Annotated in this window: 55 protein-coding genes; 28 read left to right on the top strand and 27 right to left on the bottom strand. The window is 69.9% G+C overall.

All coding sequences use genetic code 11. The features are described from left to right. Positions 1-237 (bottom strand): hypothetical protein (locus tag AB0N02_RS36025; RefSeq protein ID WP_363956024.1); only part of this gene is annotated, 237 nt, incomplete at its 3' end. 252 nt (positions 238-489) lie between these two features. On the opposite strand from AB0N02_RS36025, the gene AB0N02_RS36020 reads away from it, so the two are divergent. The 4 genes from AB0N02_RS36020 (at position 490) to AB0N02_RS36005 (ending at position 3,939) form a co-directional block, all read left to right on the top strand. Then, entirely contained in the window at positions 490-1,122 is a 633-nt protein-coding gene (locus AB0N02_RS36020; protein WP_363956021.1) for a hypothetical protein, read from the top strand. 54 nt (positions 1,123-1,176) lie between these two features. Further along, complete coding sequence (locus AB0N02_RS36015) at positions 1,177-2,952, top strand: 3'-5' exonuclease (RefSeq protein WP_363956018.1); 1,776 nt, start codon at positions 1,177-1,179, stop codon at positions 2,950-2,952. Between the two features lie 80 nt (positions 2,953-3,032). Further along, the gene (locus AB0N02_RS36010) at positions 3,033-3,467 is read left to right on the top strand and encodes a hypothetical protein (RefSeq protein WP_363956015.1); all 435 of its coding nucleotides are present in this window, start codon (positions 3,033-3,035) and stop codon (positions 3,465-3,467) included. A 310-nt stretch (positions 3,468-3,777) separates the two neighbouring features. After that, positions 3,778-3,939 carry a hypothetical protein gene (locus AB0N02_RS36005; RefSeq protein ID WP_363956012.1) on the top strand — a complete coding sequence of 54 codons (162 nt, stop codon included), beginning with the start codon at positions 3,778-3,780 and terminating at the stop codon, positions 3,937-3,939. 161 nt (positions 3,940-4,100) lie between these two features. Here the strand turns inward: AB0N02_RS36005 and AB0N02_RS36000 are convergent, their stop codons facing one another. Next, on the bottom strand, positions 4,101-4,280 hold the full coding sequence (locus AB0N02_RS36000) for a hypothetical protein (RefSeq protein ID WP_363956009.1): 180 nt from the start codon (positions 4,278-4,280) through the stop codon (positions 4,101-4,103). A 285-nt stretch (positions 4,281-4,565) separates the two neighbouring features. Here AB0N02_RS36000 and AB0N02_RS35995 point away from each other — a divergent pair, with 285 nt between their 5' ends. Both AB0N02_RS35995 and AB0N02_RS35990 read left to right on the top strand, forming a co-directional pair. After that, complete coding sequence (locus AB0N02_RS35995; protein WP_363956005.1) at positions 4,566-5,324, top strand: ParA family protein; 759 nt, start codon at positions 4,566-4,568, stop codon at positions 5,322-5,324. Next, positions 5,324-6,073, top strand: a complete 750-nt coding sequence (locus tag AB0N02_RS35990) for a hypothetical protein (RefSeq protein WP_363956002.1) — start codon at positions 5,324-5,326, stop codon at positions 6,071-6,073. The genes AB0N02_RS35995 and AB0N02_RS35990 overlap by 1 nt, the downstream gene beginning before the upstream one ends. Positions 6,074-6,247: 174 nt before the next feature. Here AB0N02_RS35990 and AB0N02_RS35985 read toward each other — a convergent pair whose 3' ends face one another. From AB0N02_RS35985 to AB0N02_RS35910, 16 genes are all read right to left on the bottom strand, one after another. Beyond that, entirely contained in the window at positions 6,248-6,676 is a 429-nt protein-coding gene (locus AB0N02_RS35985; protein WP_363956000.1) for a hypothetical protein, read from the bottom strand. Between the two features lie 240 nt (positions 6,677-6,916). Next, positions 6,917-7,576 carry a hypothetical protein gene (locus AB0N02_RS35980; RefSeq protein WP_363955997.1) on the bottom strand — a complete coding sequence of 220 codons (660 nt, stop codon included), beginning with the start codon at positions 7,574-7,576 and terminating at the stop codon, positions 6,917-6,919. Continuing rightward, the gene (locus tag AB0N02_RS35975; RefSeq protein WP_363955995.1) at positions 7,576-7,707 is read right to left on the bottom strand and encodes a hypothetical protein; all 132 of its coding nucleotides are present in this window, start codon (positions 7,705-7,707) and stop codon (positions 7,576-7,578) included. The genes AB0N02_RS35980 and AB0N02_RS35975 overlap by 1 nt, the downstream gene beginning before the upstream one ends. 146 nt (positions 7,708-7,853) lie before the next feature. Continuing rightward, on the bottom strand, positions 7,854-9,002 hold the full coding sequence (locus AB0N02_RS35970; protein ID WP_363955992.1) for an NUDIX hydrolase: 1,149 nt from the start codon (positions 9,000-9,002) through the stop codon (positions 7,854-7,856). Positions 9,003-9,098: 96 nt separating this feature from the next. After that, a complete protein-coding gene (locus AB0N02_RS35965; RefSeq protein ID WP_363955989.1) occupies positions 9,099-9,764 on the bottom strand; it encodes an NUDIX domain-containing protein in 666 nt (221 codons plus the stop codon). 19 nt (positions 9,765-9,783) lie between these two features. After that, positions 9,784-10,203, bottom strand: a complete 420-nt coding sequence (locus AB0N02_RS35960; protein ID WP_363955986.1) for an RNase adapter RapZ — start codon at positions 10,201-10,203, stop codon at positions 9,784-9,786. Positions 10,204-10,250: 47 nt separating this feature from the next. After that, positions 10,251-11,675 carry a hypothetical protein gene (locus AB0N02_RS35955; protein WP_363955983.1) on the bottom strand — a complete coding sequence of 475 codons (1,425 nt, stop codon included), beginning with the start codon at positions 11,673-11,675 and terminating at the stop codon, positions 10,251-10,253. Next, a complete protein-coding gene (locus tag AB0N02_RS35950; protein WP_363955980.1) occupies positions 11,672-12,547 on the bottom strand; it encodes a hypothetical protein in 876 nt (291 codons plus the stop codon). The genes AB0N02_RS35955 and AB0N02_RS35950 overlap by 4 nt, the downstream gene beginning before the upstream one ends. 15 nt (positions 12,548-12,562) lie before the next feature. Next, the gene (locus tag AB0N02_RS35945; protein WP_363955977.1) at positions 12,563-12,979 is read right to left on the bottom strand and encodes a hypothetical protein; all 417 of its coding nucleotides are present in this window, start codon (positions 12,977-12,979) and stop codon (positions 12,563-12,565) included. Positions 12,980-12,990: 11 nt separating this feature from the next. After that, positions 12,991-13,401 (bottom strand): hypothetical protein, encoded by a 411-nt coding sequence (locus tag AB0N02_RS35940; RefSeq protein ID WP_363955974.1) that lies wholly within the window; start codon positions 13,399-13,401, stop codon positions 12,991-12,993. A 1,537-nt stretch (positions 13,402-14,938) separates the two neighbouring features. After that, a complete protein-coding gene (locus AB0N02_RS35935) occupies positions 14,939-15,349 on the bottom strand; it encodes a hypothetical protein (RefSeq protein ID WP_363955970.1) in 411 nt (136 codons plus the stop codon). Between the two features lie 13 nt (positions 15,350-15,362). Further along, positions 15,363-15,842 (bottom strand): hypothetical protein, encoded by a 480-nt coding sequence (locus AB0N02_RS35930; protein ID WP_363955967.1) that lies wholly within the window; start codon positions 15,840-15,842, stop codon positions 15,363-15,365. A gap of 75 nt (positions 15,843-15,917) precedes the next feature. Continuing rightward, a complete protein-coding gene (locus tag AB0N02_RS35925) occupies positions 15,918-17,066 on the bottom strand; it encodes a hypothetical protein (protein ID WP_363955964.1) in 1,149 nt (382 codons plus the stop codon). Then, positions 17,063-17,461, bottom strand: coding sequence for an ATP-binding protein (locus AB0N02_RS35920; protein ID WP_363955962.1), 399 nt, complete (start codon positions 17,459-17,461; stop codon positions 17,063-17,065). Before AB0N02_RS35920 ends, AB0N02_RS35925 begins: the two co-directional genes overlap by 4 nt. Beyond that, the gene (locus tag AB0N02_RS35915) at positions 17,458-18,153 is read right to left on the bottom strand and encodes an SsgA family sporulation/cell division regulator (protein ID WP_363955959.1); all 696 of its coding nucleotides are present in this window, start codon (positions 18,151-18,153) and stop codon (positions 17,458-17,460) included. The genes AB0N02_RS35920 and AB0N02_RS35915 overlap by 4 nt, the downstream gene beginning before the upstream one ends. Beyond that, on the bottom strand, positions 18,150-18,410 hold the full coding sequence (locus AB0N02_RS35910) for a hypothetical protein (protein WP_363955957.1): 261 nt from the start codon (positions 18,408-18,410) through the stop codon (positions 18,150-18,152). The genes AB0N02_RS35915 and AB0N02_RS35910 overlap by 4 nt, the downstream gene beginning before the upstream one ends. 472 nt (positions 18,411-18,882) lie before the next feature. On the opposite strand from AB0N02_RS35910, the gene AB0N02_RS35905 reads away from it, so the two are divergent. From AB0N02_RS35905 to AB0N02_RS35860, 10 genes are all read left to right on the top strand, one after another. Next, the gene (locus tag AB0N02_RS35905) at positions 18,883-19,734 is read left to right on the top strand and encodes a sigma-70 family RNA polymerase sigma factor (protein ID WP_363955955.1); all 852 of its coding nucleotides are present in this window, start codon (positions 18,883-18,885) and stop codon (positions 19,732-19,734) included. Next, complete coding sequence (locus tag AB0N02_RS35900) at positions 19,734-20,546, top strand: protein phosphatase 2C domain-containing protein (RefSeq protein WP_363955953.1); 813 nt, start codon at positions 19,734-19,736, stop codon at positions 20,544-20,546. Before AB0N02_RS35905 ends, AB0N02_RS35900 begins: the two co-directional genes overlap by 1 nt. A gap of 348 nt (positions 20,547-20,894) precedes the next feature. Next, positions 20,895-22,052 (top strand): hypothetical protein, encoded by a 1,158-nt coding sequence (locus tag AB0N02_RS35895; protein ID WP_363955950.1) that lies wholly within the window; start codon positions 20,895-20,897, stop codon positions 22,050-22,052. Next, positions 22,049-23,404, top strand: coding sequence for a replicative DNA helicase (gene dnaB, locus AB0N02_RS35890; RefSeq protein ID WP_363955948.1), 1,356 nt, complete (start codon positions 22,049-22,051; stop codon positions 23,402-23,404). The genes AB0N02_RS35895 and dnaB overlap by 4 nt, the downstream gene beginning before the upstream one ends. Before the next feature lie 12 nt (positions 23,405-23,416). After that, positions 23,417-24,160, top strand: a complete 744-nt coding sequence (locus tag AB0N02_RS35885) for a DnaB-like helicase C-terminal domain-containing protein (RefSeq protein WP_363955946.1) — start codon at positions 23,417-23,419, stop codon at positions 24,158-24,160. 120 nt (positions 24,161-24,280) lie between these two features. Continuing rightward, positions 24,281-25,006: a hypothetical protein gene (locus AB0N02_RS35880; RefSeq protein WP_363955943.1), complete on the top strand. Its 726-nt coding sequence runs from the start codon at positions 24,281-24,283 to the stop codon at positions 25,004-25,006. Positions 25,007-25,308: 302 nt separating this feature from the next. After that, on the top strand, positions 25,309-25,677 hold the full coding sequence (locus AB0N02_RS35875; protein WP_363955940.1) for a hypothetical protein: 369 nt from the start codon (positions 25,309-25,311) through the stop codon (positions 25,675-25,677). Positions 25,678-25,858: 181 nt separating this feature from the next. Further along, positions 25,859-26,119: a hypothetical protein gene (locus tag AB0N02_RS35870; RefSeq protein WP_363955937.1), complete on the top strand. Its 261-nt coding sequence runs from the start codon at positions 25,859-25,861 to the stop codon at positions 26,117-26,119. A 9-nt stretch (positions 26,120-26,128) separates the two neighbouring features. Next, positions 26,129-26,380: a hypothetical protein gene (locus AB0N02_RS35865; protein ID WP_363955934.1), complete on the top strand. Its 252-nt coding sequence runs from the start codon at positions 26,129-26,131 to the stop codon at positions 26,378-26,380. 201 nt (positions 26,381-26,581) lie between these two features. Next, entirely contained in the window at positions 26,582-28,063 is a 1,482-nt protein-coding gene (locus AB0N02_RS35860; RefSeq protein WP_363955931.1) for a hypothetical protein, read from the top strand. A 159-nt stretch (positions 28,064-28,222) separates the two neighbouring features. Here the strand turns inward: AB0N02_RS35860 and AB0N02_RS35855 are convergent, their stop codons facing one another. After that, positions 28,223-28,795 (bottom strand): AAA family ATPase, encoded by a 573-nt coding sequence (locus AB0N02_RS35855; protein WP_363955928.1) that lies wholly within the window; start codon positions 28,793-28,795, stop codon positions 28,223-28,225. Positions 28,796-29,190: 395 nt separating this feature from the next. Next, on the bottom strand, positions 29,191-29,415 hold the full coding sequence (locus tag AB0N02_RS35850; RefSeq protein ID WP_363955925.1) for a hypothetical protein: 225 nt from the start codon (positions 29,413-29,415) through the stop codon (positions 29,191-29,193). A 243-nt stretch (positions 29,416-29,658) separates the two neighbouring features. Between AB0N02_RS35850 and AB0N02_RS35845 the strand changes: the two genes are divergently transcribed. The 3 genes from AB0N02_RS35845 to AB0N02_RS35835 all read left to right on the top strand — a co-directional run bounded on the left by AB0N02_RS35845 (position 29,659) and on the right by AB0N02_RS35835 (position 31,731). Continuing rightward, on the top strand, positions 29,659-30,462 hold the full coding sequence (locus tag AB0N02_RS35845; RefSeq protein ID WP_363955922.1) for a hypothetical protein: 804 nt from the start codon (positions 29,659-29,661) through the stop codon (positions 30,460-30,462). A gap of 309 nt (positions 30,463-30,771) precedes the next feature. Continuing rightward, positions 30,772-31,329, top strand: a complete 558-nt coding sequence (locus tag AB0N02_RS35840; RefSeq protein ID WP_363955919.1) for a hypothetical protein — start codon at positions 30,772-30,774, stop codon at positions 31,327-31,329. Between the two features lie 207 nt (positions 31,330-31,536). Then, positions 31,537-31,731, top strand: coding sequence for a helix-turn-helix domain-containing protein (locus AB0N02_RS35835; RefSeq protein ID WP_363955916.1), 195 nt, complete (start codon positions 31,537-31,539; stop codon positions 31,729-31,731). Between the two features lie 232 nt (positions 31,732-31,963). Here AB0N02_RS35835 and AB0N02_RS35830 read toward each other — a convergent pair whose 3' ends face one another. Together AB0N02_RS35830 and AB0N02_RS35825 are read right to left on the bottom strand one after the other, a co-directional pair. Further along, positions 31,964-32,551: a hypothetical protein gene (locus AB0N02_RS35830; RefSeq protein WP_363955913.1), complete on the bottom strand. Its 588-nt coding sequence runs from the start codon at positions 32,549-32,551 to the stop codon at positions 31,964-31,966. Positions 32,552-32,672: 121 nt separating this feature from the next. Then, complete coding sequence (locus AB0N02_RS35825; protein ID WP_363955910.1) at positions 32,673-33,857, bottom strand: methyltransferase domain-containing protein; 1,185 nt, start codon at positions 33,855-33,857, stop codon at positions 32,673-32,675. A 651-nt stretch (positions 33,858-34,508) separates the two neighbouring features. On the opposite strand from AB0N02_RS35825, the gene AB0N02_RS35820 reads away from it, so the two are divergent. From AB0N02_RS35820 to AB0N02_RS35800, 5 genes are all read left to right on the top strand, one after another. Beyond that, positions 34,509-34,709, top strand: a complete 201-nt coding sequence (locus AB0N02_RS35820; protein ID WP_363955908.1) for a hypothetical protein — start codon at positions 34,509-34,511, stop codon at positions 34,707-34,709. 592 nt (positions 34,710-35,301) lie between these two features. After that, positions 35,302-36,444, top strand: a complete 1,143-nt coding sequence (locus AB0N02_RS35815; RefSeq protein WP_363955905.1) for a tyrosine-type recombinase/integrase — start codon at positions 35,302-35,304, stop codon at positions 36,442-36,444. After that, the gene (locus tag AB0N02_RS35810) at positions 36,441-36,794 is read left to right on the top strand and encodes a hypothetical protein (RefSeq protein WP_363955902.1); all 354 of its coding nucleotides are present in this window, start codon (positions 36,441-36,443) and stop codon (positions 36,792-36,794) included. The genes AB0N02_RS35815 and AB0N02_RS35810 overlap by 4 nt, the downstream gene beginning before the upstream one ends. 1,867 nt (positions 36,795-38,661) lie before the next feature. Then, the gene (locus AB0N02_RS35805; protein ID WP_363955899.1) at positions 38,662-38,952 is read left to right on the top strand and encodes a hypothetical protein; all 291 of its coding nucleotides are present in this window, start codon (positions 38,662-38,664) and stop codon (positions 38,950-38,952) included. A gap of 356 nt (positions 38,953-39,308) precedes the next feature. After that, entirely contained in the window at positions 39,309-39,614 is a 306-nt protein-coding gene (locus AB0N02_RS35800) for a hypothetical protein (protein WP_363955896.1), read from the top strand. Between the two features lie 146 nt (positions 39,615-39,760). On the opposite strand, the gene AB0N02_RS35795 is transcribed toward AB0N02_RS35800, so the two are convergent. Then, positions 39,761-39,988 carry a hypothetical protein gene (locus AB0N02_RS35795; RefSeq protein ID WP_363955893.1) on the bottom strand — a complete coding sequence of 76 codons (228 nt, stop codon included), beginning with the start codon at positions 39,986-39,988 and terminating at the stop codon, positions 39,761-39,763. 320 nt (positions 39,989-40,308) lie between these two features. After that, positions 40,309-41,247 (bottom strand): hypothetical protein, encoded by a 939-nt coding sequence (locus AB0N02_RS35790; RefSeq protein ID WP_363955891.1) that lies wholly within the window; start codon positions 41,245-41,247, stop codon positions 40,309-40,311. Between the two features lie 335 nt (positions 41,248-41,582). On the opposite strand from AB0N02_RS35790, the gene AB0N02_RS35785 reads away from it, so the two are divergent. The 4 genes from AB0N02_RS35785 to AB0N02_RS35770 all read left to right on the top strand — a co-directional run bounded on the left by AB0N02_RS35785 (position 41,583) and on the right by AB0N02_RS35770 (position 44,829). Further along, on the top strand, positions 41,583-42,836 hold the full coding sequence (locus AB0N02_RS35785) for a hypothetical protein (protein WP_363955888.1): 1,254 nt from the start codon (positions 41,583-41,585) through the stop codon (positions 42,834-42,836). A 4-nt stretch (positions 42,837-42,840) separates the two neighbouring features. Continuing rightward, entirely contained in the window at positions 42,841-43,065 is a 225-nt protein-coding gene (locus AB0N02_RS35780) for a hypothetical protein (RefSeq protein ID WP_363955885.1), read from the top strand. Between the two features lie 133 nt (positions 43,066-43,198). Beyond that, the gene (locus AB0N02_RS35775; protein ID WP_363955882.1) at positions 43,199-44,062 is read left to right on the top strand and encodes a hypothetical protein; all 864 of its coding nucleotides are present in this window, start codon (positions 43,199-43,201) and stop codon (positions 44,060-44,062) included. Positions 44,063-44,085: 23 nt separating this feature from the next. Further along, entirely contained in the window at positions 44,086-44,829 is a 744-nt protein-coding gene (locus AB0N02_RS35770) for a hypothetical protein (RefSeq protein WP_363955875.1), read from the top strand. Between the two features lie 76 nt (positions 44,830-44,905). Here the strand turns inward: AB0N02_RS35770 and AB0N02_RS35765 are convergent, their stop codons facing one another. From AB0N02_RS35765 to AB0N02_RS35755, 3 genes are all read right to left on the bottom strand, one after another. Further along, on the bottom strand, positions 44,906-45,115 hold the full coding sequence (locus AB0N02_RS35765) for a helix-turn-helix domain-containing protein (protein ID WP_363956226.1): 210 nt from the start codon (positions 45,113-45,115) through the stop codon (positions 44,906-44,908). Positions 45,116-45,296: 181 nt separating this feature from the next. Continuing rightward, entirely contained in the window at positions 45,297-45,551 is a 255-nt protein-coding gene (locus tag AB0N02_RS35760; RefSeq protein ID WP_363955872.1) for a DUF6313 family protein, read from the bottom strand. Next, positions 45,548-45,824: DUF6313 family protein (locus tag AB0N02_RS35755; protein WP_363955869.1), on the bottom strand; the 277-nt coding region annotated here is incomplete at its 5' end. The genes AB0N02_RS35755 and AB0N02_RS35760, both read right to left, overlap by 4 nt.

The following is a 45,824-nucleotide window of genomic DNA, read 5'->3' as shown; positions in this document are numbered from 1 at the left end:
CCACGGCGCCCCGACGTCCGCGGGCGAGGTGATGCCGATCATCACCTCGTACGCGGTCGACCAGCCGATCAGCAGCCCGTCCGCGGCGAAGAGCGCGGCGAAGGCCACGGCGAACCAGGCCGCGCGGGTCAGTAGCCAGTAGCGGGTCTTGTTGAGCGCCGCCAGCGACCGTACCCGCCGTCGGGATCGCGCCAGCAAAGGCATCCGGGAAGGAGGCTTCGGTGCTGCTGGCGTCATGTTTCGACGGTAATCGCTAGATCAATTCTTTCAAGGGCCGTTGTGCCGCCCCGGTTGTCGAACCCTGCTGGAGCTCCCTGCCGGGGCGTGGGCTTGACGGGAGCGGCTGGCCTTACCGTGCGGGTTTCGTACACCTGGACGGCTTGATTCCGCCAGCGGGAGGCCTTCCCTCGCAGGCCGCGCGACCTGGAATTCCCACTTCTTTCGTAAGGCGCCTTGCAATATATCTGTAAGGCGTCTTACGTTTTCCGGGTGACAGACGCACCCGACCGCTCCATCCCGCCGCGCTACGTCGACCTGGTCGCCCTGCACGGGCCCGCCCTCGGGGTCGAACAAGCCCGTCCCCGGTGGGGGCCGCTGGTGCGCGCCGCCGAAGGCGGCTCCCCGGCGCTGATCACCCGGGAGCACTGGGAGTGGGCCGCGCTGGTCCCGCTGACCGAGGTCGCCGAACCGCTCGCTGAGCTGCCTGCCTGGCCGCTCAGCGAGGCCCGCGCCAAGCTTGGAACCCTGGTGCGGCAGGTCACCGGCCTGGTGTACCCGGCCGTGCTGCTGACCCGCCACCGCACCCCGGTGGCCGCGCTGATCGACGCCCGCCGCCTGGCCGGCCGCCCCGCCCCCGCCGACCGCCTCGCGGTTGAAGACCTGCTGCGGCAGGGATGTGAGATCACGCTGTCTTTCGACCCCGGTCAGGACGGTCAGGTGAGCGAGGACGGCGACGTCCTGGACGAGCCGTACGACCCGTTCTATGTGGCCATCGCCCGCGACCACCAGGGCGCCGAAGTAGCCACCGGCTACGGCGAGACGGTCGCCGAGGCGCTGCTGTGCCTGCGTGGCCCCTACCCCGAAAGCGACCCTGCCGAGTTCAGCGACGTCCCGCCGTTCTAACCCCTGCCCTGCCTGCCCTTCATCCCCGCCGCACCCTTCGAGAAAGGACCCCCGGTGAGCGCTCCCGCGCGCCGCACTACCGCCCACACCGCCGCCCAGCTGGCCCAGGCCATGACCATCACCGCCGACCAGCTCGCCCGCGCCCGCGCCGCTGGCCTCGTGCCCGACCCGGACATGAAGACGCCGCGCTGGTCCGGGCCAGTGGTAGACGATCTGGTCGCACGCCGCCAGGAGATCCTCGACGCCCTGCCTGACGACCTGGACGATGCGCAGCTGCGCGAGGCCTTGGGCATGTCCTGGGGCGACTGGAAACGCGCCCAGGAGGCCGACCTGATCCCGGCCCCGGACCGGGGCGAGTTCTGGACCCGGCCGCTGGCTGAGGAGCTCATCGGCCGCGCCGAGCAACTGTGCGCCACCACCCCGCCGCAGCCGCTGGGCGCCACCCGGTGCGCCGAGCTGCTCGCCGAGGCGATCGGCGTCGAGGTCGCCGTCGACGACGTCCTGACTCTGGTCGAGCTGGGCCACACCGAGATCGCCGACTACTACAAGAAGTGGGCGCTGTACGACGTCGGCCGCCTGCAGGCCCTGGTCGCCACCGAAGAAGGCCGCCGCCTGGTAGTGGAGGTGGTGGCCGAGCGCACCGCGTGGCTGACCGGCTCGATCGAACCCCGCGAGGCCGCCAGCTTCCTGAACTGGCACGAGGGCGACCTGGCCCGGGTGGCCGCCGAGCGCGGCATCACCACCGGCCGGTTCGGCCGCTACCGCCGCACCGACATCGCTGCCCTGTCCGGGGATGAGGACCTCATGGAGGAGGTCCGCCGCGAGCAGCTGCTCGGCCCGGAGCAGGCCGCGCAGCACCTGGAGATGCGCAGGGTCGACTTCGAGTACGTGGTCGCGGCCGGCTGGGTGCGCCCCACCCGGCACGCCACCCGCGAGGTCGGCCGCCGCAAGACCGTCGAGGTGCCGCTGTATCGGACGGCGGACGTGGAAGACGTGCTGCAGGTGCCCGGCGTCGACTGGGAAGCCGTGCGCGCCGTCAAGGCCGGGGAGGCATCCCCGCTGCGCGAGCACACCCGCCTGCCCGCCACCCGCGCCGCCGCCGTGCGGGCCTTCTGCGCCCAGCTCAGCGCCGACCACGCGGTGGAAGTCTGGCCGCACTGGTGGAACGCCGGCGACCGATGGGAGATCGACTGGGAGATCCGCGACGACGGCCACCCCACCAAGAGCAAAGTCGCCGCGGCGCTGGCCGCCCACCGCGGCGCCCGCCGGTATGCCGATCAGATCACCTTGAGCACCGAGGTCGGCGAGGTCATCCGGTGGGCCCGGCACTGCCAGCGTCCTGGGGAAGCCGTGGTCGTCGACACCGAGACCACCGGCCTGCACGGCGCTGTCGTGGTCGAGATCGCCGTCCTCGACGCCTTCGACGGCCGCGTGCTGCTCGACACTCTCGTCCACCCCGGCGGAGTGGCGGTCGAGCCGGGCGCGCGGACGGTGCACGGCATCACCGATGCCGAACTGGAGCACGCCCCCACGTGGGGAGAGGTTCTCCCCCGCTTCCTGGAGGCCGTGGCAGGGCGGCGAATCCTGGCCTACAACGCCCCCTTCGACCGCGCTGCCGTGGCCGCCACGCACGCCCACGCCGGACTGGAGCAGACCGAGCTGCCCGCCGCGACCCGGTGGGAGTGCCTGATGGAAGCCCGCTCGGCCTGGGCACGTGTCGGCCGATGGCTCCCGCTCGGCGGCGGCCACCGCGCCCGAGGCGACGCCCAGGACGCCCTGACCGTCCTGCGGGCCATCGGCGCCCCTCGCCAGGACGGGCAAAGCGCGTGACCGGCACCGACTCGAGGGACCGCGCCCGCCAGGCGGTCGCCACCCTATGGACCCTGAACACCCCGACGACAGGATTTGATGTGACCACGATGAGCCCGCCGCAGCGCATGCTCCTACTCCAGCAGGGCATCACTGAAACGCCCTACAGCCTGGCTGCCGCCACCTACCTGCTTTTGGCCGCAGGCCTGGGCGTGCGCGAGGAACTCCTGCCCTACCTACAGACCGGACCGCTGCGGCGCGGAGACCGCCCCGACTCTCACCCCCCGACGCTCTGCGCGTGGATCGCTCACGACGACTGGCCGAAGCTGGAGGCCGCCCTGGACAGCGGAAAGGGACTCGGCCCAGGGCCGCGCGCGCTGCTGCGCCTCGCGGTCTCGCTGGCGGGCGGCACCCCGGTCGAACTGCTGCACGAGGTCAGCGAGGTCTATCGGTGGCGAGGACCGGACGGCGCCGCGCACGTGGCCCACGCGGTCATGCTCGCCATGGGGCATCCCGGCCACACCTTGGGAGAATGAGGCCTCCTACAGCGCCCGCCGCACGGAGGGCGCCGTCTCGCTTCCGGGCCCGTTTCTATAAGTCGGCACTGACCGCAGACACCACCAACCAAGATCGGATGAGGATTTTCTTCACGCTTTTGAAGGCGCCCCGCCGTACGGCGGGGCGCCGCCTCATTTCCGGGCCCGTTTCTATAAGCGGCCCCGGTTCCGCCGCCCGCCGCGGCGCCGAGCCGGTCGACCCAGGCTGCCGAAAGATCTCCCCGTGTTTCGTCATGGCGGCCGCGCGGCGCCGGCGGACGACGCAACGCCTCCGGGTACACCCCGAGGTATGAGCAAACACACCCCATGGGACAAGAAGGCCTTCACCCGGGTGCGGGTCGCGGCGGCCACGAACCCCAACAGCGCCAGCGCCCACGACAGGCTGGATCGCAAGGCCCAGTCGGCGGTGGACAAGAACCAGCACCGCGCCGGCCAGGACAACCAGAAGTAGAACGCGCCCCGCAGGGCGCCTCGCGGGCCGGGCTGCGGCTCTTCGGCCGGTCCCGGCCCGCGACGCCCTAGTGCTCCACGAACTCCACCCGCCACGGAGTTCGGCATGTAGGGCATGGTGACCTGCGGGAAAGCAGCGAACTCTGTGGCGGGTGGAGTTCGTCAGTTCAGGTTCGCCACGGAAGCCACCGTCAGGACCTCGTCCTCCCCCGCGACGGTCAGCACCGGCGTCTCCGCACCGTCTGGCAGCTGCAGCCGGTACCGGCCCGGCTCGACCGGGACGCCATCGACCAGGAGCCGCTCATCCTCGGTGAACTCGATCCCCTCACGGACCTGTAGCACAGGCAGGTCCTCTGACTTCTCGTCATCGCTCTGCCGTCGATCCTGTCCCCTCGCCCGTTCCCTGTCTCGGGTACGGAACCAGCGGTGTACGGACGTTGTGGGTTGGCAGTTAGCCCACGTTGTGGGACGGCGTTCGTTACGTCTTGTCGGTGGGGCGCTTGGCTGGTCCCGCTTCGGCGTCGCCGTGTCTGTCTCGCACGCGAGTGGTGCGCTTCAGGTTCCCCCTGGTCTCTGGCATCGTATGCGTCACCCGAGTACCAGAAATTGGGAAGCCACGGAGGATCCATGTCCCTGCAAAAAGCCGTCGAGGCCAGCGAGAGGCGCGATGCCATCGTCGACGCCGTCATCAGCCAGAAAGGCGGCGTCGGCAAATCCACTATCACGGTGAACCTCGCCGCCGTACTCGGCGAGAACACCCGGCCGAACAACGAGGGAGAAGACGCTCCTGTCGTGGCTGCCGGCATCGACCCCCAGGGCTCCATGGAGAAGTGGGCCGACCGGGTGGCCGAGGACAAGCTCCCATTCGACTACCTGTCCGCCAAGGGTAACAACGACCTGATTCCCGAGCTGAAGAAAGACCCGCTCGTCCGCCGGATCGTCGTCGACTGCCCCGGCTTCATGGACGTCGACCACGCCTCTGTGCGCAGCAAGGACCCTCTTGGCCACGGCGCCGCAGCGGATGCTCTGCGCGCGCTGCTGGCCGTCACCGACCGCGCCATCGTGCCGATCAACCCTGAGTGGCTGTCGTTCGATCCGACCGAGTACACCATCGAGCGCATCCTGAAGCCCCGCGGCATTCCCTTCCTGGTCGTGATCAACCGGTGGGACCCCCGAGACGGCGAGGACGACCTCGAGAAGGTCAAGGAGTGGGTGGACAAGCGCGGATACCCACGAGCGCCGCAGCCCATCCGCAAATACAAGATCCACACCAACGCGGCCGAGAAAGGCCTGGTCGTCACCCAATACCAGCCCTCCGGCACCGCGTTGCGGGCCAAGGAGGACTTCTACAAGCTCGCCTTGGCCGTGGACTCGGTGAGTATCTGATGGGACGACGCCGAGGAGAAGAGCTCGCCCGCCCGGAGAAGAACAGCGAGACGTTGGCCCTCACCCTGCCTGCTCCGTACGAGGCGCTGGGCGAAAGCCCCGTCCTGATCGACGTGGAACGCGAGGACCTGGCCACCTGCGAGGCGGCCATCTACAGGCTACGTATCGCCTTCTGGGCGGCAGGCAAAGCTCTGCAGGTCATCCGGGACGCTCGACTGTACCGCGGTACGCACAGCACGTTCGAGGACTACGTCGAGGAACGCTGGCAGATATCGCGTGCTCAGGCGTACCGTTTGATCGGCGAGTGGCCCCTGGCCGAGCGTTTGTCTCCAATTGGAGACAAGAACCTGAACGAAGGCCAGGTGCGCGAGCTGCTTCGCTTCGCGGGCAAGCACGGAGACGAAGCCGCCGAGACGGTGTACCGGACCGTGGCCGAGGTCGACGGGGTGAAGGTAACCGCCGCCGTGCTCAAAGACGTCGTGAGTATCCTCCCCTCCGACTACTTCGATCCCGCTGAGGCCGTCGAGCAGATCCGAACGTATCTGGCCAGCGAGCATCCGCCGACCTCTACGGAGACCACTGCGACTGAGACCTTCGCGGCGGAGGCCGGGAGATTGCGCGCGATCCTGCAGCGCGTCGTCAGGCAGGACCTCATCCGAAGCGCGGTGCACGAAAGCCCTGAGGAGGTCAAGCAGACCGTTGCTGAACTGCGGGCCTTGCTGGACGAGATCGAGCAGAAGATGACGTAGCCCGGAAATGCCGAAAGCCCTCGCCGCGTCCTGGATTCAGCAGGATGCGGCGAGGGCTTTCTCAGGGAGTGCCGAGATCAGATTTATTCCTCCATCTTCCGGGAGAAGGTGGGCATCAGGCCGCCCGCTCCCCCAGGTCGGGGCTGTTCGCAGCACCGGCGGTCGAGGAAGTGGTCATCGTGCGCTGCCTGCCTCTCCTGCTCGCAGGTGATCGGTGATGACCTTCAGCAGGCCCATCGCGTGGGCCTCGACCGCCTCCCGTCTCCGGGGCACGGACAGCCGCAGTGTGGCGAAGGCCTCCTTGTCGTTGGTGAGGCGGGCGGTGATCACCTTCACGGCCCACGCGGCGACGGGGTCGTCGGCGGCGTTGTCCGGTGGGGTGAGCAGCGCCGGGTGCTGGGCGGGCGGGGTGCGGCCGATCACGGTGTCGGCCCACACCAGCAGTGCCTCGGTGAGGTGGCCGTAGTGGACCTGAAGGTCGAGCACGGCCAGGCGGGCGCCGGGCAGGTCGCCGGCGACCGCCTGATCCAGCGCTGCTATGGCGCGGCGGCGGAACGCGCCGTGTTCGGCGCAGGCCTCGTCGGTAGAGCGGTGTGTGTCCATGGTGGGGCTCCCATTTCTGGAAGGGATGGGGAGTTAGGTACGGCTGGGGGCAGTCACAGCCGGGCTGCTGGCACCAGCCGCTCGCGTCTGCCCAGATGGGGTCGTAGATGGTCCAGCCGCTGCGCTTGGCGCCGCCGGTGTGCACGGCGCCTTGGTGTCCGCACCTGCGGCAGGGCTTTTCCAGTTCGGCTAGGCGCCGGTCGGCGTGGCTCGAGGTCCTGATGTTCCTCAGCCCCTCGGCTATGAGGCCTCGGGGAGCAGGCCGAGAGTGCGGGCCAGGGTGGTGAGCACCTGGCATGGCGCGGTGATCGTGCACAGGGGCAGGTAGTGCCCCTCGCCGTCCTGCGACCAGTCCCCGGCCCGCAGGCTGCACGCCGCGCACGCCGCCATCACTGGGCAGGCGTCGGCCGGGTGGCCGCACTCGCCTTCCAGGCAGGCCTCCGACCACAGGATCGCGGGGGCGTGGCGGGTGGCGTGGGCCAGCGCCTCGACGGTGGCGGGGTCGGCCAGGCCGTCCGCGCCGGCCCGTGAGGCGGCGATGATCGCCTCACAGGTGTGGCGGGTGATCAGCGGGTCGGCCATCAGCCGGGCCATCGCCGCCAGGTTCTGGCCGGTGGGGGTGAGGGCGTCCAACTCCTGGTCGACCGTGCCGGTTTCGAGGGCCACGATCCAGGCACAGGCCGGGCACACCGTGGCCCACGAGGGGAGCAGGGCCCGGTCGAAGGCACCGACCGCGGGGGCCAGGCGGGCCCGGCGGCCGCACACCGTGCCGGTCTCGGCGTAGCGGCCGCCCTTGGCCTGGGCACGCTCGGCGTAGGCGTGCGGGATGGCGTGCAGGCCGCCGCCGACCTCGGTCCCGGCCGCGAACGGCGCTGGCGACACCTCGGTCTGCGCTCCCATCACCGACCGCCCTTGGAGTGGTCGTGCTTGATGGGGCTGGTGGACATGGCGCCGCACTTGCAGGTGTAGATCTTCTTGCCGGGCTTGACCTCGTTGGCTCCGGCCGGCCACTGCCCGCGCTGCTGTGTCATCCTGGTGGTTCCCTTCTGGGACGTCAGGGGCCTCGTCGTTGGTAGCGGGTGGCCCCTGATGTGTTTGCGGAAGCGTCCGGGTGGGCGCTCCGGGCACCCGCCCGCCCCGTAGGGGGCCGGGCGAGCACCCGCAACGTCCGCCGCGGCTACAGCCAGCCCAGCGGCAGGCAGGCGACCACGACGGCTAGGGCGGACAGCACCAGCCAGGCCGTCCAGCGCAAGCGCCGGTACTTGGTGCGGGCGATCTGCGCCAGGCAAATCACTTCACGGGCCCGCCGGGTCTCGGGGGCGTCGGCCAGGGTCTGCAGCAGTTGCTCGGGGGTGCTGGCGTCGGCGTGGGCCAGGACCCCGGAGGCCTGGCCGGGCGGGGGCAGGGACGGGCAGATCACGCTGACCGCCAGGCCTGCGGCGCCGGCCAGGATGGCGACCGCGGCCGCCAGGCCGACCCGGGGTGCGGTGGCCAGGGGCGCCAGGGCGGTCAGGGCGGTCAGCACGGAGAACGCCGTCGCGGTGAAGGCCAGCAGGATTCCGGCTTTGGTGTCAGTGCGGGTCAGCTCGGTGCGGGCGGCGCCGGTCTCGGCGATCAGGTCGGCGGCGCCGCGCTCGTCCAGGCGGTCGAGGTGGGCCCGGCCCCGCTCAGAGCCGGGCAGCGGGGTGATCTCCGGCTGAGTCTCCATGGCGACCGGTTCGGCCGGGGCCGAAGTAGGGGTGAGGGGTGAGCGGGCGGCCAGGTCGTCGATCAGGAGCAGGTCCTCGTCGTCGACGGCGATCATCCAGCAGTTGGCCAGCAGCCGTACCCAGACCGGCTCCAGGCCCGGCTCGGCGGCGAACTCCGCATCGCTGATCAGGCCGCGGGCGTAGGCGACAGTGCGCTCGGTCAAGGCCTGCACCTGGTCGACGGTCAGCCAGCGGGGATGGCGGGCCTCGCGGGCGCTGGGGGCCAGGTCCCCGGTCACCTTCGCCCGGTAGACGTGCCAGTGGTGGCCCGGCCTGTGGCCCTCGGCAACCGCGCGGCGGCACCGGTTGGGTTGCCATCCCCCGGTGGGGAAGCGGAACAGGTCGACTGCGGTGAGGCCGACCTCCTCGGTGACCTCGGCGCGGGCGGCGTCCTCGGCGGCGCCGTGGTCGTCGACGTGCCCGGCCACCGGAGCCACTCCGGCCGGGGCGGTGGCCCGTTCGAACATCAGATACTCGCCCGCGTCGTTCTGGATGAGGACGCCGACACTCAGGTGGTCGCACACCTTCGGCGACGTCGATGACGTCGGGGTGGTGCCGTTCGCGGTGGTGATGTGCATGATGGGTGTACTCCGTTCTTGATCGGATGGGGTGTGCGGGCGCGCCCGGCGTGGGCTGTCTTGGTCGGATGACCACGCTGGTGCGCGCCCGTCCGGTCAGTGCTCCGTGTCGAACAAGTCGGCGAGCAGGTCCTGGTGGGCGGTGAAGACTCGCCCGCCGTAGGTCGCCTCCAGGTAGGCGGCGAGGATCGGAAAGGTGTCGGCGCGGACCCACTCGGCCCGCACGACGTCGTCGGCCCCCAACGGGATGAGGAAGTCGTCCCGGCGGATGGTGCCCAGGTGGGTCAGAGCGGGCGTGGTGACCATCCACGCCTCATCCGAGGCGCGCGGGTCCGGGACGTACCGGGCGGGCAGCACCTCCCAGGACGCCTCGTCCAGATCAAGGCCGGTCTCCTCGGCCAGTTCCCGCACCGCCGTATCCGCCGGTGTCTCCCCGACCTCCACGCAGCCGCCGGGCAGCGCCCAGCCGTACCCGTCGGCACGCTCGACCATGACGAGCCACCGGGCGCCGTGCTCGTCGGTGACGGTCACCACGGCGTCGGCGCACAGCTGCTCGCCCCACCGGCCGAGCTCGTTGCGGCCGTAGCGGATACCGGTCTTCTCGCACGGGTTGACCGGGCGGCCGTCGATCACGCGGAACGGGATCGCCGCGCGGGCCTGACGCTCGGCCCAGTCGATCCGGCTGGGGTCGGTCTCCGAGTCCGCCCAGCCCGCGGCGACGCCGTGGGTGAGGACGTCGGGGTGGGTGTAGGTCCTGCTCATAGGGGTCGTTCTCCTTACTTCACTTCTGGATGACGGGCTTGGTGATGTCGCGGTGGGTGACGGCCGCGCTGACCTGGGTGCGGCGCAGCAGGTCGGCCACGGCCTCGGCCAGGGCGACCGAGCGGTGGCGGCCGCCGACGCAGCCGATGGCGACCTGGATGGGGCGTCCGCCGGGCCGGTCGTAGACGGGCAGCAGGTGGGTGGCGGCGCTGGCCAGGGCGCGCACGGTGTCACCGGCGCCGACGGTGGTCAGCACGTGCTCGCGCACGACCGCGTCCAGACCGTTCAGCTCGCGCATGGCCGGGTCGTGGTGGGGGTTGCGGAGGCTGGTGCGGACGTCGAAGGTGATGTCGGCGGTGGGCGGGTCGAGGGGGTGGCCGTAGCCGAAGCTGGTGACCACCACTGTGGTCGTCTTGGTCGGGGCCGTGGGGTTGTTCATGGTCGTCTTCTCCTTTGCTGGTTGGGTTGGCGATCGGTGCGGGGCTGCTAGGCCGGGGCGTACAGGCCGCGCTCCAGGCGGTCGATGTCGCCGCGGTTGACCAGCACGCCGAGGACGTTGCGCAGGCCGCCGAGTTTGGTCTCACGGCCGCCGTCGGCGTTGACGGCCTCGAGGATGTCGTCGGCGGCCATCGGGGCGTCAGCGGCGGCCAGGGCGGCCAGGATGCGGTCCGCCATGCCTTTGGCCGAGCGTCCGCCTGTGGCCGCCGTCTGCTTGGCGTCCTGCTTGGCCTGCTCGTTCTGGACGGCCTGGCACAGCGCGGCCATCGCGGCGGGGTCGTGGCGGGCGGCGTAGGCCTCACCCGCGGCCTTGTAGGAGGCCTTCTCCAGGCGTGCGGGCTCGTCGTCCCCGTACAGGGCGAGGATCTCCGGGTCCAGGCCGGGGGTGGGGGCGATGGAGCCGACGCGCAAGTGGCGCATCATCGAACTCGGGTGCGGGCCGGACAGCAGGTAGCCGGTGCCCTGGGTGCCCGGGGCGTCGTCTTCGTCGTCGAAGGCGTCGAACTGGCTGACCAGGGTGCGCGGGCGAAGCGTCTTGGGGATCGGCATGAGCTGGTCGCCAGCGGGCAGCAGGCCATCCGAGACGAGCTGCCGCATCATGCTGCCGCTCCACCGCAAGAGGGTCACCTCACCCTCCTTGAGCATCGCGCGAAGGGTGTCGGATCCCCCGAGTTCCTCCAGGTGCGCTGCCTGCGCGGCCAGTCCGACGCCGACGCCCACTGACCGGCCCGTCCTGCCCAGTTCTTTGATCAGGTGCGTGGCCTCCTCCCGGTAGGGGGCGCCCTTTTCCAGCAGCCTGTTGGCCTCGTCGACGCGCACGTGCAGCAGCGGGTCGCCGCCGAGGGCGAAGGAGTTGCGCCCGGCGGCGCTGTAGCGGCGCATCCGCTCATGAGCGACGGCGACCCCGGAGCGCAGGATCAAGATGGCCGCTTCCTGGCTGCTGCCGTAGAAGTCGACGTTCTGGCGGGCCTCGGGCACCGACTGGCCTTCCTTGAGGTCAGCCAGCCAGGTGACGATCCCGTTGATCTTCTCGGCGATCAGTTCGATCTGCAGGGCGCGAGACTTTCCGGCGCCGGTCGTGCCGAACAGCAAGAACCTTTGGGCGCTGCCGGTGGAGGGGTCGAACAGCCGTTTCCGGACGGGGCGGCCGTTGTGGTAGACGCCGGTGATGATGCGGCCGTGCCGGTCCATCACCAGGTCCTCGCGCGTGACGGCCCGGACCTGCGCGAGCGGGTTGGACGGGTAGATCGTGACGATCGCCCGCCGGGCCCCGTCGGTCTCGACGGCGACCCGGGTGGGGTCGTCCACCCCCAGCGCCGAGCACAGTCGGGGCAGGTCGTAGCTGATGACCTGCCCCTGAGGGACCTCCAGCATCAGCTCGACCACTTCGTCGACGGCGGCCAGGGTGCTCACAGGGTGACCTCCTTCGTGCCCGCAGGGGCGGCGCCGACGCGGCCGACCCGGACGCCGGTCAGGACGGTGCCGGGCATCGCGACAGGGGCGATCCGCTGCGCCCAGATCGTCGCCGGGTCGGCCTGCTCATCGGCCCGGCCGATCGTCAGGCGCCGCACCGCAGCGCCGCGACCGGGCACCGGACCGACGACGATCTGGTCTTCGGGGACGTCCATGAGCGCCGACAGGCGCTTGACGGAGATATCCGGCACCGGCGCGCCGGGGACCACCGAGCGGATGACGGCCCGCATCGAGGTCTCGCCAGTCCGCTCGATGTCCTCCAAGACCGTGGCCGCCGCCGCGCCGCCCTCAACGGCGACGTGCGCCGCCCACCACTGGGCGGCCGGGTGGCCGACGACCTCCTCGACGGGGTCCACATCGATGCTCGGCGCGGGCGGCGGGGGCGGGGGCGGGCAGAGCAGGCGGCGGGCGAGGCGGGCCGGACGCAGCACCCATGTCGCGGCCGTCCAGGCGGCCAGCGCCAGGGCTTCACCCCAGTGCGGGCCCGGCACGATCCGTTCGGCGATCAGCAACGCGATCAGGCCGGTGCCGGGCATCAGGTACAGCACGGACGCGGTGGCACGCTGATGCCCTACGGGGCGCCAGGCCCGCAGGGTCACCAGGCCGGTCAGGGTCGCCGCGGCGGTCGCGGCGAGCCCCGGGGCGGTGACGGCCTGGTCGGCCAGCAGCCCGGCACCGGCCAGTCCGGCGCCGGCCACGGTCGCGACCCGGCCGGTGAAGTCCTGCAGAGCGGCCAGACGCCAGCGCGCCCGGTCCACCGCAGGCCACGCGGGGACTTCAACGTTCACCTTCAGCAAGGGCGGGGAGGTCACGTCATCTCTCCTTCGTCAGCGGTTGCCGTAGAACGAGGCGTTGGCCATCGGGACCGGCATGCTCCTGGCCGCCTCAACGACAGGCCCGTACTCGGCTTCGTGCGTGGCGGAGGCGTTGGTGAAGCCGATCGCGAGGTCTTCGGCCGTGGCGGCCATCCGCTCCGCGTCGGCGAGGGCACGCCGCATGATGGCTGCGGCCTCCCGGTGCTCGGCCACCGTGTCGGGGTCGACATCGAGGGCCGCCATCTGGTCGGCCAGCCGGTCGACGGAGGCCGAACAGCCCTCCACGTACGAATACGCGGAGCGCACCTGCTCGCCCAGGCGCCGCAGCTTGGCACCGGCCAGCGCCAGCTGCAGCACGACGATGCCGTAGGCCACCACGTCCAGCACGCCAACCGCCGCCGCGGTCTCGCTTCGCTCCAGCTCTCCCATGTCTCCTGCTCCTACTCGTCGTGGTATTCGCGCTCGGCCGGGCGGGCGTGCCCAGCGTCACGGACCGCGTCCGCCAGGACCTTGTGGCGGGCAGCGGCGTTCACTCCGGCGTTGGAGATCGCGTCCGCCGCAGCGGGCAGAGTGGACGCGATGGCCTGGGCCGCGCTCCGGATCGTGTCGACCAGCTCCATGAGCCCCAGCACGTCGCTCTCCAGGCTGCCGGGCACCTTCAGGTCGATGACCTTCGCGCGAAGGGTTTCCAGGCGGGTCCTGAGCCGCTCGCAGCCGTCCGCGGCGGCCAGTGCCTCGGCGACGCCGTCAGTAATCTCCGCGGCGGCATCCTCATCAGCCTCGATGACGTCGTAGACGGTCAGGTCCACGTCGTTGCCAGCGCTGTACTGGGTTGTCGTGGGTGTGCTCACGGGTGGTCCTTCCGGCCGGTGTGTCGGTGACGGTGGCGGTCCTGAGGGCAGCGCGGGCCGTCCTGCGGCGGGTGCCCCGGCCAGAGCCGGGGCCTTCGGTTCCCGCCGCGGTGGTTGGGCCGGGTGGTCGACCCGCTCAACGGTTGTCCAGGTCCGGCGGTCGGCCCACGGCGGGGGCCGCATCCAGCGCGTCCAGTCGCCTCCCGGAGGCGGTGGCGGAGGTGAGGGAGGCGGATCCGTCGGCGTGCCGGCCTCCTGTTCGGGTGTCTCGGTCGTGGCCGCCGTGGGGCCGGACGGCGCCGAGGGCGTGTCGCCACCCCTGCGGCCAGCCCGCCACCGCTTCACCCACGTGAACGCACCTCGCCAGCCGCCGCGCTTGCCGGACGCGGTCTTTCCGCCGGTCCCGGTACGGCCTGACCAGCGCTTCCGTCCGGTGATGGCCTTATCGTCGCCGGGACCCGGGCGGCGCTTGGGTGCCCTCCAGACCAGGCGGCGGCTCCGGGTGCCGGGACTCTTGGAGTCCGGCGCGGCCTTGCCGGTGTCCTTGGTGCGCTTGAGCTTCTTGACGCCGCGCCCGGCGGCATCGAGTCCTCGCCGCAGCCGCTTTCCGAGACCGCGGCTCTTGCTGGAGCCGTCCTTGCGTCCCGGCTTGTCCCCGTCCTTCCGCCTTCCGCCTGGCCCGGCCTTGGGGGCCTTCGAACCCGGCCCGCCCTTGCCGTCGGGGCGCCCCTTCCGCGATCCGCTGGGGCCCTTTCCGCCCCCGGGCGGCCTACCGCCCCCGCCCCGCCCTTTCGGGCCGCCGGAGGAGCCCGAGGGCTTCTTCTTCGGGGAGATACCGCCCGGCTTCTTCGGAGAGGTGCCACCCGGGGAGCGCAGAAGAGACGGGCTTGACGAGCCCTTGGAACCCGACCTCCCGCCGCTCTTCGTCGTCCGCCCACCGCCGGAACCAGCACCGTCCCCGGAGGCCTTGCCCGCACCGCGGCGGGCCCGCTCGGCACGCGCCTGACGCTCCTGAGCGCGCTGCCACACGGCCCGAGCCGCAGCCACACCCAGAGCCGTCAACAGCGCTACCGCGACCGCGAGCGTTTCCCCCACGGTCGGGGCGTCCGGGTCCTCCGGCGCCGGCGGGGTGAACACGTCCTCGCCTTGGTCCTCGTCGGCGACGAACTCGGGGAGGGGCGGCGCGCTCAGCGCGGGCAGCGGGGGCCGCATCCCTGCGAATGCCGGGAGGCTCGGCAGGACGGTGTCGACCTCACTGTCGCCCCGGTCGTCACTGACCGTAGGCGGAGCCGCAGGGGGCTCTGGGGGCTGGTGGCGGAGAGCGGGAGGCAGCGACGGCGGTAGAGGCGGCGGCTGAGGGCCGCCGCGGGGCCGCAGATTGATCACGTTCTCGTTGTCGTCAGACATGGGTTCTCCTCTTGACGCCAGACGCTGGATCTGGGATTCGCACGCGCGTGCGTCCGCGCGCGTCCGCGTCCGCGCGTCCGCATAATGCGCGCGCGAGGCCGCCAGAGCCGATGAACATGAACACGTGAACTCACCCGCCGCCGTGCAAGTTCTGCAGCGTCCGCGCCAAGTCGGACCAGCCGACGTCGCCGTCCTGGTCGCCGGCCACCGCGCGGGCCCGGTCCCACCAGGCCAGCGCGATGGTCTTCGGGCTCGCACCGTCCAGCGCGGCCAGCCGTAACTGCCAGTGATGGAGCTGGCTGGCCGCGCGCCGGGTATCGGCCGGCGCGAACCGGGAGCAGAACACCTCCAACGTCGCAGCGAGGCTGATCCACCCGGTGTGGTCGCCGCGGCGAGCCCGGTCAGCGGCGATGGCACGCACCTGGTCGGACCAAGCCAGAGCGATGCCCTTCGGGCCGAGCGCAATGTTCTGCTCCCGCCGCGCTGCCCAGTGCCGGTTCCTGGCGTCCAGGCTGGCCTTCGCCTGCGCTCGACGGGTCACGGCATCTCTCCTTTCACGCTGACCGGTCTCGGCGGATCAGGTCCATGAAGTCCCCGCCGCTCTGCGGGGCTGCGGGGGCGCGAGGCTCCGCAGCCCTCGGCGGGGCCGGGCGGCTGGCGGTGTTCGTCGTGCCGCGCGTGAGCGCCTGCTGCTGGCGGGCCTGCGCGGTGGCCTGGCGGGTGGCGGGGATCTCGTGGCGGCCGCGCCGGTACCGGGCTTCCAGCGCGAACGTCAACGCCGCGGCCTTCTCCAGGTGGGCCTGGATCTCGCCGAACGGCCCGGTCACCCAGCGGTGCCGCCACCACGCCTCGAAGCTGCCGTAGCCCTGCGGGGGGTTGGCCTCCCACATGGCCTCGGCGTCGCGCCGGATGCGGTCCAGCCATGCGGCCTGCTCCGACAGGGAGCGCCGCAGCTGGTCGGCGAACGCCTTCACCATCTCCGGGCGGTCCAACATGTCCCCGGACCACTGCGGCCCGGATGAAGGTGTGCTCATAGGCTGCTTCTCCTTAAGGTTGATCCCGCGACCAGGCAGTTTTCTCGTCCTGGTTGCTGGTGGTGCCGGACTGCGTTACGCGGCGGTGACCTTGTCGGCTTCCTGGTCCTGGTCCTCGGGCTGGTTCTGGCTCTCGGGCTGCTCGTTGCGGACCTTGGAGACCCAGCCGATCGACCAGCCGGTCTTGTCCGCGAGGTCGCGCACGCTCGCACCGGGGGTGTTCACGATCAGCGCTCGGGCGTCCTCCTCGGAGAGCCGGTCGGTGTTCGCGACCGCCTTCACGGGGGTGTTCACCGCAGCCACCTTGCGGGTGTTCACGGTGTCGCCGTTGGTGTTCGCCGTCTGACGTTCGCGGCGTTCACGGGCTGCTGCCTCGGCCCGTTCACGGGCCGCCCGCGCCTGCTGTTCACGCGCTTGGCGTTCGCGCTCGGCGCGCTCCTGCTCTTCGCGTTCACGGCGCTCGCGTTCAGCCCGCTCACGCTGTTCACGGGCTTCGCGTTCCTGGCGTTCGCGCTCCTGCTCGCGCTCGATGCGCTCAGCCTCTTCGCGGCGCTGCTCCGCCTCGAACTCGCGCTGCTCACGAGCCATCCGGGCCTCGTAGTCCCGCTGCTCGCGCTCCAGCTTCGCGGCGTGCTCTCGAGCCTCGCGCTCCAGGCGCTCGGTCCGTGCCTGCTCGCGTTCACGCTCGGCGCGCTCGCGCTGTTCACGCTCGCGCTCGGCCTGTTCATGGGCCTCGCGTTCACGGCGTGCGTGAACACGCGTCTTCTCTGCTTCTGCTTCCTGTTCACGCGCGATCCTGTCGAGTGCTTTGGCAATGGCCCGGCGGTAGGCCAGACCCGCTTCGGCGGTCACGATCAGCAGGAGCGGGGCGACCGCGTGAACAGCGACCCCGGCGAAGTCCTTCTTCCACACGCTGTCGCCGATGTTCAGCCCGACCGTGAACAGGCCGGTGAGCCAGCGCAGGATGACCGGCCAGGGCCCGCCTTTTCCCCCGAGCCGCGACACGGCCGAGTCCAGCCGGATCACGATGACCACGGCCGCGTCCACGACGAGCGGCAGGATCGGCGCCGTCCAGTCCCAGCTGTCCGGGGTGACCCGCTGCACGAGCGGCGTCACGGTCAGGACGCTGAACAGGACGGCGCCAGCAGTGATGGCCCATGTTCCGGCGTTCAGCGTCCTCTCGGCCGCTGAGATCTGTTTCGGCGACAGGGGCGCGATCTTCAAGCCCCCTCCCTTTTGCGGTCGAAGGTGATGGTGGTCGTCGTGGCGGTGCGGCAGATGTCGTCGACGAGCTCGCCGACGAGCAGCAGGCCCCGCCCGGACTCCTCAGCCGGACGGCGGGGATGGGGAACGCGCGGCGGGCCCTGGTCGACGACGGCGAGGGTGAGGGCGCCGGGTCGTCCGGCCGGGGCCAGGTCGACGCGGACCTCGACGGTGCCGCCGGCCTCGCCGGAAGCGGTGTGCTCGATGGCGTTGGCCGCCAGCTCCGAGGCGCACAAGGTGATGTCGTAGGCGCGGGGCAGGCCGTCGACCAGGCCCGCAACGAACCAGCGAATCTGGCCGACCGCCTCCAGGCGGCCCGGGAAGTGCCGCGTCCTGATCTGCGAGACGGCGCTCATGCCACACCGCCCCTCGCGGCGAGGAAGGCGGTCACGTCGTCGGCCTGAAGCAGCAGCGTCTCGTCGCCGGGTACCTCCAGCCGGACCCACCCGTCGCGGGCGCGGGCGGCCTGGTCTGCCAGCGTCGTGCGGGAGGTGCGCCAGGTGATCGTGGGGCCGTAAGAGGTGAGGGCCTCGACAATCACCGCGGCGGGGTCGTCGAGCGCGTCGGCCAGGCTCCCGGTGCGGATGCGCCAGCCGTGGACCTCCCACAGCCGCACCTCGCGCCGGTGGGCCGCCGTACTGGCCAGCAGGCCGGCGACCTCGCGGTCCCAGTCGACCCACTCGTCTTCGCGGCCGGGGGGCACCTTGCGGAAGGAGCGGGCGGTGAAGGTGACTACCTGCTCGCGCGGGGCGAATACCTCGAAGGAGTCGCCTTCGCCGCCGCCTTCCGGGGTCAGCTTGAAGATCAGCCAGTCGTCGTTCGCGACCGGGCCGATCCGCACATCTCCGTCGCCGACCGGCGTACGCAGACCGGCGGCCAGCAGGTCCCGGGAGAAGGTATAGGTCATCGCCTCGGCACCATCCGCGTCTTCTACGGCCAGCTCGACGGCGTAGGGGTTGATCGCCGGGGCGTAGGTGAGCACGGCGGCCAAGGGGAGGTCGGGGTTGTTCTTGGCCAGCAGGAGCAGGCCGTTCACGATCTCGCTCACGCCGTCACCACCGGAACGAGCGGGCGGGCGCTGGTCTCGAGGTCGAGGTCGGCGGCATATACCGCGCGGCCGCAGGTCGAGCAGTGGAAGAGGACCGGGCCTCCGTCGAGCTCGGCACGGCAGCGCGGGCATACCGAGGCCGCGATGTTCATCGGGCGGGAGAGCCGGTCCAGCTGGGCGGAGGCCTCGGCGGACGCAGCCTGTTCACCGTCCGGCGCGGGGGGCGCACCGGACGGCATGGTGACGCATGACACCATGGGAAGTCCTTTCGTGACACCGAAGGGAGATGGGTTCGCCCCTGCCAGGGCGGCCCAGAGGTTCGAGAGGCGCGCCCCCTGCCAGGGGCGCGCCTTGAACGTTTCTGGGGTTGTGCTCGACGCTGGAAGCGCCGTTGACCAGGTGTTTCGATGGCCAGCGTTTCCGCTGGCGAAATTCCCGGCGGATTCGCTGCCGAAATTGGGCGCCGTCGGGTTACTCCCTGCCGTAGCGGGAGCTGGGGACGATTCGGCCGACCGTGTTCGCGGCCGCCGTCCCGATCTTGTGTCGGCTTTCCACTGTTGAGTTCTCAAGCACGCGGGCATGTCGCCCTGTCCGCCATCACTCAGGGGTGTTAGCGTTCTGGACCTGACGCTAAGACCTATGAGCGATCACGTCAAGTGCTCTACGCAGTTTCGCTCAGGGGTGTTAGTGTTCCGGTGTTGACCATGCTGAGCTGAGAGGAGGGCCTCGGTGTTCATCGACATTGACGAGGTGGTGGCCAGCGTTACCGATGCCGCAGAGCCGATCGAACGGATCAAGCGCGTCGGAGAAGCGCTCAACGAGGTAAAACACCTGACCGCGGAACTGGGGCGCGTACGTCGCGAGGAAATTGAGGGGTTGATCAGCGAAGGTAGGTCTCAGAACGAGATCGGGCGGCTGATCGGCTTGACCAGCTCCCGGATGAGCCAGCTCTTGACCAGCGGGCCAGCGCCTGAGCGCGCCTTCTTCGGCGCGAAGGCTAAGCCTGTGATCGTGGCCGTTGGCCGGAAGCTGGAGGCGGAAAAGGAAAAGCCAGGGCCGGTGGTCTCCACGAGTGATTTGGAGGCGTACGACAAGCTCCGGCGGCTCGTCGAGGACTTGGGGCTGAGCTCCACCTACGAGGTCATCAAGCCCCCGGGACTTGTCCACTTGAACCGTGAAGGTTTGGTCGTCATCTGTGGCCCTCGTCTCTCTCCCCTGATTCAGCAGGTCCTGGAGGCAGACGACCGTCTGGGATTCGCCAAGGACGATGCCTGGCACCTGGTAGACCGAGAAACCGGAGAGACCTACCGGTCCCCGGAGGATTCCGACGAACCTGGGGATATCGCTTACTTCGGGCGCCTACCTCGGCCCGATGGGAAGGGGACTTTCCTCTACATCGCCGGGATCCACGCGGCCGGTGCTGCGGGGGTCGTCCACTACCTCGTAAACGAGCTCCCGTCGCTGTACCGCGAGGTTCGGACTCGCCGCTTTTCCACTTTGATCTCGTGTCGGTACGACCCGGTGACGCAGGAGATCGTTTCCAGCGAGCGGATCACCCCGATCTATAGGCACGAGGTCTGATGCACATCGCCTTTGAGACCCTGGGCGGTTCTCCGGAACGACCGAACGAGGACTGGATCGCTGCCAGTCCAACAGCAGTGATCGTTCTTGACGGAGTAACCGCGCCCCTCGTAGCCGAGCCCGGCTGTCACCACACGGTCACATGGTTCACGCAAAATCTCGGCGGCCGGCTTCTGATGCTGCTGAACGAGAACAAGGACATGGCCACGGCCCTTGGCGACGCCATCGATCAGGTAGCCGATCTTCATCGGGACACCTGCAATCTGGCCACTCCGGGGGTGCCGGCGGCGGCCGTGGCCATGCTCCGCACAAACGGCGACGTCCTGGACTACCTCGTCCTGGCGGATACCGCGATCGTCGTGGACGGGGCCAACGGTCTGTGTGTGATCTGCGATACGCGTGTAGAACAAGCCGCTCCGGAGGCGACAGCCCGAACTCGCGAGGAAGCGATCGGCACTCCCGAGCACAGGGCCGCTGTCGCCCAGATGTCAGTCGAGCAGTTGAGATGGCGAAACGTCCCGGGAGGCTACTGGGTAGCCGCAGCCGATCGAAAAGCTGCCGACAACGCCTACACAGGGAAGATCGCCGTCAGTGACGTACAACGGATTGCGATCTTTACTGATGGCGCCAGCCGGGCCGTCGACACGTTCGGGGAGATGGACTGGAAGACCTGCCTCGACTACCTCCAGGAGCACGGTCCTCGAGGCCTGATCCGGCACGTGCGCCAGATCGAGGCAGATGATCCCGAAGGCAAGAAGTGGCCCCGGTTCAAGAAGTCGGATGATGCAACCGTGGCGGTGATCCAAATGTAGGAGCCTTCCACGGCGAGGCAAGACGTTATGGCACCCGGTCTGCTTCGCTTCCGCCTGCCCGCTCCTTCTTGAGCCGACACCGGCCTAACAAGCCTGTGACCAGCCAAGAGGAGGTAAACCGCCAGGCGTGATAGGACCCGCACCGTGACACAGCCCAACCGCTCGCCCCGCTCCGCCTATCGGCCCGAAGGCCCATATAAGGGCAAGACGTCAACCCGATGGGTCTGCTACACCGAAATTGACAAGCTTCCTGACAGAACTGGACAAGGGCAAGAAAAAGGCCGGGAGTTCGCAGCTCCCGGCCCTGAAGTCCTCCCGCCCGCAAAAACGGAAAGAACTAGCACACGCATGAGGGTACCCAACCGCACACGCGGCACACACCAGCAGCCTCCGGACGAGAGCACCTCCACACCCGGGGGTGCCGCTCCCGGGAACGAAGACCAGCCGTACTTCGAGGTCACGAGCGGCCGGGTAGCCGCGCCGTACTCCAAGATGCCGCTGTGGATCATGTTCGCCTCGTCCGTCAAGGCACGCGCGGTGTACGAAGCGCTCTACGCCTACCGGGACTACTGGGCCAGCGGCACCCGAGTCGAGCGGGTTCCCCGGAGCGTCCTGGCCGAGTTGATCGGTGTCAAGAAGGACGACTCCGTCGACCCCTACATCCGCGAGCTGGAGAAGGTCGGCGCCATCGACGTCATCCGTAACCGCACGCCCGACGGCATGAACGCGATGAACGTCTACATCATCCACACCGAGCCCCCGGCCGACTTCACCGGTCCGCGCACCATCGACGAGTACGAGCAGATGCGCAAGATGAAGGACGTTTCCGCAGCTCAGCCCGTACCCCGCTCCAGCGGGGTACGGAGCAACCAGGATAAGTCAGGCAACGTCGCTCAGCAGGATTCGGATAATCCTGACGAAAAAGCTGTTCGCGCAGGTCGCACCGTACCCCGCTCCAGCGGGGTACGTACCCCGCTGGAGCGGGGTCAGGTACCCCGCTCCAGCGGGGTCATAAGAAGAAGTACTTCCAAGAACACCCCCCCCTCCCCTCCCTCCCGTCACACGGGAGACACCTCTGGAGATGTGGTGCCGCTCCCGAGGGAGGGGGAGGAGATTTCAGAGGAGACAAGCACCCTCGTCGCGGAGGTTCGTGCGCTGCGGCCTGAATGGGCTCCTTCAGCGATCCGCAGAGCTCTGGCCCACCCCGAAGTCGTCGAGCGAGACAACCCCGCGTTGATCCGGGCGGCCATGCTCCTTGTTGCGAAGGACCCAGCCAGCACTTCGCCCGGTCGTCTCTCCCACAGCGGCCCCTGGTGGTCCCGGGCCGCCGACTCACTGCTGCTGCGAAACCCCGCCTCGGCCTACGGTCCTCGGTGCGATGACCCGCAGCATGACCCCGACGACCCCAACAGCCGACTCCTGCTGAACCCCGAGACCCTCACCGCCCGGAAGTGCCCGGCCTGCCACCCCGACCTTGCCCCTGCCTCCGGAAGAGACCAGCGATGAGCATCGACCAGACGCCGTTCGCGGACGAAATGACGTCCGTGCGCCAGCCGCGCCACGACCTCGCGGCCGAACAGGCCGTTCTCGGCGCGGTGATGATGTGGCCGCGGGCCCTCGACGATGTATCGCGGCTATTGCGCGCGGCAGACTTCTACCGGCCCGCGCACCAGGTCATCTACGAGACGGTCTTGGCACTGTCCCGCCGGGGCGAGCCGTACGACATGGTCGCGGTCGGGGCTGCCTTGATGAGCGGCGGTGGCCTGTCGCGGATCGGTGGCGCCCCGTACCTGCACACGCTCGTGTCTGGCGTCCCCGTGGCGGTCCAGGCCGGTTACTACGCCAAGATCGTGCATCGCGAGGCGCGCATGCGAGCCCTCGTCGAGGTCGGTCAGCGCCTGGCCCAGATGGGGGTAGAGGGCAACTCCGAGGATGTCGACGCCTACCTGGAGGAGGCTCACCGCCAGTTGGTCTCCCACGAGGAGACCACCACCGACCCCCCGCTGGTCGGCGAGGCGTTGCTGGAGTTCTTCGACGAGCTGGAGAACGGCACGGCCGAAGAAGAGAAGATCCCCGCCCCGTACGTAGACCTCGACAACCTGCTCGATGGGTTCCGCCCCGGCCAGCTCATCGTCGTCGGTGCCCGGCCTTCGGTCGGCAAGTCCGTGGTGGCCGCCGACATCGCCCGTGCGGCGGCGATCAAGCACCGGGCGCCGGTGTTCTTCGCCTCGCTGGAGATGAGCCTGATGGAGCTGGTCAAGCGCATCGTGGCCGCTGAGGCCCAAGTGGGGCAGCACCTCTTGCGCAAGGACCGGATGACCCCGGAGAACTGGGAGAAGGTCACCAAGATCATGGATCGCGTCTCGAGCGCGCCCTTGGTCATCGACGCCGCGCCGAACGTCACGCTGACTTCCATCCGGGCTTCGCTGCGCAGGATGCAGCGGCGCACGGACGTGGAGCCCCCGCGGATGCTCGTCGTCGACTACCTCCAGCTCATGAACTCCACCTCCAAGGCGGAGAACCGCCAGGTCCAGGTGTCGGAGCTGTCGCGCGGCCTCAAGCTCATCGCCAAGGAGTTCGGCCTCCCGGTGATCATGCTGTCGCAGCTCAACCGCAACCCCGAGCAGCGCCAGGACAAGAAGCCCGCCGTCTCCGACCTTCGCGAGAGCGGCGCCCTGGAGCAGGACGCGGACGTCGTGATCCTGCTGCACCGCGAGGACGTCTACGACAAGGACACCCCCCGGGCCGGAGAGATGGAGATCATCGTCGGCAAGAACCGCAACGGGCCCACAGCCACCATCCACGCGGCCTTTCAGGGGCACTACTCCCGCGTCGTCGACATGGCCCCCGAGTCCTGACCCCTTGCCTACGTGTCACGGCCGCGTCCGGAGGGGCCCGGTCCTTCGCCAACCGGGCCCTGCACCCTGCGAGCGATTAAGAGCGCACTGCTGATGACCATGGCCAGGCACGTGGCGCTGAACCTGGGCCTGCCGACGGTCTACATCTCGGCCGAGTACCCGGCCAAGACCCTGCGCTCCCGGTTGCTGGCCGGCGTCGCCGAGCTGGCCGTCCACGAAGTGGAGCGTCTGGACCTGACGAACGGGCAACGCGACCGCCTCAACGAGGCCACCGCACGCCTGGACGCGGCCGACTTCGACGTTCACGGCGAGGTGAACATCACTCTGCCGCGCCTGGAGCGCCTCATCACGACCCAGCGGAGGCAGCAGATCACCACCGAGCGAGAACAACGCCCGGTGGTGTTCGTCGACCACCTTCAGGCGGTCCTCGCCGCCGAGCGCCGCCAGGAGGACCCGCGCGACGAGGACGGCGTCCTGTATGCGCTGAAGAACCTCGCCTCGCGGACCCGGACGCCGATCATCGTGACCTCGTGGTTGTCGACATCCTGGGCGGAGCTGCGTAGGCGTAAGGACCAAAGGCCGACTCGGCTGGATGTCAGCGAGCCCATCGAGCAGTTCGCCGACAAGGTGATCACCGTGTCCCGGCCGAATGGCAACACGATGGACCTGGTCGTCTACGACCAGGCTGATGCCACATTCGACAAACACGGGACGGTGACGTTGAACGGACACTTCGCCCGGGTCACGGAATCGTGAGCACGCACGAGGGGAAGGCGGTGGCCTACTCGGGCCAGGTACGGCCAACGCCGGGCACGGTCCCCGAAAGCGGGAGACGATCGAGGGCTGTGCTGCTCTGCCCCCTCGAAGGAGACCCGCATGCTTGTGGACGCAGCCGACTGGATCGCTGACCAATACCAGCAACTCCAGGCCTGGGCCCGCGACAGGTTCGACGACGACCCCCGCCACGCCGAGATCGCGAAGAACGCGATCAACGTGGCCTGCGCCGTGGTGGTGGCCGCCGCCGTGATCGTGACGGCCTGGATGGTCATCTCGGTGCTGGGCGCCCTGACCGTGGGAACGGCCCAACTCGCGGCCACCGGCCTGGGGTGGGCGCTGGAGCGGGTGGCCGACTGGCAGCTCACCGAGATCGTCACCAAACCCGTCCACGACTACATCACCGCCCACGCCGCCGGCCTGCCCGCCGCCGCCGAGGGCATCTGGTCGGCCTGGGCACTGACCGGGCCGGTGCTGTGGCTGCTTTGCTGGCTGGCACGTTCCTGGGGCGCCCGCCTGGCCTGGGTGCTGTACGGCGTCGGGACGGTCGCGATGGTCTACAGCGCCAGCCCGGCCACCGGGCAGCTGCTCGCCGCGGGCGTCGCTGTCCTGTACTGGGCGGTGCTGTCGATTCTCGCCTTCCGCGGCGTCGGCCGCCGCCCCACGGTGCACGTCCACCAGCCCACCGCCCCTGAAACGACCACCACGCTGGAGCAGCTGCGCCAGCAGGTCGACGAGCGCCTGGGCGAGATCCGTACCCGGCTGGAGCGCATAGAGGCGGACGGCGATGAGCTGGCCGCCCGCCGCTCAGGCTCGGAACGTTCCTAGATCGCTTCAGAAACGACGAGCCCCCTTCCGGGCCCTCCTCTCTAGGGAACGTCTGTTCGGGTCTGTACGGGGCTCTCAGGGCGCCGTACAGGTGAATCTACGATGTAAGGGCGGAGTCGCCGCCCACTGAGGAGCACACGCTGACCCGCGACCTACCCACCTACCAAGACATCGTCCCCGAGCACCTCAAGTCCACCGGGCAGCTCCTCGCCGCAGGCCTGCGCCCCGGGAACGTCACGGCCCCGGCCGGATGGTGGGTCCAGACGTTCGCAGGCGATCGCTGGCGAACCGAGCTGCACGACGTGCGCCTGGCCTTCCCGCTGGTCCCTCACCCCGCCTCCGCGGCCGGGCCCGGTCTCGCCGATTCCGCTGAGCGCGAGCCGGTGGTGATGACGATCGTCACCTGGACCAGGCCCGTGTGGCGCCGCGTCGAAGGCCGCTTCACCGAGACCGAACAGCGCGCTCAAGTGAAAGTGCACGTGAGCGTGGACGGCGTCCGCACCGCGTGCGGGTCCGACATCCCCGAGCACGCCACGGTGAAGACCAAGACCGCCGAGTGGCACCTGCACACCAACTGCTACAACTGCGCCTACCGGCTGTGGCCTTCCTACGGCCCGCCCGGCTACATCCGCCCGGCCAACAGCAGCGACTTCCCCATCCGCCGTGCCTGAAGGCGGTCGGCCACCGGCCTCGGCAGAGCGGCCAACACGGCCCGCTCGCCAGCCTTTCAGCCATCGTTTTCGCCAGCGGAAACGATGGCTGTTTCGCAGGCAACCTCGCTGGCAGAAGACGCACAAAGCCGCGACAGCCGTGAGAACCCGCCCCGCAGGCCCGGAAGGACCGCACGTCGTCATGCTGACGTTCGACGAGGTACAAGACCGCCGCTCGATCACCGTCGACGGCGTCGACTACGTGGTGCTCACCGCGGTCTCCGAGCCCGGCCGCCGAGACCTGATCGTCTACAGCGTCGACGACGGCCAGGTCGCCGGGGTGGCCTTCATGGCCCAACCGGACGTCTACTGGGTCACGCTCCCGCTGGACGAGCGGGTCGTCTACACCGGCAACGACGTGGCCGAGGCGATCCGCTGGCTTACCCTTGAAGACCGGATGTAGGAGGTCGGGATGCACGGCACGCTGACATCGCAGGTCCAGGAGTATCTCCGGCCGTTCGGCATGTTCCAGCTCCCGCAGGCCCCGGGACAGGCCATCACCACCAAGCGGGGCGGCACGATCTACCTCGACGAGACCGACCGGGAGTTCACCGTCCGCATCGTGCGGCGCGACGGCTCCACCGTCGAGGAGGTACGGCCCATCGCCGACCCCGGCGAGCTGGCCATCGCGATCCGCTCCATGGTCTTCAAAGCCCGCGCCTGACCAGCACCTTCGTCCCCATCCTTCAGCCAGCCTTTCCGCTGGCGGAAACGCTGGCCTTTTCGACAGCGCTGTAGCTGTCGCGGTGTGCAGAGCTGTTTGCTTTACCTAGTAGATCCCTTATGTCTCTACCGGATCGTAGCCCGGGTGGCCGGAATCGGCCACGGCCGCGGAGACCTCGGTGATCCCGTTTACCGTGACGCCATGAGCCAGGGGAACGGACCTGAACCCGAGCAGCTGAGCATGGCCAAGTGCGCCAGATTGCTGAACGTGCCGTGGCGGCACGTACGGCGCATGATCAAACAAGGAGTCTTCGCGCAACCGGCCGGACACGACTCCACCGGCCAGCCGTACTGGCACCGCCGTAGTCTCTACGCCTGGGCGGCGGCCGACCGTGACCTGCTCGGCCGTGTCCCCCTCCACCACTGGCGGCCCCCCACGGTCCAATCCCGCTACCTGGGCGCCGAGACGATCGATAACAGGGCCACGGCCTTGGGCTGGCACACCAGCGCCGGACCGGTCTGGATGCTGTGGCACTGGGACTTCGACGCCTCCACCTACGAGCGCGACCTGACCGAACTGGCCAAGCACCTGCCCGACGCCGCCGCGATCACCATGGTCGGCGGCGACTACGGCATCGACGGCCCAGCGCTGTTCGGTGTACTGCCCGCCGCCCCGGCCCAGCCCGTCTACGAGATGCCCTGGCCGGCCCTGTCGAACGTGATCGGCATACCGGCGCCGTTCTGGCCGTCGCGCCTGCGCATCCCCGACCTGATGAACACCTGGCGCCCTGGCGACGCACCAGTGGTGGCCGCAGCCATTCCCGACTCGGACCCCACACCGATACTGCGCCTGGCCGTGATCGTCGATGAAGGCAGCCCCGCCCGGCAGACACTGGTGAACCTGGTCCAGACCTGGCAACACCGCGCCACCGAGACGGCCACAGACGACTTGAAAATCCTGGAGGAACACACCACCGCGGCGACGGTGACAGTCGCCGCCACACCGCTTGCCGTACCGGCCGCCAAGAAGGACGACCTGGCCCCAGACATCCGGCGTGCGGGATGGCTGGAGATCCTGGCTCGCGCCGATGACCTGGCCGTCGCCTGCGTCCGCGAAGCGTTGCAGTGGGACGGAGGAGAGGACTTCCCATGGAACATGATCGAAGTCATTGACCCGGACACCCCGCTGGGCGCTGAGTGGGCCGGGCGGCTAGTGCCGGCCAATCGGACCGCTGCGTTTGAACTGCTGGATCAGCGGGATCAGGAAGGCGAGCCGCTGCGGGACCCACAGACTGACGCACCCGTGCTCCGCCAGGAAGAACGAGGACAGATCAAGTACCGCACCGCTGTTCCCTACCGGTTGCCCACGACCGCACCGTTGGCCGAACTGATCCTGGAAGGCCCTGTCTGGGTACGCACCGAAGACGGCACCCTCTACCCCGCCCCCCAAGCCCACCCATACGGGCCGACATGGGGGTATCGGGGATCAGGCCCCTCGATCCTCGCAATGCTGGCCGACCGGCTCCTGGATGACATCACCGCTCCGGCTCCCGACGGTTACACCCCTCAACCCCCGAAGGGGCTGACGGAACTTACGCAGCAGTCATGGCCCAAGGGCACGGTCCTGACCCGCGCACAGCTGGGAGCAGCCCGGAAAGGCCGCCCTTTCCCGGAAACCAGCTGACCAGTGCAGTCCGTCCGTTAGCGCCTCTCGCCAGCCTTTCCGCAGGCGGAAAAGCCAGCTTTTTCGCCTGCGGAAAGGCTGGCCGCGAACACCAGGCGGGTCAGCCGATGGTCCGGCTCGGCTCGTGCAGCCACACCTGCTGCCCGTTGGGAGAAACGGTCATGCCGAACCGACTGCGTCCCGGCTGCCTTCTGCGCCGATGAGGAGAGCGAGCGCTGTCACGTCGACCGGCCGCGTGGTGTTGACGCGGTGCACCGTCCCCAGGGCGAGCGGTTCGGCGTCTTGCGCCCACCGCCGCCAGGCCCCGTCGGAGGTGCCGTTGCTTTCAGCGTGGACGGTGTGCCGATCGGCCAGGCGGGCGGTGAAGCGGTCTCGCGCGACCTGCACCGGCACCTCGCACCACACCTCACGCACATCGGCCACCTTCACCCCCGCGCGGTGAAGGCCCGCGGCCACGACGGGACGTAGCGGGGCCAGCCAGGGGCTTTCCAGCACCGCGTGGCCGCGGGCGTCGGCGAGCAGCGTCCACAGCGTCTCTGCGGCGGCCCGGCCGAGAAGGCTGCTCCACTGCCCAGGAGGACAGTCGCCGGGCCAGGCCGCGCCGAGGTTCTCCGCCAGCGTCTCCTTGATGGCGTCCTTGCTGAACAGAGGAAGCCCCAGCTCGATGGCCAGGGCCTTGGCGAGTGTCGTCTTGCCTGAGCCGGGCAGTCCGTTGACCAGTACGGCGACCACGACCTGACCCTAACTCTCGCCCTTGCTGAGCACCGAGCGTAGAAACCCCGGCGATCAGCGCGGCGCTTCAGCGCACGACCACGGTCTGCGGCACGAGCACCGACGGCTCCCCCAGCCACACCTGCTGGCGGCCGGCGGCGGTGACGGTCAGCCCGAACCCCTCGTGCCCCGGCCGTCCCTGCTCGCTCCACCACCGGTGGGCAGCCTCGACCTCGTCCCAACCGCATCGTCCCTGCGCCGGTGAGCAAGCTCGGCGCCCTGTTCGCGCCTCTCGGCGAAGCCACGCCCCGTCCCGCTCGCCGACCGCGGCAAGTTGAAGCTTCTTCCAGCCTGAGCATGAGTCGCTGGAGCACGCCCTGTGGCCATGTTCCGGCGCGTCTGCTACGAGTGTGCGCTCACGCTGGAAGGCCCGGGTCATCGGCCCCGTGGTCGTCGCTGGCGTGATCGTTGGTGTCCTGCATGGTTTGCGACGGTGCGGTCCGATTGTGGTCACCGCCTCGGGCACGCGAGCGGGCACCAAGTGCCAGGACGAGGCCGCCGTACAGGCCAACGCCCGCCGTGGTCAGCTCCACCAGGCCCCTCAGGAGATCGAGGCTGGCCAGGAGGTCATGGGTTTGCATGGGCTGTTCTTTCGACTCGGAGCGAACGCGCTGGTCGCGCTCGCGGCGTCTGCTGCTACGCCTTCAGCACAGCCGAGTCCAGTCCTGTCCAACCAGACAGTGGGCCGATCGCAGGCCAATTACGAGCCAGCGCGGCCCGGACGGAGACAGCCTCCCGCCTGCGTCCCACACTCGTGAGCCAATCTGGGCCAGCTGCTCTAGGGTGAGCCGTGGGATTCAGTCGTACGGCTCGAAGGGCAGGACATGTCGCTACTACCCGACAGCACCGCGAACGCCGCCGCTGCTCCCGCTCTCCTCGATGTGGCGGCCATCGCCACCGTGCCCGATCTGGCCGCAGCCCTGAAGCTGTTGTGGATCCGAGCCGGCCAGCCGTCCCATCGTCTGCTGCAAGAGCAGACCAGGCACCACAAGCTGCCGCTGAGCCGCAGCACGATCTCGCGGGCACTGCGGGGAGAGAGGCTGCCAGGCAAGAGCTTCACCCTGGCTCTGGTCCACGAGCTCGGCGCTACGGGCGCCGAGCTCGCCCAGTGGGAGGTGGCCTGGGAAGCGGTCGCGTTGGCCGAATCCCGAGCGCCAGCCCCCCGGCCCAGCGAGGTGGCCGAGCTGCGTGAATCCATCACCCAACTGCAACAGGCCCTGGCGACACAGGCCGCCGAACTGGCCGCGCTGCGCGAAGAACTCAACCGCAGGCCTTCGGTGTCGTCGCCAACACCGAGGCAGTCCGCCGTGGTCGGCCAGCCGCTGCCGAGCATGGTGGCCGTGCGGCTTCAGCAGCAGATGGAGGGCCACGTCGCGCAGGTGGTCCGCGAGCGTGTCCGCGAGCTGGCCGACCAGATCGTCGCCAACGATCCGCTTCTGACGGCCAGGATGCTGCGGGAAATGGAAGGGCATGTCGCGATGACCGGCGCAGAGGCGGTCAAGCAGCTGGCCGACCGGATCGTGGCCAAGGACCCGACCATCTTCGGGCGGTTGATGCGCACCATGGAAGCGCAGGTGGAGCTGACCGGCCGGGGAGCGGTCCAGGACCTGGCCCGACGTATCACCTGATCCGGCTCCAGCCCTTGTGCCCGTGGCAGGAAGACTCTTTCTCCCGCCAGCGGGCCAGGGGCAGACCAGCTGGGGGTAGAAGCTGGCCGACGAGACGGATGACTCGCTTCAGCGTGATGGGCGCGCTGGAGGGCGTAACAACGGGCTGTTTGGCAGGAGAACATAGGGGGCATGTCGGAACCTGCTGCTGTCGTGTTGCCGCCACTTCTCATGCCAACCGGCCCGGGCCAAAGCGATCTTCTCATCCACTTTTGCGGCCGCAGGGCGTTCTCAAAGGCGACCCCGGGGGTCCCCGCCGAGATCAGGACCATGACGCCGCAGCAGCGACTGGACATGATCCTCTCCACGCGGACGCTCCGCGGATTCGTCCCGTTTCGCGCCAGCACCCCGGCGGTGTGCCTGTCGGAAAGTCCCGGCCCGCACCTGCTGCACATGCTGACCGACCGGGGGATGGCGCCCTGGGGCGTGCTGTTCCGGCGCGCCGATGTGATCGCGGCCGGAGGCGGCGGTATCGCCTACCCACCCGAAGCAGTCCACGAGACCTGGCCTCCCGAGGTGAGGGTCTGGGGCAACCCGATCCGCAACGACGGGCAGCGGCTGATGGACTTCAGTTGGGAACGCGAATGGCGCATTCCCACTCCCGGCGGTGTGCTCGTCTTCCAGCCGCAAAACATAGCCGCAGTCCTCATCGGCGACCCCACCTGGACTCCCACCCCCCTCACCACCAGTTGGGTCAATGGCGCCAGCGGGGAACCTCTCCCTGGCCCCTCCGTCCCCGAAGCCGTTCCACTGCCGAACTATCCACCAGCCTGGACAAACGCCCTCCACCTGTACTGGGACGGCACCACCCTGCGGGCTGTGCTGTAACGCACGGGCTCAGGCAAGGGACAATCCCGCCGCGCCGCGCCTGCTCACACCGCGTTCTTCTCGCCGTCGTTTCCGCTGGCTAAAAGGCTGGCTTTCCCGCCAACTCCTCTGCTGGCGTACGTTCCGACCTGGCCGAACCTCGGACGGGATCGGCCTGCGGCGGCCGGAAGCTGCGCTAAGCCGTCGTTTTCGGTAAGCATCGGCCCCATGAGCAACGCGCTGCCCGATCGAGCCACCATGACCGTCACCGAGGCCGCCGAAGTCCTCGGGGTCCACCGCGACGCCGCCTACGACGCCGTGCACCGCGGCGACATCCCGTCCTTCCGCGTCGGCCGAGCGATCCGGATCCCCACGGCCAAGCTCGCCGCCCTGCTCGGCCTCGCCCCGCCGCCCCACCCCTGACCGAGGTACAAGCATGGTGGCCCCCGTACCTTCTCCGCACAGGGCCAGATGTTCCAGACCGCCGTCCCCTCGAATGTTCGTCGTCTCAGAATGCAAACTTTTTCCGGAGCCACCCCAGGAGGCCCAGCCCGGCCGTGAGCGCCTCGGCGCGGCCGCCGCCAAGCTGCCCCCTTCCCGGGCTCGTGCAGCCGAGGGAAGGTCAGCGCCGCCGTGGTGGCTCAGAACAGGCTGGTTACCGGCCCTGCGTGGAAGCGCAGGCAGCACAGAGCAGCCGCACCCGGTGGCCGAACCGCACCACCGCGGCCGGAGCCCGGCACGTGGCAGTGGGCTGACCGTCACCATCGACTGCGGTCGGCCTCTGGCAGAAGCCGAGGTCGTCCTTCTCGATGTCACCGGCGTCGATCACGATGGGCTTCCCCTCGACAACTCGGTAGTTCGTATCACCGGGCTGGTTGTTGGTCTGCGCACGCATGAGCGCCATCGCCTCGGGGTCGGGGGCGCTGCCGTCGTTGACGAAGTACGGCATGGCCATGACGTACTCCTTGCGGCCGTTGCTGTCCTCCAGCTCAAACAGCGCGGACGGCGGCGCCCACGGCATCCCGGCGCGGCGGGCCCTTTGCAGGATCTGATGGTCGTGCACGTTCTCCGGCGGCCACCCATCCATCTTGTAGACAATTCCGCCGACCAGGTAGGCGGTGCGGTTTTGACCGCGCCCGATCTTCTGCACGACGGCGGTGTCCTGCTCGGCCTCGTGATAGGCGTGGTAGGCGCGGACGGCGTCATCGCAGTTGGCCCGAGACAAGAACGCGGCCTCATCCACGTGGCACCATCCCTCGACGTGACCCGCCCCCGGCTGCCGCCCTACCTGATGGGGACCCGTACAGACTTGAGCGTGGGACCTGGCGTCGTTGCTCATAGGGTTTCTCCGGGGCGCTCGTCGCTCAGCGGGCGGGAACGGCCTGCGGCACGAGCGCGGACGGTTCGCCCAGCCATACCTGCTGACGGCCGTCGGCGGTGATGGTCAGCCCGAACTCCTCATGCCCTGGTCGGCCGTGCTCGCTCCACCAGCGGTGGGCGGCTTCGACCTCGTCCCACAGGCTACGCGGCCCGCCCTGGTAGACCCGCGAGGCGGCGGGGTCGTCCTCGTCGAAGTAGGCCGCGGCCCAGGACCGGTCGCCCAGGCCGTACAGCCACATCGTCATGGTGCCGCGCGGGCTGCGGCCGTAGGTGTAGACGCACTCGGGCAGCAGCAGGCCGAACACGAACTCCACCGCCGCGTAGGAGTCGTCGGAAAGGACCTCGTCCTGAGTGAGCGCGGTGGTCGAGCGGCGGGTGCCCTCGGGCCAGCCTCCGCCGGGCAGGTAGTCGCGGTGGCGGGGCCAGGTGCCGCGCTGGGAGCGCACGTGCATGAACCGGGTGGCGCCACTGAAGCGCCCGCTCGCGGTGCCGTCGTCGGCCACGACCAGGCGCACGACGGCGTTCTGCCCGCTGTAGCGGGTGCCCCAGGGCAGCACGATCACCCCGCCGGGCCGGGTCTGCTCGATCCAGGTGTGAGGAACCTCCCGAACCCCGGCAGTCACCAGCACCCGGTCGTACGGCGCCCGGTCCGGCCAGCCGAGCAGGCCGTCACCGACGACGACCTGCGGATGCCACCCGGCATCCGCCAGTGCCTTGCGCGCGACCTCGGCCACCGCCTGGTCGACCTCGACGGAGACGACGTTCGACTCGCCAAGGCGGGCCGACAGCAAGGCAGCGCACCAGCCGGTCCCCGTGCCCACTTCCAGCACCTTCGCGCCGTCGGCCACCGACAGGGCGGCGAGCATCGTGAACACGACGCTGGGCGCGGAGCTGGAGCTGCTGGCCAGCGTGCCGGGGGCGGTGCCGGTGTGGTGGCCGTCGTCCCACTGGGTGGCGATGGGAACGTTCGTGTAAGCCCACCGCCGCCACTCCTCGGGATCGTCAGTCTTGGAGACGGTGACCGTGCGGCCGTCGTCGGGCCAGATCACCTCGGGCAGGAACAGCTCCCGAGCAACCGCCTCGTAGGCCGCCACCCAGTCGTCAGACAGCGCCCCCGTCTCCAGCAGGAGATCACGAAGTTCTTGCTGCCCTGCCCGCACGACGGTCACTTCGCCGGTTTCTCGTGCTGGCCAGGCGGTGCATCGCCGTCCAGCTGCGCCGGCGTCAGCTCGGCAGGGGCGAACTCCTCATCTTCCGAGGGCTTGCCTTCGTGGGTCCCCATGCGCGCCGTCCTTCCCAGGCCGGGCTCCTGACGCGGAGCATTCACCGGTAAGCGTAACGTCGCACCCGGTGACCACAGGGAGACACTTCACGCGCCTGCCGGGCGTCGGCCTGGCGTCGGCCAGTGGTTCGGGAAGCTGAATTGTTGCTCTGGTCGTAATCCGCGCTTCACGGGCCGCGAGGACGTGCTGTGCCTTCTTTTTTCGTCGTGACGGGGTATCGGTGCAGCTCAGGGCTTATGTCGGCAGGCGGGGCCGGGGAATCGCCGAATCTCTCATTATGTAACCCTTCAGTCACGAAGGGTGAGCTGTCGCGGAGTGTGCGGAATCGGTTGCGCAGCCTGACCCGTGACTGTTGAGTGTGATCGAACAACTCCGGAAGTGGGACCGGGCCTGCGTGCTGCGCTGCCTTGTGCCGTTTTCCGGACGCGTTGCCCAGGCTCGCCATGGTCCTCCACGTGTGGAAACAGGACCCGGCGGGCCTTTCGCCGTATATACGGCGAAAAGTTCATATTCAACGATTACAGCGAAAGGAACTCGATGAGCACCACCTCACCCGCCCCTCCCGACCCGGAGGAGGCGCCGCCCCCTGCGCGGGAGCGCCTGCCCGAGCCGGAGGTCCCCTCCTGGATCGGGGAGATCGCGCGGACGGTCCGGGAGTGTGTCGACAGCACACCCCGGACCATCCGCCTGTGCGTTGTCATCGCGGTTGCCGCCGCGTGCCTGGCCTTCTTCAGATAGCCGCTGGATGACAGTCCAGGCGTGACGCACGGGTAGTGCAAGGCCCCAGGCTAGGCCGCCTTGTGGCGCCAGATGCCCGCTTTATCGAGATCGCAGGCACCCTGACACCAAAGGAGGAGGTTTGGCCTGGGGCCTTTGCGCGCCGATCACCCTTCCCCGCCGTCTTGTTGCTCAACCCTCCCGGGGGGCGGGGGCCGCGCATGAGCGCACAGCCTAAAGGCCGCCCCGCCCGCCTCGGCGCCCGGTATGGAGTTCAACCGGCGGCCGCCGACGCGCCCCGGCGAGCAGGGCAACCCTGCGAAAGGCTGCGGAAACCCTTACATCCCGCGAGCCCTCGCACCGTTGGTGAGCGCCAACACATGAGGGATGACAACACCGCTCGGTCGTAGGAGGCGCAAACCCCGCGCCGCGCGGGGATCGCCGCGGCGAGCGCCGGACATTTCGCTGACCACACTGGCACGGCCTGCCCGGCACGGTCGCCACGGCGGTATGGCGTCGCGTGTCGGCGCGGGCCGGTCGACGCCGGGGCGTGTCGGTTCCCTCCGTCTCCAATCTGGGTTGCGATAATATGCCTTATCGCAACCCAGAATCCATGATCACCCCGACCTGCGGAGGACCGGTGCTCATCCCCCTCACCCCTGAACCGGCCCCCGGGCCGGATCTGCTCACGGGGAGCGTGCTGCCCGCCCGGCCCTCCGGCGGGTATGGCCCGCCCGTCCCGGACGAGCGCCCCGAAGGCGACGCCGACCGGGCGCTGTCGGCGGCCGCGCGCGCCCGGGTCGCCGACGGGTTCGCCACCACCACCGGCCGCGCCTACGCCCGCGACTGGAGTGCGTTCACCACCTGGTGCGCCACCCACGGCCGTACGCCGCTGCCGGCCACCGCCGAGACGCTGGCCGAGTACGTCACCCACCTGGCCGCCACCCCCACCCGCACCGGCAGGTTGCCCGCGCCGTCGACCGTGGAGCGGGCGCTGGCGTGCATCCAGTCCCGGCACAAGCTCGCCGGAACCACCGCGGACGCCCGGCCGGCCCGGCTGGCGCTGCGTGCCTACCGCCGCCAGCAGGCCGACGCCGGGAAGCGCGCCCGCAAGGCACCCCCGGCCGAACTCGACGCGTTGCGCCGGATGCTGGACGCCACCGCGCCCGACACCCTGGCGGGCCTGCGCGACCGGGCCGCGCTGGTGCTGGGGTTCGCGTTGATGGGTCGTCGCTCGGAGCTGGCCGCGCTCGACATCGGTGACGTCGCTCTCACGGCGGACGGGCTGGAGGTGTTCATCGGCCGGTCCAAGACCGACCAGGACGCGCTCGGCGAGACCGTGCCGCTGCCCTACGGCTCGCACTCCGAGACCTGCCCGGTCCGGGTGGTGCAGGCCTGGATCGCCGCCCTGGCCGAGTACGGCGTCACGAGCGGGCCGCTGCTGCGCGGCGTCGACCGGCACGGCCGCCTCACCGGCACCACCGGGGCCGCAGGCAAGGCCGTGACGCGGATGAGCGGGCACGGGCTGAACCTGCTGGTGCGCCGCGCCGCCGTACGGGCCGGGCTGCCCAACGCCGAGACGTTCAGTGCGCACTCGCTGCGCGCCGGCGGCGCCACCGCCGCGGCCAAGGCCGGGGCGCCGGTCTCGGCGATCGCCCGGCACGGCCGGTGGTCGGAGAAATCCCCGGTGGTGCACGGCTACATCCGCACCGCCGACAAATGGCGCGACAACCCGATGCGCGGAGTGGGCCTGTGACCGCGTCGGAGACGCCGGAGGTGTATGCGGCGCTCGCTGTGATCGCCGCTGCGGCGCGCTCCGCCTACGCTGACGGCTCCAACCTTCGGGTCCGGTCGTCGGGCATCGTTCACGAGGTGGCCATGACTCGCTGGTTCGCCGAGGAACGGATGCCCGGCCCCGCGTGCCAAGTGGGTGTCAGCGGGTGGGATCCGGGTGCGGCCCATCCGGACCGCGGGCCGGTGACGTGCCGCCGGTGCCTGAAGCTCACCGGGCACGAGCCGCCCGGCGAGCAGCTGGAGCTGTTCCCCACCACGGAGCAGGACGCGCCTGCGGACGGCGGAGACGGCCCCGCGAACACCACGGCCTGACTCCGCTCCCGGGGAGAGTTTCGCGAGTTTCGCGAGGCATTCGCGCGCACACGCGCGTGAGGAACACGGTGGTGGGTTCCGCCAGTTTCGCCAGGATCCCTACGCGCGCACGCGATGCCCGCCGACCGCGTTGCTCGGATGGGCGGGCGGCGGACTTTCACGACTTTCACGACACCCCTACGCGCGCGTGCGAGGCCTTGCGGAAGAAGGGCCGGGCAGTGAGGGTGAAGGAGTGACCGCCGACGAGCCTGCTCCGCCGGTTCGCCTGTGCCCGATCTGCGAGGCGACCGGCGGCTATGACGACCTTGGGAAGAGCCTGGCCTCCATCCTCATATGGAACGACAACGGCGTGCTCGTCCAAACAGCGCACACCGCCGAGTGCGCCTACTACGGGGTTGAGGAACCTGAGAACAGCCGTTGGCGCCGAGAACGATCTTGTGGTGTTGTCCCTGCTCGGAGGGCAGACCAAGTAAGCCGGAAAGGGGCAATGGCCGATGCAACACGGTCTGTTGTGCCGTTCGGAGAGGGCAGGTTTCGGCGCTCTGCTGCCGAGCGGTCCACGAGACCGAATCAGCGGGGGAACCAGTACGGAGCGTTGGGCTGGGATGACGCCGCCGCGTGACCGGACAGAGTCGTAGTTCTGTCCGGTATGCCCACCGAACCGAGATTCATGATCCTTCTCAGCGCCAACGGCTGTCCCCAGGTTCCTCAACCCCGTACTACCGAGACTTCAAGACCCGCACTGAGGACCTTCGCCGGAGCGCTGCGCCCCGGCCGGGCCAGGAAGCGTAGCCGTCGCTTGCCCGCCCGCAAGTCCCCCGCGGCCACCGACCCGGGCAACCGCCGTAGGGGACTTGCCCGCGGGCGGCGCTGACGGCTTGATCTGGCCCCAGGCCGGGGCGAGCGAGGGCAGAAGAGCTAGGGGTTTTCGGAGTGCCTTACGCGCATGCGCGAGGCCTTCGCCGCTCCTTCAGGCATCAGTCCAGAGTGACGGTCGCCGCCGACTTTCCATGATCATCCCGGAGCAAGTTAGTAGATAAAGCGGAGTTAACGCTCTACGGGCAGCTCACGAGGGGTGCGGCCGCGGCCGGGCCATGCGCCGGGATGGGACACGACACCGGGATTTTCGGAGTTTTCGGAGCGCCCTACGCGCACGCGCGAGGCCTTCGGCGGGACCGGCAAGAGCAAGGATCGCGGCGCCGGTGCGAGGGGCGGAGACTGGTTCGCGTCCGACTGGCCAGCTCGCCACCACCCGCCTCGGCGGCGGGGCACTGGACGGGTTTTGAGCGTTTCGGGGCCGCCTTACGTGTGCGTGCGCGCGAGGCCGAACCGGTGACGGGCAACGCTCCTTGACCGGGGATCGGCACCTTTACCGTGGCCGCCCGGCACGGCCGCGCCTGCTCGCAGGGGCACGTACACCCGTACAAAAAAGACCGGCGCCGTACGGGCCCAAGACACGGCGGGCGACTGCGGGCCCGGCCCGCGCCGGGGTGCCGCGCTGAGCCGTACCGGTATGCGCCGAGCCGCCGTCGTGGTGGCCGACCACCACGGTGGTCGCCGCAGCGAACGAGCCCAGCAGGATGCGCCACCCCTGGTGCGGGCGTCCTCGAGCGGGCGGTGCTCCTGGCCGCTGCAGAAGCTCTGGGCGCCGCCGCCTGGTCGACGTCGCGCGCCTCGACGACGACGGCCAGGAGCACGCCGTGGTGTGCGGGTGCGACATCGTTTCGGGAGTTTCGGGAGCCACTTACGCGCGGGTGCGCGGGGAGGGTTTTGTCATTTTTGGCAGGGGTCTACGCGCGGGCGCACGTGAGAGTCGGCGGCGCTGTTGGGCAGGAGTCCGGCGGTGCCGTCTGGCAGGCTGCCGCGCATGGAACCCCCCGAGATCCGGATCAGCCGGTATGAGCACTCCATCGCGATCAGGTGGGACGGCGATGAGAACTGGTACCGCATCGAGCCCGAGGACATGGCGTACGGCCCGCTCGGCAAGAAGTGCCGCGTCGGCACGGGAGACGACCTGTTCGGTCCCGACGAGGAGTGGCTCGACCCGTTCGCCGATCCCCGCCCCGACATCCGCCGGTGGACCGAGCCGATGCGCCGGCAGCTGCGGGAGGCCTTGAGGATGCTGGAGCACGCCGAGCAGCATCCCTGGTCCGGCTGACGGCCGCCTGGCCGACGTCGACGGTCAAGAACCGCGGCACCGGGGTGAACCACACGGCCGCGCCCCGTCCCGTTCGATGGATGCGCCGTGCCGACGTCGGCCCAGAGCACGTGCAGGCCGGAGGGTCGTAGTTTCCGCATGCCTTTATGCGCGGGCGCGCGATGGGACGAGGGCTGGCGGCGGCCGACTGGTCGGCGCACAATGGCCTTTTCGTCCCGGCCTCCCCGGGCCGTCTGCGAGGTGATCCCCCGGTGTCCGATCAGGTGCGTCACGAAGTCCAAACGGTGCTGTGTCCTACGTGCCAGGCTGGAGGCGGGGGCGGCAACACCTTGCTCATCATCCCGACCACACCAGGGGTGACCCAGACCTGGCACACGCCCGACTGCGCTGACCATCTGCAGTGGATGCAGCAGGTGCAGGAGAGCGCCGAGGAGGTCCGCCGGGAAGAGGAGTGGGCGCGGGAGGCCTTCCCCGCCGCCTACGCCCGGCTGCAGCAGGCGTTGAACGCGCTGCCCGTCGACCAGCGCGCCACCCCGTTCGTCGCCGCGCTCGCCGAACTGGCCGAGCTCCAGGCCACGCGGCGGGCCGCCGGCGGGGGCTTCGTGGTGCTGCCCGAATGGGCGCAGATCCTGGAGCGGCACTTCCCCGCACAGGAGTCGTAGCCGTCTTTCCCGGGCTTTCCGGACACTCCTACGCGCACGCGCACGGGGCCCACAGACGGAATTTCTGCAGTTTTTGCAGGGGTCTACGCGCGTGCGCGCGAGGAGAGCCGGTAGAGACGGTTCGCCCCAGCTGCGGGCCCACCCCGCTACCTGCCGCCCGGCCGCCCGTAGTAGTCCACGCAGATCACCACGGCGACAACGAGCGCGGCCAGCCCCACGACCGCAGTCCAGACAAACCATCCCTCGTGCCAGGAGAGCGTCGCGTTGACCGCCAGCCCGGTGAACAGCCACCACATGGTGGTCGTCTGCTTCTGCTTTTCGCTGCGGCCGCGATAACGCTCCCACCAGGTCCGCAGATCGTCACCGGTTCCCATGCAGACCTCCTGTGTCGCCGAGGCCACGAGGTCGCGCTGCGCCACACCGGAGACGACGGTTCACACCGCTCAGCCAGGCGCACCCGCTGCCGGCACGCGACGGCGGCCCTATCGCTGAGGCCCACCGTCGCATGACCACCCGCTGCGGCGAAATAGCACAATCAGCTGAATTCGTTCATGAAACAGCCGGTGCGGGCGCAGGCCCGGGACGCCGACGGCCAGGACGCCCCGGGGAGGGCGAACACGGTGAGCGGGCCATGTCGGCCGCGGGATACCCTCCGGAAACCTGCCGAAAGTCTGACCAGACGACCCCGCTTCCTTCACCGCCCGGCAGCGTGCCAGCGGCCGACGGCGAGGCGGATCGCGCGGCGCTCAGCTTCCTCTCGGGCGAGGGTTTGGCGATGGATCTCAGGGTCGCGATGCGCCCAGATGGCCTCGCGCACGATGGCGGCCAGGACGTCGGGCGGCAGAGCCTCGGCCTGCGTGGTGGCCGTGCCGGAAAACGACCTGCGGTCACTGGCCTTGGGCGGCGCGGTCGGCAGACGGTAGGTCGCGACCTGCTCGGCGGTGACGGCCACGCGCTCGAATTCCACCTCAACGTCGGCGGCCGCGGCGAATGCGGCCACGTCCTGGGCCAGCGCCGCGAACACGTGCTCCCCGCTGGGATCTCGGTCGCCGACATGGAGGACCCGGGTTCTGGTGCCCCCGGCCGCGGCTCGGACGGCCGCGTCGTGCTTGCCGGCCAGGCCGTCGAACCCGCCGCCGGAAAAGCGGGAGATGCCGAACTGCTCGCCGATCCGGGCCAGCTGCGGGACCATACCCGCGGTTTCGCACCACAACTCCAGCCGGACCGGCTGGCCGGACTGCCGATCGACGCGGTAGTCGTCGGCGGCCGAGGCGACGGCCGCCCAGAAGCCGGCCGGGCCGGTGAAGCAGGGCGGGGCGTCCACGGCGATCTGGGTGTCGTCGCGGATCGCCTCCCAGGCGATACGGCCCGAGCGGCGGGCCATGCCGACGTACTCGCACATCCGCTTATATGAGCGCTCCGACTTGTCCAGCACACCGTCGCCCAGGAGCACGTAGAAGACCTGGCGCAGCGAGACGGGCAGGTGATCGTGGTAGCGCTCCAGAACGGCCTCGACCGCCGTCAGCACCCGCAGGGTCTCCCGGCGGGGCCGCCAGTGCGGTTGCGGCCCGCGAGGGCGCTTGTCCGGCGTCGCGACCTCCTTCCCCCTGATCACTGCGGTCAAGTCCGCCATGGCGTCCTTTCCTGCGTCCCATACCCACCGCTCGGGCAGGGGTGAGCCAACGACGCCCGGGTGGATTCAAAGATCGCGTGAGGTGATCATCAGGACCGGGTCTTCCTGGTCGAGGTTCGGTCTGCAGAACCCTCCCTGCGCGTCTGAGACCACCCCTGTATGTCGATCTTGCTTATCTGGGTCCCTTCTCCTCTCTAACCCAGAATCGCGCGTTAGAGAGCTGTACAGCCTCACAGAGAATCTGATCATGAAATCTAGATCACATAGTTTCGACTTATCAAAACTAAGAATCACTTTCAACTTACATTAAAACGAAAGCTTGCTAGAGTGAGGGTGTGACGGAGAACACCGAGGAAGAGCAGACCGAGCAGCCCGGCCGGGCCTGCGGCTACAGCCAGTGCGAGCGGCGCATCAACTACACCGGGTCTGGTCGCCCCAGGGAGTACTGCGGGCCGCCGGATCGGGTGTGGGAGGACGGCAAGACCTGCAAGCAGAAGGCCGCCGAGGAGCGGCGCGCCACCACCGCCGCGGGAGTCGACGGGGTGCTGGCCGCCTACGGTGCGGCCGGCGCGCCGGTGCTGGCCGCCACCGCCGCCCTGAGTCAGGACCTGGCCGTGCTGCACGAGGCGCTGACCGCACACACCGACCGCATCGAGGAGGTGCGTACCGCTGCGGTGGCCCGCATCGAGGCCGCCGAGAGTGCGGCCGCCGAGGCGCTGCGGCGGGCCGCGGTCGCCGAGGCCGACCGCGACCGTGCCGCACGGCAGGCCCAGGCCGCCGTCGCCGACAAGGAGCAGGCCGAACAGGCCCGCAAGGTCGCCGAGCGCCTGGCCCGCGACGCCGAGGCCGAACGCGAGCGGCAGGTCACCGCCGTCTGGCGGGAGACCTTCGAGCACGAGGGGCGGCGCGCCGCCGCCGAGCAGCGCGCCACCGACCAGACCGCCGCCGCCACCCACGCCCTGGCCCTGCAGCAAAAGGAGTTCGAGCGGGCCGAGGCGCTGGCCAAGACCAACCGGGAGCTGGACAAGACCAACCGAGCCCTGGAGCGGGACCTGGCCGCCGCGCGCGAGCAGGCCGAGGCCGCTCGGCAGGCTCAGCAAAGCGCCCAGCAGGCCCAGGCCGAACAGGCCGCCCTGGTCGAGCAGATCCGCGTCGACGCCGCGGCGATGGTCGCCGCTGCCGATGCCCGTGTCGAGGCCGCCTGCGCACAACACGCCACCGAGGTGCGCCAGGTGCGCCAGGAGCTGACCGGCCAGGTCGAGACGTTGCGCACCGAACTCGCCGGTGCCCGCCAGGCCCACGCCGTCGAACTGGCCGAAGCTCGGCAGGCCCACGCCGTCGAGCAGTCCCAGACCGAACAGGCCCGCGCCGAGTCCGCCCGGGTACGGCAGGAACTGACAGAGCAGGCCGGCGACCTGCGCGCACAACTCGATGCCGTGCGCGCCGAGCTGGCTCAAGCCCAGCAGGCCCACGCCGTCGAGGTGGCCACCGCCCGCGCCGAGACCGGTGCGGCCCAGCAGGCACTGGCCCACGAGCGGACCCAGCGGGCCGCCGCCGAGGCCGCGCTACGCGCCACGGGGAAGAAGTAGAAGCATGACGGGCGAACAGGCCGATCAGGACAGCGCGGGGACGTTCACCGCCGAGCAGGTACACGCGATGGTCACCCACATCGAGCGGTGCCCGTTGTGCGGCGCGGGCGACGCCGAGCTCCTCGCGAGCCTGTACGACGAGAGCCTCCCACCCGACGAGCTCGCCGTCTTCATCGCCACCGGCCACGATCCGGCGTGGCTGCGCCACCTGCTTGGCCGGGCCGCCTGACCATGCCCGCCTGAAGTCAACGAGTCGTTGACTTCAGGCGGGCGGGATCCCGGTTCTCCGAGACCACCTTCATACTTCATGTCAACATGGCGTTGACACCGCTTCTTCGCTGATCAGGCCGCTGGAGGGCCCCGTGAGCCGCTCGACGCAGATCCACCGCCTGGCCCGCGACCTGTCCCGGGTCTCGGGGGTGCCCGTCGAGGCCGTCTACGACGACCGCAACCAGTGGAGCCTGAACTGGAACAACGGACCCGCGACAGGCCGGATGAAGACCTACCTCGTCCCGCTCGCCCAGCGAGCCGGGCTGGAGACGGACCTGCTCCGCCTGCGCCGGACCGTCCAGGACGACGCCCTGGCCGTGCAGGCGGTGCGCCACCTGCGCACCACCCGGCCCGGCGAGGACCGCTACGCCTACGAGGCCGCCGTGGCCTGGCAGATCGACCAGGCCGTCGACGCGACCGACCACCCCGACCGGCCGCTCGACGAACGCGAAGCCGCCCTCGCCGCCCGGTTGCTGACTGCCGAGGGCGGCTACACCCACTCGCGGAGCCTGGCCGAACGGCTGCTGCGCCGCGGAGGCGGGGGCCTGGCCGCCTTCCTCGAAGACGACCTTGAGGAGGCCCGGCCCGGGGATCGCACCTGGGCGGCCGAGTACCTGACCGCCCGCTACGCCACCGGCGAGCACCGCGCCGCCTGGGAGCGGCACCTGCAGCCGATGCCCGCCCAGGAAGCGCTCGCCGCGGCGGCCGCCGACCCCGACCCCGGTCTGGCTGTGCACCAAGCCGCGCTCACCCTGGCGCCGGTGGTGCGGGCCGAACTGGAGGCCGCGCTGGCCGACCTGGACGGCGTCGAGCTGGCGCTGATCAGCGGGCTGCGTGAGCAGGAGGTGGCGTGGGCGCGGATCGGCCAGGCTTTGGGCACCACCCGCCAGGGCGCGGCCCAGCGCGCTGAGCGGCTCGCCGCCCGCACTACACCCACCGTGTCAACGCAGCGTTGACATCTCACTCCGGAAGAGGACCCGTGCCCTCCTTGCGCATCGTCGCCACCGCCGCCGAGCTGGCCGCCGCCGTCCAGGAAGCACCGTCGGACGCCCCGGTCTACGTGGGCCACGACGAGATCGAACCCGGCTCGGCCCCGGACGCCGAGTGGGCGGTCGTGGTCGAGCACACCCACCTGCCCGCAGGGGAACACGGCGGGGTGGCCAGGCCCGGCGAACGCATCGCCACCGGCCCCGCAGCTGACGACGGCGGCCGCCCGCTGCTGGCCATCCCCGTGGTGACGATCTGCAGCCGCCGCCTGGCCACCCCCGGGCGCACCGGCCCGCAGGCCCGCCCGGCCGATCCATGCCTGCGCCGCCCGGACACCTACGACGACGCCGGAAGAACCGGCGACCTGACGCTGTACCTGATGGAGCTGTTGGAGGCTGTCGCCCGCCTGCAACAGGAGGTTCAGGCCGGGGTCGACGACGACCACATGATGCATCCGGCCGCCCGGCACCGTCTGGCCCACGCCGCCGTCGCACTACAGGCCGCCCAGCAGGCGATCGACGACGCCACCCGCTACGGCGCGGCGTGCGATCTGGTGCGAGGCTGGCCCCCGATCCTCGACGACGCCGAAGAGATCCCGTGTGACGCGACGCATCTGGATGACGCCCAGGTGGAGCTGCCCCACCTGGGATATGCCGAGGTCGGATGCCCGGCTCACGCCGCCGCAGCGGTACGGCTGATTCCCGGCGCGCACCTCCTGCCGCCCCGCCCGGCCTGAAAGGGGCTCTCACCGTCCCGCTCCTGGAGCGTGGCGAGGCGGGCTTGTGCGCGTGGAGCGGGCGGCGCGGGGCACGTCAGCCGATGGCGTCCTGGTACTGGCTGAGATAGGCCGTGACGGATGCTTCGGGGATGCGAAACCCGCGTCCGACCCGCATCGCCGCCAGGTCCCCGGCGTGCACGAGTCGGTAAATGGTCATCTTCGACACCCGCAGGATCAGCGCGACCTCGGCCACGGTCAGGTACCGAGGCGCCCCTTGGCTGTGCTCGCTCACCAGCAGATCCATGTCCTCTTCGCGGATCGCCGGGCGAGTGCGGGCAAGCTGGACGATCGCCTTGGACGCCGCCAGCGCTTCGAAGATGGGGGACGTCTCGCCCTCACGTGGTGGAGGACAGGCACGGGCGATCAAGACCGCCGCCAGGTGCGCGTGTCTCAGCTTGTCCACTTTGCCGCCCATCTCGAGGCCGTCACGTACACCACGGGCATCGTCCCCACCGCTTGGCGGTGTACCAGAGTGTTCCCATCGCGAGCTTTTCGGCCCGTTGTGTCGCCTGGGGCGCCGACAGCTTCTCCATCTCCTTGGTGTCGAGGAACTCCACCACCGTACGTTCCCAGTGGTCTCCCGCGGTATCCCACTGCCCTCCGTGGACCTCCCGGACGAAGATCTCGAAGAACCGTGTCTCGTCCTTGTCTCCGTCGTAAAGCCTCGCCAAGGCTCTCACCGGCGCCCTCCGCGCGGACGGCGTTGCGGGCGGGCCCGCTGACGTAGTTCTTCGGCCACATCCACCTCCGAGCGTGTACGGCGAGCGTCGATCTGACGGGTCAGCAGGTAGCCGGCCGTTCCTCCCACGAACGCGGGAATCATCAGCCAGCCCACAAGCGAGACCGCCCAGCTCACCCACGGCGCCCCGACGTCCGCGGGCGAGGTGATGCCGATCATCACCTCGTACGCGGTCGACCAGCCGATCAGCAGCCCGTCCGCGGCGAAGAGCGCG

The organism is Streptosporangium sp. NPDC051022 (genome assembly GCF_040683035.1).
Lineage (GTDB): Bacteria > Actinomycetota > Actinomycetes > Streptosporangiales > Streptosporangiaceae > Streptosporangium.
This window is presented reverse-complemented; position numbering and strand designations above follow the sequence as displayed.

Bases quoted from the DNA above. Each gene is read 5' to 3' on its own strand.
- AB0N02_RS36005 (WP_363956012.1), top strand. From the start codon at position 3,778: ATGAGCAAACACACCCCATGGGACAAGAAGGCCTTCACCCGGGTGCGG.
- AB0N02_RS35995 (WP_363956005.1), top strand. From the start codon at position 4,566: ATGTCCCTGCAAAAAGCCGTCGAGGCCAGCGAGAGGCGCGATGCCATC.
- AB0N02_RS35990 (WP_363956002.1), top strand. From the start codon at position 5,324: ATGGGACGACGCCGAGGAGAAGAGCTCGCCCGCCCGGAGAAGAACAGC.
- AB0N02_RS35985 (WP_363956000.1), bottom strand. From the start codon at position 6,676: ATGGACACACACCGCTCTACCGACGAGGCCTGCGCCGAACACGGCGCG.
- AB0N02_RS35980 (WP_363955997.1), bottom strand. From the start codon at position 7,576: ATGGGAGCGCAGACCGAGGTGTCGCCAGCGCCGTTCGCGGCCGGGACC.
- AB0N02_RS35975 (WP_363955995.1), bottom strand. From the start codon at position 7,707: ATGACACAGCAGCGCGGGCAGTGGCCGGCCGGAGCCAACGAGGTCAAG.
- AB0N02_RS35970 (WP_363955992.1), bottom strand. From the start codon at position 9,002: ATGCACATCACCACCGCGAACGGCACCACCCCGACGTCATCGACGTCG.
- AB0N02_RS35965 (WP_363955989.1), bottom strand. From the start codon at position 9,764: ATGAGCAGGACCTACACCCACCCCGACGTCCTCACCCACGGCGTCGCC.
- AB0N02_RS35960 (WP_363955986.1), bottom strand. From the start codon at position 10,203: ATGAACAACCCCACGGCCCCGACCAAGACGACCACAGTGGTGGTCACC.
- AB0N02_RS35945 (WP_363955977.1), bottom strand. From the start codon at position 12,979: ATGGGAGAGCTGGAGCGAAGCGAGACCGCGGCGGCGGTTGGCGTGCTG.
- AB0N02_RS35930 (WP_363955967.1), bottom strand. From the start codon at position 15,842: ATGAGCACACCTTCATCCGGGCCGCAGTGGTCCGGGGACATGTTGGAC.
- AB0N02_RS35920 (WP_363955962.1), bottom strand. From the start codon at position 17,461: ATGAGCGCCGTCTCGCAGATCAGGACGCGGCACTTCCCGGGCCGCCTG.
- AB0N02_RS35910 (WP_363955957.1), bottom strand. From the start codon at position 18,410: ATGGTGTCATGCGTCACCATGCCGTCCGGTGCGCCCCCCGCGCCGGAC.
- AB0N02_RS35900 (WP_363955953.1), top strand. From the start codon at position 19,734: ATGCACATCGCCTTTGAGACCCTGGGCGGTTCTCCGGAACGACCGAAC.
- AB0N02_RS35895 (WP_363955950.1), top strand. From the start codon at position 20,895: ATGAGGGTACCCAACCGCACACGCGGCACACACCAGCAGCCTCCGGAC.
- dnaB (WP_363955948.1), top strand. From the start codon at position 22,049: ATGAGCATCGACCAGACGCCGTTCGCGGACGAAATGACGTCCGTGCGC.
- AB0N02_RS35880 (WP_363955943.1), top strand. From the start codon at position 24,281: ATGCTTGTGGACGCAGCCGACTGGATCGCTGACCAATACCAGCAACTC.
- AB0N02_RS35870 (WP_363955937.1), top strand. From the start codon at position 25,859: ATGCTGACGTTCGACGAGGTACAAGACCGCCGCTCGATCACCGTCGAC.
- AB0N02_RS35865 (WP_363955934.1), top strand. From the start codon at position 26,129: ATGCACGGCACGCTGACATCGCAGGTCCAGGAGTATCTCCGGCCGTTC.
- AB0N02_RS35860 (WP_363955931.1), top strand. From the start codon at position 26,582: ATGAGCCAGGGGAACGGACCTGAACCCGAGCAGCTGAGCATGGCCAAG.
- AB0N02_RS35850 (WP_363955925.1), bottom strand. From the start codon at position 29,415: ATGCAAACCCATGACCTCCTGGCCAGCCTCGATCTCCTGAGGGGCCTG.
- AB0N02_RS35845 (WP_363955922.1), top strand. From the start codon at position 29,659: ATGTCGCTACTACCCGACAGCACCGCGAACGCCGCCGCTGCTCCCGCT.
- AB0N02_RS35840 (WP_363955919.1), top strand. From the start codon at position 30,772: ATGACGCCGCAGCAGCGACTGGACATGATCCTCTCCACGCGGACGCTC.
- AB0N02_RS35835 (WP_363955916.1), top strand. From the start codon at position 31,537: ATGAGCAACGCGCTGCCCGATCGAGCCACCATGACCGTCACCGAGGCC.
- AB0N02_RS35820 (WP_363955908.1), top strand. From the start codon at position 34,509: ATGAGCACCACCTCACCCGCCCCTCCCGACCCGGAGGAGGCGCCGCCC.
- AB0N02_RS35815 (WP_363955905.1), top strand. From the start codon at position 35,302: ATGATCACCCCGACCTGCGGAGGACCGGTGCTCATCCCCCTCACCCCT.
- AB0N02_RS35805 (WP_363955899.1), top strand. From the start codon at position 38,662: ATGGAACCCCCCGAGATCCGGATCAGCCGGTATGAGCACTCCATCGCG.
- AB0N02_RS35795 (WP_363955893.1), bottom strand. From the start codon at position 39,988: ATGGGAACCGGTGACGATCTGCGGACCTGGTGGGAGCGTTATCGCGGC.
- AB0N02_RS35790 (WP_363955891.1), bottom strand. From the start codon at position 41,247: ATGGCGGACTTGACCGCAGTGATCAGGGGGAAGGAGGTCGCGACGCCG.
- AB0N02_RS35780 (WP_363955885.1), top strand. From the start codon at position 42,841: ATGACGGGCGAACAGGCCGATCAGGACAGCGCGGGGACGTTCACCGCC.
- AB0N02_RS35765 (WP_363956226.1), bottom strand. From the start codon at position 45,115: ATGGATCTGCTGGTGAGCGAGCACAGCCAAGGGGCGCCTCGGTACCTG.